56 protein-coding genes and 1 pseudogene (1 of these 57 cut by a window edge) are annotated in these 55549 nt (G+C 75.5%); 36 read left to right on the forward strand and 21 right to left on the reverse strand.

All coding sequences use genetic code 11. The annotated features are described in order from the left end of the window. Positions 1-171: 171 nt before the first annotated feature. From ACI78U_RS11410 to ACI78U_RS11440, 7 genes are all read left to right on the forward strand, one after another. The gene (locus ACI78U_RS11410; RefSeq protein ID WP_456875428.1) at positions 172-561 is read left to right on the forward strand and encodes a TadE/TadG family type IV pilus assembly protein; all 390 of its coding nucleotides are present in this window, start codon (positions 172-174) and stop codon (positions 559-561) included. A 260-nt stretch (positions 562-821) separates the two neighbouring features. Beyond that, positions 822-1724 carry a pilus assembly protein TadG-related protein gene (locus ACI78U_RS11415; protein WP_456875429.1) on the forward strand — a complete coding sequence of 301 codons (903 nt, stop codon included), beginning with the start codon at positions 822-824 and terminating at the stop codon, positions 1722-1724. Positions 1725-1733: 9 nt separating this feature from the next. Continuing rightward, positions 1734-2519: a Flp pilus assembly protein CpaB gene (gene cpaB / locus ACI78U_RS11420; RefSeq protein ID WP_456875430.1), complete on the forward strand. Its 786-nt coding sequence runs from the start codon at positions 1734-1736 to the stop codon at positions 2517-2519. Next, positions 2516-3706: an AAA family ATPase gene (locus ACI78U_RS11425; RefSeq protein ID WP_456875431.1), complete on the forward strand. Its 1191-nt coding sequence runs from the start codon at positions 2516-2518 to the stop codon at positions 3704-3706. Before cpaB ends, ACI78U_RS11425 begins: the two co-directional genes overlap by 4 nt. Beyond that, positions 3703-5121, forward strand: coding sequence for a CpaF family protein (locus tag ACI78U_RS11430; protein ID WP_456875432.1), 1419 nt, complete (start codon positions 3703-3705; stop codon positions 5119-5121). Before ACI78U_RS11425 ends, ACI78U_RS11430 begins: the two co-directional genes overlap by 4 nt. Further along, positions 5121-6062, forward strand: coding sequence for a type II secretion system F family protein (locus ACI78U_RS11435; RefSeq protein WP_456875433.1), 942 nt, complete (start codon positions 5121-5123; stop codon positions 6060-6062). Before ACI78U_RS11430 ends, ACI78U_RS11435 begins: the two co-directional genes overlap by 1 nt. Next, the gene (locus ACI78U_RS11440) at positions 6062-6952 is read left to right on the forward strand and encodes a type II secretion system F family protein (protein ID WP_456875434.1); all 891 of its coding nucleotides are present in this window, start codon (positions 6062-6064) and stop codon (positions 6950-6952) included. The genes ACI78U_RS11435 and ACI78U_RS11440 overlap by 1 nt, the downstream gene beginning before the upstream one ends. Before the next feature lie 36 nt (positions 6953-6988). Here ACI78U_RS11440 and ACI78U_RS11445 read toward each other — a convergent pair whose 3' ends face one another. Continuing rightward, a complete protein-coding gene (locus ACI78U_RS11445) occupies positions 6989-7333 on the reverse strand; it encodes a hypothetical protein (RefSeq protein WP_456875435.1) in 345 nt (114 codons plus the stop codon). Positions 7334-7473: 140 nt separating this feature from the next. Between ACI78U_RS11445 and ACI78U_RS11450 the strand changes: the two genes are divergently transcribed. Genes ACI78U_RS11450 through ACI78U_RS11465 form a run of 4 tightly spaced genes read left to right on the forward strand, consistent with a single transcriptional unit; the run spans position 7474 to position 9505 of the window. Next, positions 7474-8607 carry a baeRF2 domain-containing protein gene (locus ACI78U_RS11450; protein WP_456875436.1) on the forward strand — a complete coding sequence of 378 codons (1134 nt, stop codon included), beginning with the start codon at positions 7474-7476 and terminating at the stop codon, positions 8605-8607. A gap of 14 nt (positions 8608-8621) precedes the next feature. Beyond that, a complete protein-coding gene (locus ACI78U_RS11455; RefSeq protein WP_456875437.1) occupies positions 8622-8879 on the forward strand; it encodes a DUF2795 domain-containing protein in 258 nt (85 codons plus the stop codon). Positions 8880-8888: 9 nt separating this feature from the next. Beyond that, positions 8889-9119 carry a hypothetical protein gene (locus ACI78U_RS11460; RefSeq protein ID WP_456875438.1) on the forward strand — a complete coding sequence of 77 codons (231 nt, stop codon included), beginning with the start codon at positions 8889-8891 and terminating at the stop codon, positions 9117-9119. A 26-nt stretch (positions 9120-9145) separates the two neighbouring features. After that, positions 9146-9505, forward strand: a complete 360-nt coding sequence (locus ACI78U_RS11465; protein WP_456875501.1) for an acyl-CoA thioesterase — start codon at positions 9146-9148, stop codon at positions 9503-9505. 16 nt (positions 9506-9521) lie between these two features. Here the strand turns inward: ACI78U_RS11465 and ACI78U_RS11470 are convergent, their stop codons facing one another. Next, on the reverse strand, positions 9522-10541 hold the full coding sequence (locus ACI78U_RS11470) for a LacI family DNA-binding transcriptional regulator (RefSeq protein WP_456875439.1): 1020 nt from the start codon (positions 10539-10541) through the stop codon (positions 9522-9524). 169 nt (positions 10542-10710) lie between these two features. Here ACI78U_RS11470 and ACI78U_RS11475 point away from each other — a divergent pair, with 169 nt between their 5' ends. The 4 genes from ACI78U_RS11475 to ACI78U_RS11490 all read left to right on the forward strand — a co-directional run bounded on the left by ACI78U_RS11475 (position 10711) and on the right by ACI78U_RS11490 (position 14287). After that, complete coding sequence (locus tag ACI78U_RS11475) at positions 10711-11904, forward strand: endo-1,4-beta-xylanase (protein ID WP_456875440.1); 1194 nt, start codon at positions 10711-10713, stop codon at positions 11902-11904. Positions 11905-12029: 125 nt separating this feature from the next. Next, complete coding sequence (locus tag ACI78U_RS11480) at positions 12030-12761, forward strand: polysaccharide deacetylase family protein (RefSeq protein ID WP_456875441.1); 732 nt, start codon at positions 12030-12032, stop codon at positions 12759-12761. 89 nt (positions 12762-12850) lie between these two features. Continuing rightward, complete coding sequence (locus tag ACI78U_RS11485; RefSeq protein WP_456875442.1) at positions 12851-13276, forward strand: ChaB family protein; 426 nt, start codon at positions 12851-12853, stop codon at positions 13274-13276. A 24-nt stretch (positions 13277-13300) separates the two neighbouring features. Next, complete coding sequence (locus ACI78U_RS11490) at positions 13301-14287, forward strand: SDR family oxidoreductase (RefSeq protein WP_456875443.1); 987 nt, start codon at positions 13301-13303, stop codon at positions 14285-14287. Positions 14288-14289: 2 nt separating this feature from the next. Here ACI78U_RS11490 and ACI78U_RS11495 read toward each other — a convergent pair whose 3' ends face one another. Both ACI78U_RS11495 and ACI78U_RS11500 read right to left on the reverse strand, forming a co-directional pair. Further along, positions 14290-15579 carry a M24 family metallopeptidase gene (locus ACI78U_RS11495; protein ID WP_456875444.1) on the reverse strand — a complete coding sequence of 430 codons (1290 nt, stop codon included), beginning with the start codon at positions 15577-15579 and terminating at the stop codon, positions 14290-14292. Between the two features lie 52 nt (positions 15580-15631). Next, positions 15632-16783: a diguanylate cyclase gene (locus ACI78U_RS11500; protein ID WP_456875445.1), complete on the reverse strand. Its 1152-nt coding sequence runs from the start codon at positions 16781-16783 to the stop codon at positions 15632-15634. 149 nt (positions 16784-16932) lie between these two features. On the opposite strand from ACI78U_RS11500, the gene ACI78U_RS11505 reads away from it, so the two are divergent. From ACI78U_RS11505 to ACI78U_RS11520, 4 genes and pseudogenes are all read left to right on the forward strand, one after another. Continuing rightward, positions 16933-17118 (forward strand): hypothetical protein, encoded by a 186-nt coding sequence (locus ACI78U_RS11505; RefSeq protein ID WP_456875446.1) that lies wholly within the window; start codon positions 16933-16935, stop codon positions 17116-17118. Positions 17119-17283: 165 nt separating this feature from the next. Further along, positions 17284-18024, forward strand: coding sequence for a type IV toxin-antitoxin system AbiEi family antitoxin domain-containing protein (locus ACI78U_RS11510; RefSeq protein WP_456875447.1), 741 nt, complete (start codon positions 17284-17286; stop codon positions 18022-18024). After that, positions 18021-18212: a hypothetical protein gene (locus tag ACI78U_RS11515; protein ID WP_456875448.1), complete on the forward strand. Its 192-nt coding sequence runs from the start codon at positions 18021-18023 to the stop codon at positions 18210-18212. Before ACI78U_RS11510 ends, ACI78U_RS11515 begins: the two co-directional genes overlap by 4 nt. A gap of 105 nt (positions 18213-18317) precedes the next feature. Continuing rightward, positions 18318-18614 (forward strand): annotated as a pseudogene (locus ACI78U_RS11520) (DUF2784 domain-containing protein); the annotation flags it as partial. A 50-nt stretch (positions 18615-18664) separates the two neighbouring features. Here the strand turns inward: ACI78U_RS11520 and ACI78U_RS11525 are convergent. Genes ACI78U_RS11525 through ACI78U_RS11535 form a run of 3 tightly spaced genes read right to left on the reverse strand, consistent with a single transcriptional unit; the run spans position 18665 to position 21687 of the window. Further along, positions 18665-19021: a hypothetical protein gene (locus ACI78U_RS11525; protein WP_456875502.1), complete on the reverse strand. Its 357-nt coding sequence runs from the start codon at positions 19019-19021 to the stop codon at positions 18665-18667. Positions 19022-19024: 3 nt separating this feature from the next. After that, positions 19025-19855, reverse strand: a complete 831-nt coding sequence (gene panB, locus ACI78U_RS11530) for a 3-methyl-2-oxobutanoate hydroxymethyltransferase (RefSeq protein ID WP_456875449.1) — start codon at positions 19853-19855, stop codon at positions 19025-19027. After that, complete coding sequence (locus ACI78U_RS11535; protein WP_456875450.1) at positions 19852-21687, reverse strand: NAD+ synthase; 1836 nt, start codon at positions 21685-21687, stop codon at positions 19852-19854. The genes panB and ACI78U_RS11535 overlap by 4 nt, the downstream gene beginning before the upstream one ends. 423 nt (positions 21688-22110) lie before the next feature. Here ACI78U_RS11535 and ACI78U_RS11540 point away from each other — a divergent pair, with 423 nt between their 5' ends. Then, positions 22111-23349 (forward strand): NAD(P)/FAD-dependent oxidoreductase, encoded by a 1239-nt coding sequence (locus ACI78U_RS11540; protein WP_456875451.1) that lies wholly within the window; start codon positions 22111-22113, stop codon positions 23347-23349. Positions 23350-23364: 15 nt separating this feature from the next. Here ACI78U_RS11540 and ACI78U_RS11545 read toward each other — a convergent pair whose 3' ends face one another. Together ACI78U_RS11545 and ACI78U_RS11550 are read right to left on the reverse strand one after the other, a co-directional pair. Continuing rightward, positions 23365-23910: a DinB family protein gene (locus ACI78U_RS11545; protein WP_456875452.1), complete on the reverse strand. Its 546-nt coding sequence runs from the start codon at positions 23908-23910 to the stop codon at positions 23365-23367. Positions 23911-23990: 80 nt separating this feature from the next. After that, complete coding sequence (locus tag ACI78U_RS11550) at positions 23991-24458, reverse strand: N-acetyltransferase family protein (RefSeq protein WP_456875453.1); 468 nt, start codon at positions 24456-24458, stop codon at positions 23991-23993. A gap of 109 nt (positions 24459-24567) precedes the next feature. Here ACI78U_RS11550 and glnA (ACI78U_RS11555) point away from each other — a divergent pair, with 109 nt between their 5' ends. The 4 genes from glnA (ACI78U_RS11555) (at position 24568) to ACI78U_RS11570 (ending at position 30214) form a co-directional block, all read left to right on the forward strand. Beyond that, a complete protein-coding gene (gene glnA, locus ACI78U_RS11555) occupies positions 24568-25908 on the forward strand; it encodes a type I glutamate--ammonia ligase (protein WP_456875454.1) in 1341 nt (446 codons plus the stop codon). A 99-nt stretch (positions 25909-26007) separates the two neighbouring features. Continuing rightward, entirely contained in the window at positions 26008-26742 is a 735-nt protein-coding gene (locus ACI78U_RS11560; protein ID WP_456875455.1) for a type 1 glutamine amidotransferase, read from the forward strand. Positions 26743-26746: 4 nt separating this feature from the next. Continuing rightward, positions 26747-29842, forward strand: coding sequence for a bifunctional [glutamine synthetase] adenylyltransferase/[glutamine synthetase]-adenylyl-L-tyrosine phosphorylase (locus ACI78U_RS11565; RefSeq protein ID WP_456875456.1), 3096 nt, complete (start codon positions 26747-26749; stop codon positions 29840-29842). A 42-nt stretch (positions 29843-29884) separates the two neighbouring features. After that, a complete protein-coding gene (locus ACI78U_RS11570; protein WP_456875457.1) occupies positions 29885-30214 on the forward strand; it encodes a CDGSH iron-sulfur domain-containing protein in 330 nt (109 codons plus the stop codon). Positions 30215-30244: 30 nt separating this feature from the next. Here ACI78U_RS11570 and ACI78U_RS11575 read toward each other — a convergent pair whose 3' ends face one another. Beyond that, positions 30245-31255: an iron-containing redox enzyme family protein gene (locus tag ACI78U_RS11575; protein WP_456875458.1), complete on the reverse strand. Its 1011-nt coding sequence runs from the start codon at positions 31253-31255 to the stop codon at positions 30245-30247. 75 nt (positions 31256-31330) lie between these two features. On the opposite strand from ACI78U_RS11575, the gene ACI78U_RS11580 reads away from it, so the two are divergent. Next, on the forward strand, positions 31331-32176 hold the full coding sequence (locus ACI78U_RS11580; protein ID WP_456875459.1) for an SDR family NAD(P)-dependent oxidoreductase: 846 nt from the start codon (positions 31331-31333) through the stop codon (positions 32174-32176). Between the two features lie 7 nt (positions 32177-32183). After that, positions 32184-32711, forward strand: coding sequence for a DUF1353 domain-containing protein (locus tag ACI78U_RS11585; RefSeq protein ID WP_456875460.1), 528 nt, complete (start codon positions 32184-32186; stop codon positions 32709-32711). Positions 32712-32738: 27 nt separating this feature from the next. On the opposite strand, the gene yidD is transcribed toward ACI78U_RS11585, so the two are convergent. Next, positions 32739-33128: a membrane protein insertion efficiency factor YidD gene (gene yidD, locus ACI78U_RS11590; protein WP_456875461.1), complete on the reverse strand. Its 390-nt coding sequence runs from the start codon at positions 33126-33128 to the stop codon at positions 32739-32741. A 186-nt stretch (positions 33129-33314) separates the two neighbouring features. Here yidD and ACI78U_RS11595 point away from each other — a divergent pair, with 186 nt between their 5' ends. The 3 genes from ACI78U_RS11595 (at position 33315) to ACI78U_RS11605 (ending at position 35740) form a co-directional block, all read left to right on the forward strand. Next, a complete protein-coding gene (locus tag ACI78U_RS11595; RefSeq protein WP_456875462.1) occupies positions 33315-33677 on the forward strand; it encodes a hypothetical protein in 363 nt (120 codons plus the stop codon). A 188-nt stretch (positions 33678-33865) separates the two neighbouring features. Beyond that, positions 33866-35206, forward strand: a complete 1341-nt coding sequence (locus tag ACI78U_RS11600) for a dicarboxylate/amino acid:cation symporter (RefSeq protein ID WP_456875463.1) — start codon at positions 33866-33868, stop codon at positions 35204-35206. 162 nt (positions 35207-35368) lie between these two features. Then, positions 35369-35740, forward strand: a complete 372-nt coding sequence (locus ACI78U_RS11605; RefSeq protein ID WP_456875464.1) for a cupin domain-containing protein — start codon at positions 35369-35371, stop codon at positions 35738-35740. Between the two features lie 21 nt (positions 35741-35761). Here ACI78U_RS11605 and ACI78U_RS11610 read toward each other — a convergent pair whose 3' ends face one another. The 4 genes from ACI78U_RS11610 to ACI78U_RS11625 form a co-directional block, all read right to left on the reverse strand. Continuing rightward, positions 35762-36937, reverse strand: a complete 1176-nt coding sequence (locus ACI78U_RS11610) for an RNA polymerase sigma factor (RefSeq protein ID WP_456875465.1) — start codon at positions 36935-36937, stop codon at positions 35762-35764. Next, positions 36934-37341 (reverse strand): YciI family protein, encoded by a 408-nt coding sequence (locus ACI78U_RS11615; protein WP_456875466.1) that lies wholly within the window; start codon positions 37339-37341, stop codon positions 36934-36936. Before ACI78U_RS11615 ends, ACI78U_RS11610 begins: the two co-directional genes overlap by 4 nt. Positions 37342-37649: 308 nt before the next feature. Then, positions 37650-37787: a hypothetical protein gene (locus ACI78U_RS11620; protein WP_456875467.1), complete on the reverse strand. Its 138-nt coding sequence runs from the start codon at positions 37785-37787 to the stop codon at positions 37650-37652. Positions 37788-37999: 212 nt separating this feature from the next. Beyond that, complete coding sequence (locus ACI78U_RS11625; RefSeq protein WP_456875468.1) at positions 38000-38344, reverse strand: LuxR family transcriptional regulator; 345 nt, start codon at positions 38342-38344, stop codon at positions 38000-38002. Positions 38345-38518: 174 nt separating this feature from the next. Between ACI78U_RS11625 and ACI78U_RS11630 the strand changes: the two genes are divergently transcribed. Genes ACI78U_RS11630 through ACI78U_RS11645 form a run of 4 tightly spaced genes read left to right on the forward strand, consistent with a single transcriptional unit; the run spans position 38519 to position 43539 of the window. Continuing rightward, positions 38519-39034 carry a nitroreductase family deazaflavin-dependent oxidoreductase gene (locus ACI78U_RS11630; protein ID WP_456875469.1) on the forward strand — a complete coding sequence of 172 codons (516 nt, stop codon included), beginning with the start codon at positions 38519-38521 and terminating at the stop codon, positions 39032-39034. A 23-nt stretch (positions 39035-39057) separates the two neighbouring features. Beyond that, complete coding sequence (locus tag ACI78U_RS11635; RefSeq protein ID WP_456875470.1) at positions 39058-40479, forward strand: amidase; 1422 nt, start codon at positions 39058-39060, stop codon at positions 40477-40479. A gap of 30 nt (positions 40480-40509) precedes the next feature. Continuing rightward, complete coding sequence (locus ACI78U_RS11640; RefSeq protein ID WP_456875471.1) at positions 40510-42066, forward strand: serine hydrolase domain-containing protein; 1557 nt, start codon at positions 40510-40512, stop codon at positions 42064-42066. A gap of 6 nt (positions 42067-42072) precedes the next feature. Beyond that, a complete protein-coding gene (locus ACI78U_RS11645) occupies positions 42073-43539 on the forward strand; it encodes a wax ester/triacylglycerol synthase family O-acyltransferase (protein ID WP_456875472.1) in 1467 nt (488 codons plus the stop codon). A gap of 689 nt (positions 43540-44228) precedes the next feature. Here the strand turns inward: ACI78U_RS11645 and ACI78U_RS11650 are convergent. Continuing rightward, positions 44229-44516, reverse strand: a complete 288-nt coding sequence (locus ACI78U_RS11650; RefSeq protein ID WP_456875473.1) for a hypothetical protein — start codon at positions 44514-44516, stop codon at positions 44229-44231. A 391-nt stretch (positions 44517-44907) separates the two neighbouring features. Next, positions 44908-46341 (reverse strand): type I glutamate--ammonia ligase, encoded by a 1434-nt coding sequence (glnA, locus tag ACI78U_RS11655; RefSeq protein ID WP_456875474.1) that lies wholly within the window; start codon positions 46339-46341, stop codon positions 44908-44910. A gap of 198 nt (positions 46342-46539) precedes the next feature. Here glnA (ACI78U_RS11655) and ACI78U_RS11660 point away from each other — a divergent pair, with 198 nt between their 5' ends. Together ACI78U_RS11660 and ACI78U_RS11665 are read left to right on the forward strand one after the other, a co-directional pair. Beyond that, complete coding sequence (locus tag ACI78U_RS11660; RefSeq protein WP_456875475.1) at positions 46540-46962, forward strand: RDD family protein; 423 nt, start codon at positions 46540-46542, stop codon at positions 46960-46962. A gap of 1 nt (position 46963) precedes the next feature. After that, positions 46964-47461 carry a GNAT family N-acetyltransferase gene (locus ACI78U_RS11665; RefSeq protein WP_456875476.1) on the forward strand — a complete coding sequence of 166 codons (498 nt, stop codon included), beginning with the start codon at positions 46964-46966 and terminating at the stop codon, positions 47459-47461. A gap of 60 nt (positions 47462-47521) precedes the next feature. Here the strand turns inward: ACI78U_RS11665 and ACI78U_RS11670 are convergent, their stop codons facing one another. The 4 genes from ACI78U_RS11670 to ACI78U_RS11685 all read right to left on the reverse strand — a co-directional run bounded on the left by ACI78U_RS11670 (position 47522) and on the right by ACI78U_RS11685 (position 53022). Next, complete coding sequence (locus ACI78U_RS11670; RefSeq protein ID WP_456875477.1) at positions 47522-48403, reverse strand: DUF4191 domain-containing protein; 882 nt, start codon at positions 48401-48403, stop codon at positions 47522-47524. A gap of 65 nt (positions 48404-48468) precedes the next feature. Beyond that, positions 48469-49440, reverse strand: coding sequence for a lipoyl synthase (lipA, locus tag ACI78U_RS11675; protein WP_456875478.1), 972 nt, complete (start codon positions 49438-49440; stop codon positions 48469-48471). An 83-nt stretch (positions 49441-49523) separates the two neighbouring features. After that, positions 49524-50642, reverse strand: coding sequence for a hypothetical protein (locus ACI78U_RS11680; RefSeq protein WP_456875479.1), 1119 nt, complete (start codon positions 50640-50642; stop codon positions 49524-49526). A gap of 100 nt (positions 50643-50742) precedes the next feature. Further along, complete coding sequence (locus ACI78U_RS11685; RefSeq protein ID WP_456875480.1) at positions 50743-53022, reverse strand: putative bifunctional diguanylate cyclase/phosphodiesterase; 2280 nt, start codon at positions 53020-53022, stop codon at positions 50743-50745. Positions 53023-53237: 215 nt separating this feature from the next. Here ACI78U_RS11685 and leuS point away from each other — a divergent pair, with 215 nt between their 5' ends. Then, on the forward strand, positions 53238-55549 hold the 5' portion of the coding sequence (gene leuS, locus ACI78U_RS11690; RefSeq protein WP_456875481.1) for a leucine--tRNA ligase. Its footprint extends 580 nt past the window's final position; the window shows 2312 of its 2892 coding nt (coding positions 1-2312); it begins with the start codon at positions 53238-53240; its stop codon lies beyond the right edge, outside the window.

The raw sequence follows: 55549 nt of genomic DNA on the forward strand, positions 1-55549 counted from the left end.
CCCCCCCCCCCCCCCCCCCCCCCCCCCCCCCCCCCGCCCCCCCCCCCCCCCCCCCCCCCCCCCCCCCCCCCCCCCCCCCCCCCCCCCCCCCCCCCCCCCCCCCCCCCCCCCCCGCGCCGTACTCGGTCCCCGAGCACGGCGACGACGACCAGCGGAGGAGGTGGGGGACCGGTGCGCAGTCGAGTGCGCGACGAGCGCGGCGCGAGTGTCGTGGAGTTCGCGCTGATCCTGCCGGTGCTGCTCGTCCTGGTGCTCGGCATCGCCGAGTTCGGGCACGCGTTCCAGGTGCAGGGCACCCTGACCGCCGCCGCCCGTGAGGGCGCGCGGGCCATGGCCCTGCAGAACGACCCGGCCGCGGCCCGCAACGCCGTCCGCGCCGCCGCCCCGACCCTCGACCCGGCCATCACCAACGGCCAGATCACCGTCACGCCGGCCGCGTGCCCTCCCACGGGGACGGCGAACGTGCGCGTGACCGTCGACTACCCGATGCCGTTCCTCACCGACTTCTTCGGCGCGAGCATCGACCTGACCGGGACGGGGGTCATGCGGTGCAACGGCTGACGAAGGACCCCTCCGCCCCCCGCCACTCGCAGGCTCGCAGCGGGGCCCTGCGGAGGGGCCGTTCCAGCACCTCACCTGCCCCCCGCGACTCGCAGGCTCGCAGCGGGGCCCTGCGGAGGGGCCGTTCCAGCACCTCACCTGCCCCCCGCGACTCGCAGGCTCGCAGCGGGGCCTCGCGGAGGGGCCGTTCCAGCACCTCACCCGCGCCCCGGCGCTCCGTCCTCCGCCGGCGCCTGGCCGGCGAGCACGGTGCCTCGGCGGTGCTCCTGGTGCTGCTCCTCGTGCCGATGCTCGGCTTCACCGCCATCGCCGTCGACGTCGGCGCCCTCTACGCGGAGCGGGCCCGGCTCCAGGTCGCCGCCGACGCCGCCGCGCTCGCCGTCGCGGCCGACTGCGCCAAGGGCGCCTGCGGCGACATGCAGGCCACCGCCCAGGCCATGGTCGACGCCAACCTCGGCGACGCCACCGCCGCACCGCCGGTCCTGGCGTCGAACCCGAACCGGGTCACCGTCGCCGGGCGGGCACCGCAGGAACACTGGTTCGCCCCCGTGATCGGTCACGACGCGACCGACGTCTCGGCCACCGCCACCGTGGCGTGGGGCGGTCCCAGCCGCGGCACCGCCGTGCTGCCGCTGACCTTCAGCTGGTGCGAGTTCAGCCAGCAGACCGGCGGCGGGCTGCCCTCGGGCACCACGGTGCGCACCATCTACCTGACCAAGTCCTCGGACACGCCCGAGGACTGCACCGGGCCGTCGGACAACTTCGTGCCCGGCGGCTTCGGCTACCTGGTCAGCGACCCGGGCCGGTGCCGCGCCTCCAGCGCCGTCGACGAGCGCTCGTACTCCTCGACGGGCAACACGCCGCCGTCGGAGTGCTCGCCCCAGGACTTCTCCGCCTGGCTGGGGCGGACCGTGCTGCTGCCGATCTTCGACGAGTACGGCGGTACCGGCAGCAACGCCTGGTACCGGGTCTACGGCTACGCCGCCTTCCGGCTGACCGGGTTCCACCTGGGCGGCCAGTTCAGCACCGACCCGAAGCCGTGCGGCGGCAGCGACCGCTGCGTCACGGGCTACTTCACCCGCTTCGTCGACCTCGGCGAGGCCTTCGACTACGACTCCGAGGCCCCGCAGATGGGTGCCTGGGTCCTCCGACTCGTCCGATAGGGGCTCCTCGTGAGACGACGACTGCTCGCCGCCCTCGTGGCACTGCTCCTCGCCGGGACCGGCGCGGTGGTGCTGCTGGCCTACGTGCGCGGCGCCGACGCCCGTGCCCTCGCCGGGGTGCGGACCGTGGACGTCCTGGTGGTGGACCGGCCGGTCCCCGAGGGGACGCCGGCCGAGGACCTCCCCGACCTGGTCCGCACCGAGCGGCTCCCGGCCAAGGCCGCCGTCGAGGGCGGGGTCACCGACCTCGACCAGCTCGCCGGGCAGGTGGCCACCGCCGACCTGCAGCCGGGCGAGCAGCTGCTGGCCACCCGCTTCGCCGCCCCCGAGGACCTCGCCGTGCCCGGCACCGTGGCCGCGCCCCCGGGGACCTCGGAGGTCAGCGTCCTGCTCGAGCCGCAGCGGGCCGTGGGCGGCCGGCTGGCGGCCGGCGACGAGATCGGCGTCTACGTCTCCATGACCCTGGAGAACGAGGCCGGCAAGACCGTCGGCACCACGCACGCGACCCTGCACGGCGCGCTGGTGACCCAGGTCCAGGGCGCCCCGGCGCCGGTGCCCGACGACACCACCGACACCGCGTCGTCGGGCGGGGCGGCGCCGACCGGCAGCCTGCTGGTCACCGTGGCCGTCCCGGCGCGCGACGCCGAGCTGGTCGTCTTCGGCATGGAGCACGGGACCGTGTGGCTCGCGCTGGAGCCCGAGGGCGCCGACCGCAGCGGCACGAAGATCGTCACCCAGGGCAACGTGTACGGCGACCTCTCCGCTCTGGGCAACGTCTACGGGGAGTCCAAGTGAGTCGAGTGGTGCTCGGCGCGGCGGGCGAGGAGCTCGTCCTGCGCGTCAAGGAGGCGGCCGACGGCGACGTGCACGTGCTGCCGCCGGGCCGGCTGCCCGCCGACCCCGCGCGGCTGTTCGAGCAGCTGGTCGACGGCGAGCTGCCCGACGTCCTGCTGATCGGACCCGACGCGGTGCTGCAGGAGGCGTTCGGCCTGGCCGCGCGCCTGGACGTGCAGTGCCCGGGCATCAGCGTCGTCCTGGTCGCCGACCCGACGCCGGAGACCTGGCAGGAGGCCATGCGCGCCGGCATCCGCGACCTGCTGGCGCCGGCCGCCGACCCCGCCGAGATCCGCGCCGCGGTCGAGCGGGCCGGGTCGGCCGCGGCCGGACGGCGGCGGGTGCTGCGGCCGGTCGAGGAGACCGCCCGCTACACCGGCCGGGTCATCACCGTGGCCTCGCCCAAGGGCGGCGTCGGCAAGACGACCGTGGCCTCCAACCTGGCGATCGGGCTCACCGAGACCGCGCCCCAGTCGACCGTGCTCGTCGACCTCGACGTGCAGTTCGGCGACGTCGCCTCGGCGCTGGGCCTGGTGCCCGAGTACGCGCTGCCCGACGTCGCCCACGGCCCGGCGGCCGAGGACACGATGGTCCTCAAGACCTTCCTCACCCAGCACCCCAGCGGCCTCTACGCCGTCTGCGGCGCGGACTCGCCGGCCGCGGGTGACACCGTGACCGCCGCCGACGTCACCCGCCTGCTGGCATCGCTGGCCCGCGAGTTCCGCTACGTCGTCGTCGACACCGCGCCGGGCCTGTCGGAGCAGACCCTCGCGGCGCTGGACCGGGCCACCGACGTCGTCATGCTCAGCAGCATGGACGTCCCCGGCGTCCGCGGGCTGCGCAAGGAGCTCGACGTGCTGCGCGAGCTGTGCATGATCCCCGCCGGCCGGCACGTGGTGATGAACTTCGCCGAGGCCAAGGGCGGCCTGTCGGTGCGCGACGTGGAGACCGCGATCGGCACCGGGGTGGACGTCGTCGTCCCGCGCTCGGCCGCGGTGCCGGCGTCGACCAACCAGGGCGTGCCGATCCTCGCCGCCGGCCGCCGGGACCCCGCCGCCAAGGAACTGCGCCGGCTGGTCGCCCGGTTCGCCGCGACGCCGATCGTGCGCCCCGGCCGGTACCGCGCCAAGCACCGGGCGGCGTCGTGAACCTCGCCTCCCGGCTGGCCGCCGCGCAGGGACGGCACTCGGCGCCCGAGGCCCCGGCCGCCCCCTCCGCCGTCCCGCCGCCGCGGCCGGTGTCCCGGCCGGCCGCCCCGGTCGCGGCGCCGCCCACCGACGCGCTCACCCGGCTCAAGGACCGGGTGGCCAAGGCGCTGTTCGAGCGCATGGGCAGCCGGATGAACGACCCGTCGCTGTCGGAGGACCAGCTGCGCACGATCGTGCTCGGCGAGCTCGACGAGGTGGTCGAGGAGGAGCGGGTCCCGCTGTCGGCCGAGGAGCGGGCGCGGCTGACCGCCGAGCTCGCCGACGACGTGCTCGGCTACGGCCCGCTGCAGCGGCTGCTCGACGACCCGAGTGTCACCGAGATCATGTGCAACGGCCCCGACGCGGTCTACGTCGAGCAGGGCGGCAAGCTGGTCCGCTCCGGGGCGCGCTTCACCTCCGAGGAGCACCTGCGCCGGGTGATCGACCGGATCGTCTCGAAGGTGGGCCGCCGGATCGACGAGTCCTCGCCGATGGTGGACGCCCGCCTCGCCGACGGGTCCCGCGTCAACGCGATCATCCCGCCGCTGGCCTTCTCCGGCTCGACGCTGACCATCCGCAAGTTCGCCAAGGACCCCTTCGGCGTCGAGGACCTCATCGGCTTCGGGACCCTCTCGCCGGAGATGGCCGAGCTGCTGCACGCCTGCGTCGAGGCCCGGCTGAACATCATCGTCTCGGGCGGCACGGGCACCGGGAAGACCACCCTGCTCAACGTCCTCTCCTCGTTCATCCCCGAGGGCGAGCGGATCGTCACCATCGAGGACGCCGTGGAGCTGCAGCTGCAGCAGGAGCACGTCGTCCGGCTGGAGTCGCGGCCGCCGAACATCGAGGGCCGGGGCGCCATCACCATCCGCGACCTGGTCCGCAACTCGCTGCGGATGCGGCCCGACCGGATCGTGGTCGGTGAGTGCCGCGGCGGGGAGAGCCTCGACATGCTGCAGGCGATGAACACCGGTCACGACGGCTCGTTGTCGACCGTGCACGCCAACTCGCCGCGGGACGCGATCGCCCGGCTGGAGACCCTCGTGCTCATGGCCGGCATGGACCTGCCGCTGCGGGCGATCCGGGAGCAGATCGCCTCTGCCGTCGACGTCGTCGTCCAGCTGACCCGGCTGCGCGACGGCACGCGGCGGGTCACCCACGTCACCGAGGTCCAGGGCATGGAGGGGGAGACGGTGACCCTGCAGGACGCGTTCCTGTTCGACTACTCCGCCGGCGTCGACGCCGCCGGCCGGTTCCTCGGCCGGCCGGTGCCCACCGGCGTCCGGCCGCGGTTCACCGACCGCTTCGAGGAGCTCGGCATCCGGGTCTCCCCGCGGGTCTTCGGCACCGTCGAGCCGCGCCGGGGGTGGGCCTGATGTCCCCGCTGCTGTTCGCCGCCGGGCTGCTCGCGGTCACCGCCGCGCTGCTGGTCCTGGCGCTGGCCGTCCTGCCGGCCGGGCCGCGGCGGGTGCCGCTGTCCCGCCTCGACCCCACGGTCGCGCCCCCGGCATCGGCGCTGGCGGGGGCGTCGGCGGTCGCCGGGGCCGCGGTCGAGCGCGCGCTGGCCCGCCGCGGCCGGGTGGCGGCCGGCACCGCGGCGCTGGAGCGGGCCGGGGTGGCGATGGCGCTGGCCGACGTCGTCCTGCTGGTGGGCCTGGCCGGCCTCGTCCTCGGCGCCCTCGGCTTCCTGGCCGGCGGGGTGCTGCTCGCCGTGCCGCTCGCGGCGCTGGCTCCGCTCAGCGCCAAGGTGGGGCTCGGCCTGCGGCGCCGGCGGCGCCAGGCGGCCTTCGCCGATCAGCTCGACGACTCGCTGCAGCTGATGGCCTCGAGCCTGCGGGCCGGCCACAGCCTGCTGCGCGCGGTGGACTCGGTGGCCACCGAGGCGGCGTCCCCCACCTCGGAGGAGTTCGCTCGCATCGTCAACGAGACCCGGGTGGGCCGGGACCTCGGCGACGCCCTCGAGGAGGTGGCCGAGCGGACCGCCAGTGACGACTTCCGCTGGATCGCGCAGGCCATCGCCATCCACCGCGAGGTGGGCGGCAACCTGGCCGAGGTGCTCGACACCGTCGGGCACACCATCCGCGAGCGCAACGCGATCCGCCGCCAGGTCAAGGCGCTGTCGGCCGAGGGCAAGCTGTCGGCGGTCGTGCTGATGGCCCTGCCGTTCGGCATCGTCGCGTTCCTCGCGGTGAGCAACCCGGCGTACCTCTCCGGCTTCACCGAGAGCCTCGCCGGCTACGTGATGATCGGGGTCGCCGCCGCGCTGCTCACCGTGGGCGCGGTGTGGCTCAAGAAGACCGTGACGATCCGGTTCTGATGAGCACCCTCCCGCCTCCCGTGCTCGCGGCCGCGCTGGCCGTCGCCCTCGCCGTCCCACTGCTGGGCTGGGCCCTGCTGGCCCGGCCGCAGGACGCCGCCCGTGCCCGCGCCAACCTGACCCGGGGCCTGGATCTGCCCGGGGCCACCGCCGGCCGGTCGCGCCCGCGGCTGCTGCCGCGGCTGGCCGGGGCGCTCACCCCGGCCGGCACGGTGGCCCGGCTCGACCGGCTGGCCGCCGCCGCCGGCCGTCCCGCCGAGTGGCCGGTGCCCCGGCTGGTGGCCGCCAAGCTGGTGCTCGCCGCCGTCGCCGCGGCGCTGGGCCTGCTGGTGGCGACCGCCCGGCCCGGCCCGCTCACCGTGCTGATGGCCGTCGTCGCGACCGGGGTGGCCTACGTCGTCCCCGAGCTGCTGCTCCACAGCCGCGGGCAGGAGCGGCAGCAGGCGATCGGCCTCGAGCTCGCCGACACCCTCGACCAGATGACCATCGCGGTGGAGGCCGGGCTCGGCTTCGAGGCGGCGATGTCGCGCGCCGGGCGCAACGGCCGCGGCCCGCTGGCCGAGGAGCTGATCCGCACGCTGCAGGACATCGGTGTCGGCCAGCCGCGGCGGGAGGCGTACCTGGCGCTGGCCGAGCGGACGGCGGTCCCCGACCTGCGCCGGTTCATCCGCGCGGTGGTCCAGGCCGACGCCTACGGCGTCTCGATCGCCGACGTGCTGCGCACCCAGGCCGCCGAGATGCGGCTCAAGCGCCGGCAGCGGGCCGAGGAGAAGGCGATGCAGATCCCGGTCAAGGTGATCTTCCCGCTGATCGTCTGCATCCTGCCGACGCTGTTCATCGTGCTGCTCGGTCCCGCCGTCATGGACATGGTCGGCGCCTTCAGCGGCTGACCCGTGCACCTCCGCGGACGTGCACGGGTCAGGGGCTCAGCCGGTCGAGCGGGGCTGGGCCGGGTTGGTCGGGTCGCCCTGCGACGGCGGGTTCACCGGTGGACCGGAGGTCGCCTGCGAGACCTTGGAGCCGGCCGAGGCGTGCACCGGGTCGTCCGCGGCCGCGGCCGCCGGGTCACCGCCCGAGGGCTGCGCGCCCTCGTGCAGCGACTTGAGCCGGTTCTCCATGGCCATGACGACCTGCAGTCGGTTCGCGTGGGCCCGCTCGTAGTCGAGCAGCGTCTGCAGGCCGGTCGCGTCCAGCGTGCGGATGCGCGAGATCAGTCCCTCCACCGGCAGGTGGTCGTAGTCGGGCAGCGGCAGCTGGTCGTGCTCGGTCATGGGGAGGCGCCTACCCCTGCCTGCCGGATCCGACACCGTGTGTGGCGGTCGGGCCGGTGGGTAGGCGGCGAGCAGTGCGCGTCCCGCCGAGGACGCCGTTCCGCACACCGATCCCGCACTGAGGAAGTGGTCCCCACCCCATGGACGTGTCCTTCCTGGCACCGGTCTTCGAGGCCCCAGGTCCCTTCGCCACCGTCACCGCCGACGTCACCCACGTGACGGAGAACGCCGACACCGAGCTGGACCTCCGCGTCCGGGCGGTCGCCGAGAAGCTCACCGAGCAGGGCGCACCGGAGGCCGTCGTCGAGGCGGTGCGCAGCCGGCTGCTCGAGGGCAACGACGGCGGCGAGGCCGGCACGATCCGCGGCCGAGCGGTGATCGTCGCCTCCGATGGCAGGGTGGTCTTCGACTCCCAGCTCGGCGACGTGCCGCGCCAGGAGCTCGCCGAGTGGTCGCCGCAGCCGGACCTGCTGCCGGTGCTGCGCGCGCTGCCCGGCCGCGTGCCGCACGTCGTGGTCCTCACCGACCGGACCGGTGCCGACCTCACCCTCGCCACCCTCCCCGGCCACGCCGAGGAGGAGGAGACGGTGAAGGGCGACACCTTCCAGATCCGCAAGTTCCAGGGCGGCGGCTGGGCCCACCACCGGTACCAGCACAACGCCGAGAACAAGTGGGTGCACAACGCCGACGACGTCGCCGAGCACATCGCCTCGGTCGTGCGCCGCGTGCACCCCCGCTTCGTCCTGCTGGCCGGCGACATGCGCGCCCGGCAGATCCTCACCGACCGCGCCAGCGGGCTGTGGTCGGACCTGATCGTCTCCATCGACGAGGGCGGCCGGGCCGCCGGCGCCGACCGGGAGCCGGTCGAGCGCAAGGCCGCCGAGCTGGTCGCCGAGCACGAGGCCCACGACGAGGCCGAGGTCGTCGAGAAGATCAGCTCCGCCGGTGCCCACGGGCTGGCCGTGACCGGCACCGCCAACGTCGTCGAGGCGCTCCGCAAGGCGCAGGTGGAGACCCTCGTGCTCGCCGACCCCGCCGACGACGAGAAGCTCCTCGTGGGCGCCTCGCCGCTCGAGCTCGGCGTCGACCAGGCCGACATGGACGCCCTCGGCGTGCAGGAGGTCCACTCGGTGCCGGCCGAGCGGGCCCTGCTGGCGGCCGCGGTGGCGAGCACGGCCGGCGTCGTCGTCGTGCCGCGCGCGGCCATGCCGGGGGACATCCCGGTGGCGGCGATCCTGCGCTACACCGACGACTCCACCCCCACCCCGCAGTGACGGAGGCCGCAGCCATGTCCGATCCGCACCAGGAGGGCACACCCGCCGGGACCAGCCCGGCCGACGTCGACCGCCGTGCCGCCATCGCCGAGGTGCTGGGCAAGGAGGTGTGGCCGGCCGACCGGGACACCCTCCTCGCCCGGGCGCAGGAGTCGAACGCGACCGACCGGGTGCTCGCCGACCTGCGCCGGCTGCCGGAGGGCGAGCGGTTCGAGAACGTGCAGGAGGTGGCCCGGGCCCTGGGCCTCGGCACCGAGCAGCAGCGGTTCTGAGGAGACCTCGTGGTCACGCAGAAGGAACCCAGCCCCGAGGCACTGGCCAACGTCACCGAGCACAACATCGAGACCCGCGCCGACCTGCTCCCCGAGGAGGCCGAGATGAAGGGCTCGGGCATGGAGGAGGTGGCCGCCGAGGTGATCCTCGCCGAGTCCGAGGAGCGCACCCTGCACCCGGACCCTGACGACGCCCAGGGCGCCCACCGGCAGTCCGCGGAGACGGCGGACCTGCCCTGAGCCGGCCGCACGAGCACCCGGTCCAGCTGCGCTGGTCGGACACCGACGTCTTCGGGCACGTCAACCACGCCCGCGTGCTCGGCCTGCTCGAGGACGCCCGGCTGGCCATGGCCGACCCCAGGCCGGGCGCGGGGATCATCCTCGCCCGGCTGGAGGTCGACTACCTGCGGCAGATCCACTACCGCGCCGGTGAGCACCTGACCGTCGTCGGCACGGTGACCCGGCTGGGCCGCAGCTCCATCGGACTGCGCCAGGAGCTCGCCCAGGACGGGCAGCCGGCACTGCGCGCGGAGATGGTGCTGGTGAACTTCGACTACGCCGCCGACGCCTCGACGCCCCTGACCGGGGACCAGCGGGCGCACTGGTCGCGCTGGCTCGTGGACTGACCGCCGGCGCGGGCGGTCAGCCGGGCGGAGGTGCGGTGCTGTCCCGGACCACCAGCCGCGTGGCGAGCTCGATCCGTGGTCCCTCGACCGGCTCGCCCTGCATCAGCCGGAGCACGGTGCGGGCGGCGAGCATGCCCATCTGGGCCAGCGGCTGGTGCACGGTGGTCAGCGGCGGCGGGGACCACTGGGCCTGGGGCAGATCGTCGAACCCCACCACGCTGAGGTCCTCGGGCACCCGCAGACCCTGCCTGCGGGCTGCCTCGTAGACGCCGAGCGCCATCTGGTCGTTGGCGGCGAAGACCGCCGTGGGCCGGTCGGGCAGCCGCAGCAGCGCACCGGCGCACTCGAACCCGGACGCGTACCCGAAGTCGCCCTCCAGCACCAGCGCCGGGTCGACGGCCACGCCGACGGCGCTCAGCCCGGCCCGGTACCCGTCGAGACGGGCGCGGCTGGACCACAGGGGAGCGGGGCCACCCACGAACCCGATCCGCCGGTGACCCAGCCCCGTCAGGTGGTCGGTGGCGCTCAGCCCGCCGGCCCAGTCCGTCGCGCCGATGGTCGGCACGTCGAGCGACGCGACCCCGGCCGGGTCGATGACCACGGCCGGGACCTGCAGCTCCTCCAGCTCCGACCGCAGTGTCGGGTCCAGCTCGCTGGTCACCAGGATGGCGCCGTCGCTCGCCCGCGCTCCGAGGTTCTCCAGCCAGGCGCGGGTGGCGCTGGCGCGGCGGTGGATGGCCGAGACGACGGTGCCGACCCCCTCGGCGTGCGCGGCCTCCTCGACGCCGCGGATGATCTCCACCGCCCAGGGGCTGTCGAGGTCGTTGAACACGAGGTCGACCAGCCGTGCCCGGTCCCGCGCGCGGCCCCCGCGGCGCTGGTAGCCGTGCTCGCGCAGCAGCTGCTCGACCCGCTCGCGGGTGCGCGGCGCGACGTCGGAACGCCCGTTGAGGACCCGGGACACGGTCGGCAGGGAGACGCCGGCCTCCGCCGCGATGGCCGCGATCGTGATGGCACGGCCCTGACTCTCGGACACCCGTTCCTCCTCCTCGGAGGGTCCAGCCTAGGGCCGCCCGCCCTCGGGACGGGCCCACCGCACGGTCCGAGACCGAGCCTTGACGTACCGCGACACCCATCCGTAACGTGGCTCACGTTCCGGAAACTTTCGGAAACCTCGAACAGCTCCTCTCGGAAGGTCCAGCTGCATGCGTGCTCACACGTCCCGCATCGTCGCCCGGGGTGCCCTCGGGCTCGGTCTGGTGCCCGTCCTCCTGTCCGCGGCGGTGCTGCCCGCCGCCGCGGCTCCCGCGCAGGAGGCGCCGCCGAGCCACGCCAACGAGGACCAGTCCTACGGCCAGGCCAAGAAGAACGGCCTGCGCACGGTCGCGCCCGACGACCTGGTCATCGGCACCGCGGCCGCCGGTGGCGGGCACCACGTGGACGCCGGCTACCCCGACCCGTTCACCTACGACCAGCAGTACCGGCGTCTCCTCGCGGCGGAGTTCAGCTCCGTCTCGCCCGAGAACCAGATGAAGTGGGACTTCATCCACCCCGAACCGGGCGTCTACAACTGGGGGCCGGCCGACGCCATCGTCGACTTCGCCGAGGCCAACGGCCAGGTCGTCCGCGGGCACACCCTGCTCTGGCACAGCCAGCTGCCGGCCTGGGTGCACGAGATCGAGGACCCGGCGGAGCTCCGCGCGGTCCTCAAGGACCACATCCAGACCGTGGTCGGCCGCTACGCCGGCCGCATCCAGCAGTGGGACGTCGCCAACGAGATCTTCGCCGACGAGTGGGACAACGGCGGCGTGCGGCTGCGGGACGGCTCGACGGGTGCCACGGCCAACCCGTTCATCGCGAAGCTGGGCCCGGGCATCATCGCCGACGCCTTCCGCTGGGCCCACGAGGCCGACCCGGAGGCCAAGCTCTTCCTCAACGACTACGCCGTCGAGGACTGGAACACGAAGAGCACCGCCTACTACGACCTGGCCAAGCAGCTGCTCGCCGAGGACGTCCCGCTGCACGGGTTCGCCTTCCAGGCGCACCTGGACCTGCAGTACCCCTTCCCCAGCACTCTGCAGGCCAACATGCAGCGCTTCGACGACCTGGGCCTGGAGACCGCGATCACCGAGCTCGACGTCCGGTTCACGCTGCCGGAGGACGGCCGGCCCACACCGGAGCTGCTGCAGGAGCAGGCCGACACGTACCAGGGCGTCCTCGAGGCCTGCCTCGCGGTGGAGGACTGCAACTCGTTCACCATCTGGGGCTTCACCGACAAGTACTCCTGGGTGCCGAGCTTCTCGCCGGGCCAGGGCGCGGCGACCGTGATGTTCGAGGACTACGAGCGCAAGCCCGCCTACTGGGCGCTGCACGAGACCCTGGCCGCGGCGCAGGACTGACCGCGGCCCCACCGGCCAGGAGCTGACCGCCGGGCGGTCGCCACGCACGACGGCGACCGCCCGGCGTCAGCGGCCACCCCGGGGCGGCCGCCCGTCCCGGTCCGATCACGTTCCAGGGGGAGTCCATGACCACGTCCCGCAGGCGCGCGCTGCGCCTCGTCACCGCACCGCTGGCCCTCGGCGCACTGCTCCTCGGCGTCGCGCCGGCGCAGGCCGCCGGCGCCGGCCCGGGCCAGGGCGGCCCGGCGACCGCCGAGATCGTCACGACCACGAAGCTCGAGGGCCGGGTCGCAGCCCTCACGTTCGACGACGGGCCCAACCCGCGCGACACCCCGCGGCTGCTCGGGGTGCTGCGTGAGCACGACGTGAAGGCGGTGTTCTGCCTGTGGGGCGACGTCGCCCGGCAGAACCCGGACCTGGTCCGGCAGATCGTGGCCGAGGGACACACCCTCTGCAACCACACGATGCACCACGACAACCTGACCAACTGGTCGCCGGAGGCCGTCCGCGCCGACCTGGAGGCCACCTCCGCGCTCATCCGCGAGATCGTGCCGGGCGCGCGGATCCCCTACTTCCGCGCCCCGTACGGCGCCTGGGGCCAGAGCCCGCAGGTCGCCGCCGACCTGGGCATGCAGCCGCTCGGCTGGACGGTCACGATCGAGGACTGGGAGACCCAGGACGCCGACGTCCTCACCGAGCGGCTGGAGAGCCGGGTGCGGGCCAACCCCGGCGCGGTCGTCCTGCTCCACGACGGCCCGGACATCAACCGCAGCGGCACCGTCGAGGCCGTGGCGCGGGTGATCCCGGAGCTCGAGGCCGAGGGCTGGCGCTTCCACAAGCCCGACCGCCGCGGCTGACCGTTTCCTGACAGGGGGACCCGCGACGGGGTGCCGCCGGTGGCACCCCGTCGCGGGTCCTGCCTGTCCCAACGGGGTAGTGCAGCGCCATGCCGAAGACGACGAAGAGCGGCGACGCGAGGGACGAGGAACTCCCCAGCACCCTGCAGCGCTCCGACGAGAAGGCGCAGCGCACGTACGCCAAGGCGCACGACTCCGCCGTCGAGACCTACGACGGCGACGAGCAGCGGGCCAACCGGGTCGCATGGGCGGCGGTCAAGCACACCCACGAGAAGGTCGGCGACCACTGGGAGCCCAAGGACCACAAGGGGCCGAGTGACCCCCAGGCCGAGGGCGGCGCCGGCACCGACCGCGAGACCAAGGGCGGGGTCGACGCGAACGCCACCAAGGAGCACCTCCTGGACGTCGCCAAGCGGCTCGACGTCCACGGCCGCTCGTCGATGACCAAGGACGAGCTGGTCGACGCCATCCAGCAGGCCAACGACCGGGAGACGCGCCGGGCGCGGGAGGAGTAGCCGCGGGTGGGGTACCGGGGCGCCATGAGCCCACGCCCGCTGTCCGAGCAGGTCGTCGTCGTCCTCGGTGCCTCCAGCGGCATCGGCCGGGCGACGGCGCTGGAGTTCGTCCGCCGCGGGGTGACCCGCATCGTCGTCGCCTCGCGGTCGGTGGAGGCCCTGGCCACGCTGGTAGACGACCTCCGGGAGCGCCCGGCGGAGGCCGTCGCCGTCCCCACCGACATCTCCGACGACGACGCGGTGGCCACCCTCGCGCAGGACGCGGAGGAGCGCTTCGGGCGGGTCGACACCTGGGTCACCGTGCCGGCGGTCAGCGTCTACGCCACCGTCGCCGACACCACGATGGCCGAGTTCCGCCGGGTCACCGAGGTCAACTACCTGGGCCACGTCGCCGCCGCGAAGGCCGCCGTCCCGGTGCTCGAGCGGGACGGCGGCGGGGTGCTGGTCGGCATCGGCTCCGTGGAGAGCCACCGGGCGCTGCCGCTGCACGCGGCCTACTCGGCGAGCAAGGCCGCCGTGCGGCTGTTCTACGACGCGCTGCGCATGGAGCTGACCGACGCCGGCTCCCCGGTGTCGGTGTGCACGGTGCTGCCGGCCAGCATCGCGACGCCCTTCTTCGAGCACTCGCGCAGCCGGACCGGGTCCATGCCCAAGCCCCCGCCGCCGGTGTACGCCCCCGAGCTCGTCGCCGAGGCGGTCGTCCGGCTGGCCGAGCACCCGCGCCGCGAGGTGCCGGTCGGTGACGCCGCGTTCGGCTTCCTCACCGGGCAGAAGGTGAGCCCCGCGCTCACCGACGCGCTGCTGTCGGTGGTCGGCCCGCGGGCCCAGACCAGCGACCGCCCCGACGACGGCACCGACATCCTCGACACCCCGACGCCGGGACCCGGCCGGGTGCGCGGCGAGTACGCCGACCAGGCGCTGACCACCAGCCCGCTGAGCCGGGCGGCCTGGGCGGTGCCCCGGCCCGGCGACCTGCTCATGCGCGCCCGGCGCCGCCGGTCCTCGGGCTGAGGTCAGCCGGCCGGCACCGTCCAGAGCTCGCGCTGCGGCGAGCCCAGGAACGACGTCCCGGCCCGGGTGAGGACGACGGCCTCCTCCAGGCCCAGCCGCACCCCCTGGCCGCCCCACTCCGGCACCGTCGCGCGCACCGCGAGTTCCAGCGCGTAGACGGTGCCGGGGTGCAGCACCCGGTCGCCGTCGCCGGGGACGCCGCGCTGGTCGTCCCACCGGCCGATCGCCGGCCCGGCCCCGTGCCCGTGCACGCCGATCGGGTGGGAGTACACCTCCGCGGCGAGCCCCTCGGCGTCGGCGGCGGCGCGGGCGGCGGCGAGCACCTCGTTGCCGGTGCGCCCCGCGGTCAGCGCCTCGGCGGTCAGCGCCCGCACCCGGGTGCCGGCCGTCCACGCCGCCTGCAGTCCGGGCGGGGGAGCGGTCTCGCCGTGCCGCAGCAGGTAGCCGCTGCGCTGCAGGTCGGTGGCCAGGCCCAGGCTGGTGAGGCCGGCGTCGCAGGTGACCAGGTCGCCGGGCTCCAGGACGGCGTCCCGCGTCAGCGCAGGCAGCGCCACGCCGCCCTCGTCGAGCAGCGGGACCCCGGCGCGCTGCACGGTGACCCCCGGGTGGAACCACGGGGGGACGCCGAGGTCGGCCAGGCGCTGGTGCAGCCACCAGGCGAGGTCGCCCGCCGTCGTGGCGCCCGGCGTCAGCGCGGCGGGGGAGAACGCCTCGGCGAGCACCCGGTCGGTCAGCCGGTTGAGGGCGTCGAGGGCGGCGACCTCCTCGGGCAGCCGGGTCTCCAGCCAGCCGACGACGAGGTCCTCGGCCGACACCAGGCGCCCCGCCCACGGGCCCAGGGCGTCGGCCAGCGCCCGGTGCTCGGTGACGGTGAGCCCGTCGGCCGGCGCGCAGCGGGCCGAGACGTCGATGCCGATGCGGCGCGGTGCGGCCTGCTCGACGATCCGCCGGACGGCGTCCCACTCCCCGCCGTCCTCCGGCGACCAGCCGGGCAGGAACTGGCCGACCGGGTAGCGGGAGACGGCGACCGGCGTGACGCCGTCGTCGCTGCGGTGCAGCACGAGGACGGTCCGCCGCCGCGCCGACAGCCACACGGCCGGCAGCAGCGTCGCGAGCACCGGGTCCTCGTTGTTCTCCCGGCCGGTGACGATCCACAGGTCGATGCCCGCGCGGTCCATCAGCCCGGGCAGCAGCTCGAGCAGCCGCTCGGTCAGCCAGCGGTCGCGGACGTCGGCCTGCTGCCGCAGCGGCAGCGGCACCGTCCGGGTCGGGTCCGGGACCACCAGGGTCATGGGGACAGGGAAGCAGAGAACCGCCCTCCCCACCGGGTGAGGACGGGGACGCTCAGCGGACGTCGGAGGGCAGGGCCGGGCCCGGGACGGTCGGCGGGCCGAACCGCTCGCCCGACGGCGCGGGGCGGGGCCGCGGCGGGCAGGTGCCGGCCACCCGGTCGCGGCCGCCCTGCTTGGCCTCGTACATGGCGGCGTCGGCGCGGTCGACCAGCCACCACAGCGCGGCGGCGGGGTCCTCGCCGTCGACCGGCCGGGTCAGTGCGACGCCGATGGAGGCGGTGACGCCGTGGCCCTGCGCGGTGCGCGCGCCCGCCACGGCCTGCCGGAGCCGCTCGGCCAGCCGCTGCGCCTCCCCGGGATCGCCGACCAGGCCGAGCACCACCAGCTCCTCACCGCCCAGCCGCGCGAGGACGTCGCTGGGCCGGACGGTGGCCGACAGCGCCCGCGCCACGGTCTGCAGGACGGCGTCGCCGACGGCGTGCCCGTGGACGTCGTTGACCTGCTTGAAGTGGTCGAGGTCGATGACCATCGCGGCCACCCGCAGGCCCTCGCGGCGGGCCTGTCGCCAGGTGCGCGGCGCCTGCTCGACGAGGTGGCGCCGGTTGGCCAGGCCGGTGAGCGGATCGCGGAGGGTGAGCGCCGCGGTCTCCGCCAGCAGCGCCCGCTCGCGGTGCCGCAGCACGGCCACGCAACCCGCGACCAGGTCGAGCATGCCGGCGTGCACGGCGACCTGGACGGCGAGACCGACCGGGTCGGGGTAGCTGGTCCACAGCGCGACCAGGAGCGCCAGCGGCGTGGCGACCATGTTGACCGCGAGCATCCACGGGCGCAGGAACCAGGCCGCCACGACCGCGGGGAACAGCAGCATGAGCGGCGTGGCGTAGCGCACCGGGTCCTCGATGCACAGCGCGACGACGGCGTAGATGAGGTCGCCGAGCAGCACCAGGCCGAAGGTCTGCCAGCGGCCGACACGCCGGCGCACCACCAGCGGCACCGCGGCGAGCAGGCAGGCGGCCATCGTCGCGCCGTAGGCGGTGCGCATGACGCCGTCGCGGACGACGCCGTCGAGGGCGAGGTTGACCAGCCCCGTGCCGCCGCCGGTGACCAGCAGCACGGCGAGCAGCAGGGCGGCCACTCGGGTCTCGGCGCCGTCCCGGCGCTGGGCGGGCGCCGGACCGTCCAGGTCACGCGCTCGGACCGTCACGGGCGAGAGGATGCCTCATGAGACGGCCGGAGCGGGGCGCCTCGCGCACGCGGGACGGCGTCGTCCGCCACGACCGGGCGGCCGGGGGTTCACCGCGGCCCTCGCCGGGGCACGCTCAGGGGGACGGTCGTCGACGAGGAGGTGCCCCCGTGGCGCAGGGACCGTGGTTCTACTGCCTGAAGCACAACACCGTCGAGGACCGGGACGGGTGCGCGGAGCGGCACCGGCTGGGGCCCTACGCCACCCGCGAGGAGGCCGCGAACGCGCTGCAGTCGGTGGCCGAGCGCAACGAGCGCCTCGACGCCGAGGACCGGGAGTGGCGGGAGGGCGACTGACCCGCGCCCGTCCGCTCTGCCGGCTCGTTCCGCGTGCCGCGGGTCCGATCTAGCCCGCGGAGCACGGAACCGGCCCGCAGGGCGGCCCGCGTCCACAACGCGTCGTCCGTCCACGGCCTGGCGCCCGGGCTCCCCCCGGTCTCCTCGCCGGACGACGGTCGGGCCGTGGAACCCCTGCTGCCGCCCGACCTCGTCCTCCGCCGGGACGCCCTGCACGGCGGCTGGTCCGACGAGGAGCTGACCGCCCGCCTGCGACGCGGGGAGCTCACCCGGTTGCGGCCGGGCGCCTACCTGACCGACCCGTCGTCCCTCGACGCGGTCGCGCGGCACCGGCACCTGGTGGTCGCGACGGTCGCGGCACTGCGCCGGCCCGCGGTCGTCAGCCACCAGTCGGCGGCGGTGCTGTGGGGACTGCCGCTGTGGGGCGTGCCGCTCGGCCGCGTGCACGTGACGCGGCGGCCACCGGCGTCCAGCGAGGTCGGCCGGTACCTGCGCTGCCACGTCGCCCGGTTGCCCGACGACGAGGTCACCACCGTGGACGGCGTCGTCGTCGCCACGCCTGCCCGCACGGCGCTGGACCTCGCCCGCACGCTGCCCGCCGAGGCCGCGGTCGTCGTTCTCGACGCGGCCCTCGGGCTCGGGCTCGTGCAGCGGGCGGACCTCGTGGCCCGGCTCGCCCGCATCGGGCACGTCCCGGCAGCCGACGTGCGGCACGGGCGATCGGGTTCGCCGACGCCCGCAGCGAGAGCGTGGGCGAGAGCCGGAGCCGCGTCCTCCTGCACGGGCTCGGCGTGCCGCCGTCGTCCCTGCAGTTCCCGGTCCGGACGGCCGGCGGGCGGCTCCTCGGCCGGGCCGACGTCGCCTGGGAGGAGGAGCGGGTCCTGGGCGAGTTCGACGGTCGGGTGAAGTACGGGCGGCTGCTGCGGCCGGGCCAGGACCCGGGTGACGCCGTCTTCGACGAGAAGCGGCGGGAGGACGCCATCCGCGACGAGGGCTGGGGAGTCGTCCGCTGGACCTGGGCCGACCTCGTCCCCGCCGTACTCGGCCCTCGCCTGCGACGGGCTCTGGAGCGGGGCCGGCGTCGCACCTCCTGAGTCCCTGCGGGGTCGTTCCGCGTGCTGCCGGTCCGATCGGCCCCGCAGCACACGGAAGCCGCCCGCAGAGAGGCCGGACCGCGGGAGGATCGGGGCGTGGTGCTCGTGAGTGCGGTCGCGGTCCTGCACGGGGCCGCCGTGATGCTCATGCTCACCGGCGCGCTGCTCGCGCTCCGGTGGCCCCGGCTGGTGCTCGTGCACGCACCGGTGGCGCTCGCGGTGCTGGCCGTGAACCTGGCCGGCGCCGCCTGCCCGCTGACCACGCTCGAGCTCGCGCTGAGGGAGCGGGCCGGGGCGGCGCCCTACGACGGCGGCTTCCTCGCCCACTACGTCTACGGCCCGCTGGGTCTCGACGTGGCGGCGACGTCCACCCAGGTCGGCACGTACGCGCTGGCGTTCGGCCTGAACGCGCTCGGCTACGGGCTCCTCCTGGCGCGGGCCCGGCGGGGGGCTCAGCCCAGCAGTCCCGCGACCGCCCAGGCGACCACCAGGCCCAGGACCACGGCGCCGGCGCCGAGCCACGCCCGCCGCGACCGCACCCCGGCCACCGCCATGCCCAGCGCGAGCGGGATGGCCAGCCCGACCGCGGTCACCGCCGACCACAGCAGCCCGCCGCCCAGGTCGGGCGGGTCGGCGCAGTCGACCAGGCAGCCGCTGAACGCGGCGTAGGAGAACAGCGCCGCGACGGCGATCGGCTGGGTCAGCAGCGTCGTCACCACGATGCCGAGCAGCACCCCGGCCACGCGGCGCACCACGGGCGGCCGCCGGGCGGGTCCGGCGGGCCGGTCGGGGGTGCCGTCGGCGGTCACCGGTCAGTCGAAGGAGTGCTCCGGGCCGGGGAAGACCCCGCCGCGCACCTCGTCGGCGTACTCCCGGGCCGCGCGCAGCAGCTCTCCGCGCAGGTCGGCGTACTTCTTCACGAACCGCGGCACCCGGCCGCCGTTGAGGCCGGCCATGTCCGGCCACACCAGCACCTGCGCGTCGCAGTCGGGCCCGGCGCCGATGCCGATCGTCGGGATGGCCAGCTCCCGGGTCACCTCGGCGGCGATCGCGGCGGGCACCATCTCCAGGACGACGGCGAACGCGCCGGCCTCCTGCACCGCGCGCGCGTCGGCGAGCAGCTGCTCGGCGCCGAGGCCGCGGCCCTGCACCCGGAACCCGCCGAGGGCGTGCTCGCTCTGCGGCGTGAAGCCGACGTGCGCCATCACCGGGATGCCGTTGTCGGAGAGCAGCCGGATCTGCGGCGCCACCCGCACCCCGCCCTCGAGCTTGACCGCCTGCGCGCCGCCCTCCTTCATCATCCGGACGGCGGTGGCGAACGCCTGCTGCGGCCCGGACTCGTAGCTGCCGAACGGCAGGTCGGCCACGATCAGCGACCGCGTGGTCGACCGGGTGACCGCCTTGGTCATCAGCAGCAGGTCCTCGACGGTGACCGGCACGGTCGAGGAGTGGCCGAGCACGACGTTGCCGGCCGAGTCGCCGACCAGCATCACCGGGATGCCGGCCTCCTCGAACACCGCGGCGGCGTAGGTGTCGTAGGCCGTGAGCATCGCCCACCGCTCCCCGCGCTCCTTGGCCTGCTGCAGGTGGTGGATGCGCACCCGGGCGGTCGACGTCCCCCCGTACAGCACCGACTCCGTCACGCCTGGGCTCCTTCGCGGACGCTGGGCAGGCTCTCCCGCCAGCGGTTGGTGATGGGCAGCCGCCGGTCGCGGCCGAAGGCCTTGAGGCTGATCTTCGTCCCGGGTGCCGACTGCCGGCGCTTGAACTCGGCGACGTCGACCAGCCGCAGGACGCGGGCCACCACCTCGGGGTCGTGGCCGCGCTCGAGCAGCTGGGCCATGCCGAGGTCGCGGTCGACGTAGTCGGCGACGACGGCGTCGAGCTCCTCGTAGGAGGGCAGGGAGTCGCTGTCCTTCTGCCCGGGCGCGAGCTCGGCCGACGGCGGCTTGTCGATGGAGTTCTGCGGGACGGGCTCGGTCTCCCCGCGCGCCCGGGCGTGGGCGTTGCGCCAACGGGCCAGCTCCCACACCAGCGTCTTGGGCACGTCCTTGATCGGCGCGAACCCGCCCGCGGCGTCGCCGTAGAGGGTCGAGTAGCCGACGGCGACCTCGCTCTTGTTGCCGGTGGTCAGCAGCAGGTGCCCGTGCTGGTTGGACAGGCCCATGAGCAGCGTGCCGCGGATGCGGGCCTGCAGGTTCTCCGCCGCGGTCCCCGACAGCTCGACCGCCGACTCGAACGCGTCGACCATCGGCGCGATCGGCACCGTGGAGAAGTGCAGGCCCAGTCGCCGGGCGCTGTCCGCGGCGTCGGCGAGCGAGTGCTCCGAGGACCACCGCGACGGCAGCGCCACCGCGTGCACCCGGTCGGCGCCCAGCGCGTCGACCGACAGCGCGGCCACCAGCGCGGAGTCGATGCCGCCGGAGAGACCGAGGACCACCGACGGGAAACCGTTCTTGTCGATGAAGTCCCGCAGGCCCAGCACCAGCGCCCGCCAGACCTCCTCGTGGTCGGACAGCGGCTCGGCGACCCGTCCCGGCCGTGGCTCGAAGGCGGCCAGCGGCTCCTCGGAGACGACGGTGCGGGTGACCGTCATCGGGCCGATCCGGCCCTCCCGCCGCTCGGGCACCCGGGCGCGGTCGAGGGTGAGGTCGACGCACAGCAGGTGCTCGACGAACTGCGGCGCCCGGGCCAGCAGCTCGCCGTCGGCGGCGACGACCAGCGAGTCGCCGTCGAAGACCAGCTCGTCCTGCCCGCCCACCAGGTTGCAGTAGACGATCGGGGCGCGGGCCTCGGCCGCGCGGCGCCGCACCAGCGGCAGCCGCAGGTCGTCCTTGGCCCGCTCGTAGGGGGAGGCGTTGGGGGAGACGACGAGGTCGACGCCGGCCTGCCCGGCCACGCCGCACGGGCCGCCCTCGACCCAGAGGTCCTCGCAGATGGTCAGGGCGACGTCGACGCCGTGCAGCCGCACCACCGGCAGCTCGGTGCCGGGGACGAAGTAGCGCGCCTCGTCGAAGACGCCGTAGTTGGGCAGGTGCCGCTTGGCGTAGCGGGCCACCACCTGCCCGCCGTGCAGCAGCGCGGCGGCGTTGCGCGGGGCGCCGCGGCGGGGGTTGGCGTCGCCGGGCCGGTCGTCGTCCTCGGGCACCCGGTCGACCGGCGCCGGTCCCGCGCCGGAGGTGTGCGCCAGGTACCCGACGACGACGGCGAGCCCGCCCAGGCCCTGCCCGGCGAGCGTGCCGGCGAGGTCGGTGAGGGCCTGCTCGCTGGCGGCGGCGAAGGACTCGCGCAGCACGAGGTCCTCGGCCGGGTAGCCGGTCAGCGTCATCTCGGGGAAGACCACCAGGTGCGCGCCGTCGTCGGCGGCCTTCCGCGCCCACTCGACGACGAGCGCGGCGTTGCCCTCCAGGTCGCCCACGCGGGTGTCGACCTGGGCCGACGCCACCCGTACCTGCACCGGCCGCTGATCGCTCACACCGGTCATCCTCGTCCCGCCGGAGGACCGGCGGGCCGGTGGGCGGTGTGACCAGCGCCACACCGGGCCTGTCGTGGGCCCGTGGTCGAGTGGCTCACGGTCGAGGTGCTCGACGGGGAGGAACCGGCGTCGTGCTGGAGGGCGTCTTCGACGACGACGAGCGGCTCGAGCGGTTCCGGGCGCTGCCCGCCGTCCGGGCCGCGCCGGCCCCGGCCGCACCCGGTCGCGGGGGCCGCTGCCCTGCCCCCGCCGGAGCCCGGCCTGCCCGTGCACCTCGGCGGCGAGCCCCCCGCCCGCGACGACGACCCGGGCGAGGTCGGGCCGGTCCGCGGCTGGGCCCGGCGGTCCCCGCAACGGGGACGCGGACGCGGTCCCGCGGCCCCGGGAGGGTGGAGGATCGGCTCCTCACCCGAGGAGGCGCTCGTGTCCGCAGCGGATCCCGTCGTCGTCGTCGGTGGCGGCCTGGCCGGCGCCAAGGCCGCCGAGACCCTGCGGGCCGAGGGTGGTGACGTGCCGGTCGTGCTCGTCGGGGCGGAGCCGGAGCTGCCCTACGAGCGCCCGCCGCTGTCCAAGCAGTACCTGCTGGGGAAGGCGGCGCGCGACGACGCGCACGTCCACGACACCGGCTGGTACGCCGACGCCGGCGTCGACCTGCGCACCGGTGTCGCGGTCACCGCGCTCGACCCGGCGGCCCACCGGGTCGAGCTCGGCACCGGCGAGCGGCTCGGCTACTCGCGGCTGCTGCTGGCCACCGGGGCCTCGCCCCGCCGGCTGGCGGTCCCGGGCGCCGACGCCGACGGGGTGCGCTACCTGCGCACCCTCGCCGACGCCGACCGGCTGGTCGCCGACCTCGCCGGCGGCGGGCGGCGGGTCGTCGTGGTCGGCGCCGGGTGGATCGGCCTGGAGGTGGCCGCCGCGGCGCGCGCGCACGGCCACCGGGTGACCGTCGTCGAGCCCCAGCCGACCCCGCTGCACGGCGTCCTCGGGCCGCTGATGGGGGAGGTGTTCGCGCGGCTGCACCGCTCGCACGGCGTCGACCTGCGCACCCGGACCGGCGTCCGCGGCGTCGTCGCGCCGGCCGGTCGGGTCACCGGGGTGGAGCTCGACGGCGGCGAGCAGGTGCCAGCAGACCTCGTCGTCGTCGGTATCGGGGTGGTGCCGGAGACCGGCCTGGCCGCGGCTGCGGGGCTCGACGTCGCCGACGGGATCCGCACCGATGCCGCCCTGCGCACCTCCGCACCCGACGTGTACGCCGCGGGCGACGTCGCCGCCGCCGACCACCCGCTGTACGGCCGGCCGGTGCGGGTGGAGCACTGGGCCAACGCGCTCAACCAGGGGCCGGCCGCGGCGCGGTCGGTGCTCGGCCAGGAGGTCGCCTACGACCGGGTGCCGTACTTCTTCTCCGACCAGTACGAGCTGGGCATGGAGTACTCGGGTCTCGGCCGGCCGGAGCACACCGTCGTCACCCGCGGGGACCCGGAGGAGGGGCCGTTCACCGCCTTCTGGCTGGACGGCGCCGGGCGGGTGACGGCGGGCATGAACGTCGACGTCTGGGACGTCACCGAGGCGGTCCAGGCGCTGGTCCGCGCCGGCCACCCGGTGGACCCCGCCGCGCTCACCGACCCGGACACGCCGCTCGAGAGCCTGGCGCCGGCGCGCTGAGCCCGGACCGGCCGCTCAGGAGACGAGCGCGGCGAGCTGCTCGGCGTGGTCGCGCTGGTGCGCCGGCAGGAAGGCCAGCAGGTCGGCCAGCGACGCCGGCCCGTCGACCTCGTGCACCCCGACCGCGTCCAGCCGGTCGGGACGGACCGTCCGGACGGCCCGCAGCAGCCCGGCCTGGGCGACCGCCAGCTCGGCCACCAGCACCGCCGGCGGGGTGGCGCGGTAGCCGGCCACCCGCTCGGGGGCGTCGGGGACGAAGTCGGGCAGCGCCGGACGGGTGCCGCGGCCGATCCGCTCGATCCGGTCGGTGAAGACCCGCGCGCTGTCGCGCAGGTGGCCGGCGACGTCCCAGGCGGTCCAGTCCAGCTCGGTCGCGTACTCCGGGAAGTGCCCCCGCCGCACCAGGCGCCGGCGGTCCTCCGGCGCGAGGGGCCGCACGGGCCGCCCGGCGGCCCGGGTCAGGAGGGCGGCCACCCGGCGCTGCTGCTCGGCCAGCGCGGTGGAGGCGGCCGCGACCTGCTCGGCCGGGTCGGTGTCCGTGAGGATGGGCGTCGTGGTCACGGCGGGCAGCCTGGCCGACCGCGGGCGCACGCCACCAGCGGCAGGACGGCCGCCGTCCGCCGGGATCCTGCCAGCGCCGGTCAGTCGCCGAGGAACGCCCGCTGGGCGGTCGGTGGCCACCAGACGACGACCTTGGTCCGCAGCACGGCGCCCAGGCGGCGGTAGAACCGCTGCGCTGCCGTGTTGTCCTCGCGGACCTCCCACCGCACGACGAGGTCCTCGGCGGTGGCCAGCCGGGCCAGCTCGGCCATCAGGAGCCGGCCGACCCCGGCGTCGCGGTGCCCGTCCCGGACGAACAGGTCGTCGAGCGCCAGCACGTCGGTGCCCAGCCACAGGTGCAGCCGGCGGACGGCGGAGACGTAGCCGGCCGGCTCGCCGCCGCGCTCGGCGAGCAGCACGACGACGTCGCCGCGTGCCAGCAGCTGCGCCCACCGCTGCTCGGTGCCGTCGAAGGGGTCGCCCTCGAGCGCGGCGATCTCGCCGACCATCGCGACCACGGCCGCGGCGTCGTCGGGACCGGCGCGGCGGACGGTCGGGGCGGGGGTCACGGCGGTCTCCTCGGGAGGGGGCGGGGTGCCGGTGTGCCCGGCGCCCGGAGCGGGCAGGCTGTGCACCGACGTCACACCCCGGACACGAGCGGACCCGATCATGGCCAGCATGGACCGACAGCAGGAGTTCGTCCTGCGCACCCTCGAGGAACGCGACATCCGCTTCGTGCGGCTGTGGTTCACCGACGTCTCGGGCTACCTCAAGGCCGTCGCCGTCGCGCCGGCCGAGATCGAGGCCGCCTTCGCCGAGGGCATCGGCTTCGACGGCTCGGCCATCGAGGGCTTCGCGCGGGTCTACGAGTCCGACATGCTCGCCAAGCCCGACCCGGGCACGTTCCAGGTGATGCCCGCGACCCACGGGCGGCCCAGCGACACCGCGCGGATGTTCTGCGACATCACGCTGCCCGACGGGTCGCCGGCCTGGGCCGACCCGCGGCACGTGCTGCGCCGGGCGCTGTCGAAGGCCGCCGAGATGGGCTTCACCTTCTACACCCACCCCGAGGTCGAGTTCTTCCTGCTCAAGGACCTGCCCACCGACGGCAGCCCGCCCGAGCCCGCCGACACCGGCGGCTACTTCGACCTGTCCACGCACAACGTGGCCCACGACTTCCGGCGCGAGGCGGTCTTCGCGCTGGAGGCCATGGGGATCTCGGTGGAGTTCAGCCACCACGAGGTCGCGCCGGGCCAGCAGGAGATCGACCTGCGCTACGCCGACGCGCTGTCGATGGCCGACAACGTGATGACGCTGCGGCACGTCGTCCGCGAGGTCGCCCTGGCCCAGGGCGTGCACGCCACCTTCATGCCCAAGCCGTTCACCGACCTGGCCGGCTCGGCGATGCACACCCACGTGTCGCTGTTCGAGGGCGACCGCAACGCCTTCCACGACCCCGCCGACCCGATCCGGCTCTCGGCCACCGGGCGGCAGTTCATCGCCGGCCTGCTCACCCACGCCCGCGAGTTCACCGCCGTCACCAACCAGACGGTCAACTCCTACCGGCGGCTGCTGGCCGGCACCGAGGCGCCGACGGCGGCCACCTGGGGCCGGGCCAACCGCTCGGCGCTGGTCCGGCTGCCCTCCTACAAGCCGAACAAGGGGCAGTCGGCGCGGATCGAGGTCCGCTCGCCGGACTCCGCGTGCAACCCCTACCTCACCTTCGCCGTGCTGCTGGCCGCCGGGCTGCGGGGCATCGAGAAGGGCTACGAGCTGCCGCCCGAGGCCGAGGACGACGTCTGGTCACTCACCGACACCGAGCGCCGCGCCGCCGGGTACGAGGACCTGCCGGTGTCCCTGGGCGAGGCGCTGACGGCGATGCAGGGCAGCGAGCTCGTGGCCGAGACCCTCGGCGAGCACGTGTTCGAGTTCTTCCTCCGCAACAAGTGGGAGGAGTTCAACTCCTACCGCCAGAACGTGACGCCCTTCGAGCTCAAGCGCTACCTCCCGGGCCTGTAGAGCCATTGTCGCGACAAAGGCACCCGTAGGCGCCGACACCGCGGTGAGGGCACCTGCGAGGCGCGGGGGCGACGAGGTCCTTCTACTAACCTCGACGCCGTGCCGGACCGTCCCCGCCTGCTCGTCGTCGTCCCCAGCGAGACCGCCCCGCCCGCGCGCCTGGCCGACTGGCTGCGCGCGGCCGGGCTGGACCTCGACGAGCGGCACCTCGACGCCGGCGACGAGGTCCCCGCCGACCTGGCCGGTTTCGACGGGCTGGTCGTCATGGGCGGCCCGCAGTCCAGCGTCGACGACGGCGCCACCGAGCTGGAGCCGGTCCGCGCGCTGCTGGCGAAGGCCCTGGCCGACGACGCCCCCACGCTGGCGGTGTGCCTGGGCGCGCAGCTGCTGGCCCAGGCCGGCGGCGGGCGGGTGCGCGAGGGCGTCGAGGGCCCCGAGGTCGGGGCGCTGCTGGTGGCCAAGCGCGACGCTGCCGCCGACGACCCGGTGTTCGGCCCGCTCCCGCTCTCGCCCGACGTCATCCAGTTCCACCACGACGAGGTCTGCGAGCTGCCGCCCGGGGCCACCCTGCTGGCGAGCAGCCCGGTCTACGTCCACCAGGCCTTCCGGGTGGGCCGGCGGGTCTACGGGTTGCAGTTCCACATCGAGACGACGCCGGAGATCGTGCGCGAGTGGGCCGAGCGGGACACCGTCGGCGTCGCGGCGAGCCCGTGGGACCGCGAGACGCTGGTCCGGCTGACCGACGCGGTGCACCCCGACCTCGAGGAGGTCTGGGCACCGTTCGCCGCCCGCTTCGCCGACCTGGTGCGCGCCGGCCACGGGGCCCCGGTCTGAGCCGGTGACCGCGTCCCGGGAGGTACCCCGCCGCGCGGTCGTGCGGCTGGCCCGGTTCGGCTTCCACGACGGCGAGCGGGCGGCGCTGCTGCTGTCCGACCCCGCGCTGGGGCTGTGGGACCTCGACCGCAACGAGCCCGCCGACCCGGAGGCCGGCTCGGTGGTGTCCGCGCTGGCCCGTGCCGGCGACCCCGACCTCGCCGTCCGCTCGCTCACCCGGCTGGTCGAGGCCCTCGACGCCGCCGACCCCACCGGCGGCTCGGCCGCGGCGCTCCTCGCCCGGCTGCGCGGCTCGGCCGTGCTGCGCGCCCGGCTGCTGTCGGTCCTGGGCGCGAGCGCCGGCCTGGCCGACCACCTCGCCGCCCACCCCGGCGACTGGACGGTCCTCGACGCCGACAGCCGGGGCCCGGTGCGGCCCACCGCGCTGGCACTCGAGCGGGACCTGCTGGTCGCCGTCGGCGCCGACCCCGACGACCCGCCGTGGGGGATCCGGCTCGGCCGGGCCGCGCCCGACGCCTCGCCGCAGCGGGTGGCCGCGCTGCGGCTGGCCCACCGACGGGCGGTGCTGTCCCTGGCCGGGCGCGACCTGGGGGAGGGGCTGTCGGCCGAGGACGTCGCCGCCGAGCTCGCCGACATCGCCGCCGCGGTGCTCACCGCCGGGCTGGCGATCGCCGTGGCCGAACAGCCCGAGGGCGCGGCTCCCTGCCGGCTGGCGGTCATCGGGCTGGGCAAGTGCGGCGGCCGGGAGCTCAACTACGTCAGCGACGTCGACGTCGTGTTCGTGGCCGAGCCGGTCGACCCCAGCGAGCCGGAGGCGCCGGCCGTGCAGAGCGCGACCCGGGTGGCCGCCGCGCTCATGCGGATCTGCGGGCAGGCGGCCTGGGAGGTCGACGCCGCGCTGCGCCCGGAGGGCAAGGCCGGGCCGCTGGTGCGCACGCTGTCCGGCCACGCCGCCTACTACCGGCAGTGGGCCAGCACCTGGGAGTTCCAGGCCCTGCTCAAGATGCGCCCGGTGGCCGGCGACCCCGACCTGGGCCGGTCCTACGTCGACGAGCTGTTCCCGCTGGTGTGGCAGGCCGGCGACCGCCCCGGCTTCGTCGCCGAGGTGCAGGCGATGCGCCGGCGGGTGGAGGACAACATCCCGCCGGCCCAGGTCGAGCGGGAGCTCAAGCTCGGCCGCGGCGGGCTGCGCGACGTCGAGTTCGCCGTCCAGCTGCTGCAGCTGGTGCACGGCCGGGTCGACGTCCGGCTGCGGGTCGGCGGCACGCTCCCGGCGCTGGCCGCGCTGCGGGCCGGCGGCTACGTCGGCCGCGACGACGCCGACACGCTCATCGCCTCCTACCGGTTCCTGCGCACCGTGGAGCACCGGCTCCAGCTGCTGCGGCTGCGGCGCACCCACCTGCTGCCCACCGACGAGCAGCAGCTGCGCTGGCTGGCCCGGTCGCTGGGCTACAAGCCCGACCCCCGCGGCAGCGCCGTCGACGTGCTGCGCGCCGAGCTGGCGCTGCACACCCGCGAGGTGCGCCGGCTGCACGAGAAGCTCTTCTACCGGCCGCTGCTGTCGGCCGTGGCCCGGGTGCCGGCCGAGGCCGCGCAGCTGGGCAGCGAGGCGGCCGGTGACTGGCTGCGCGCGCTGGGCTTCGCCGACCCGCCGGGCGCGCTGCGGCACATGGCGGCGCTGACCGGCGGGGTGTCGCGCTCGGCGTCGATGCAGAAGTACCTGCTGCCGGTCGTGCTGCAGACCCTCGCCGACTGCGCCGACCCCGACGCCGGGCTGCTCGCCTACCGGCAGGTCAGCGAGGCCCTCGGCGGCAACCAGTGGTACCTGCGGCTGCTGCGCGACGAGGGGCAGGTGGCCGAGCGGCTGGCGCGGCTGCTCGGCTCCAGCCAGTACGTGGCCGCGCTGCTCACCCGCACCCCCGAGGCGCTGCGCATCCTCGCCGACGACGACGAGCTCGAGCCGCGGGCCGCCGCGACGCTGGCCGGGGCCTGGCGGGCCGCCGCCGCCCGGTCGGCCGACCCGCAGGCCGCGATCGGCGTGCTGCGGGCCCAGCGCCGGCAGGAGCTGCTGCGGATCGCCGCGGCCGACCTGCTCGGCCGGCTCGACGTCGTCCGGGTCGGGCAGGCGCTCACCGACGTCGCCGTCGCCGCCCTGCAGGCCGGTCTCGACGTCGCCGTCCGCGCGTGGGCCCGGGAGGCCGGGGTCGCCGCCGAGGACGTGCCGGTCGAGCTCGCCGTCATCGGCATGGGCCGGCTCGGCGGCGGCGAGATGGGCTACGGCTCCGACGCCGACGTCCTCTTCGTGCACCGGGCGCGGCCCGGCACCGACGAGGGCTCGGCGACCCAGGCCGCGAACGCCGTCGCGCACACGCTGCGCCGGCTGCTCGCCGAGCCCGCGCCCGACCCGGCGTTCGAGATCGACGCCGACCTGCGACCCGAGGGCCGGCAGGGCGCGCTCGTCCGCAGCCTCGACGCCTTCCGCGAGTACTACGAGCGCTGGGTGTCGGTGTGGGAGGTGCAGGCGCTGCTGCGGGCGGTGCCGGTGGCCGGCAGCCCGGAGCTCGGGGCGGCGTTCGTCGAGCTGGTCGACCCGCTGCGCTACCCCGCCGCCGGCCTCACCGACGCCCAGGTCGCCGAGATCCGCCGGATCAAGGCGCGGGTCGAGCGCGAGCGGCTGCCCCGTGGCGCCGACCCCGCCACCCACACCAAGCTCGGCCGCGGCGGGCTGGCCGACGTCGAGTGGACCGTCCAGCTCCTGCAGCTGCAGCACGCCGCCCGGGTGCCGTCGTTGCGGTTGACCTCGACGGTCGGGGCGCTCGCGCAGCTGACCGCTGCCGGGCTGGTCGAGCGCGCGCAGGCCGACGCGCTGCGGGAGGCGTGGGAGCTGGCCAGCCGGGCGCGCAACGCCGTCTTCCTGGTCCGCGGCCGGCCCAGCGACCAGCTGCCCCGGCCCGGGCTGGAGCTGGCCGGGGTGGCGCGGGCCAGCGGCTGCGGGCCCGACGTCGACCCCGGGCGGTTCCTCGACGACTACCGCCGCACCACCCGGCACGCGCGCGGCGTCGTCGAGCAGGTGTTCTACGGCTATCCCGCCGAGGGCTGACCGGCGGGTGTGCCGGGTGCCGCGGCGGGGCACGCTGGGGGAGTGAGCTCCGCCGTCCCCGCCGACGACCCGACCGACCACCCGTCCGACGACGCCACCGCGGACTCCTCCGCGGCCGGCGCCACCATCACGCCCTACCGCGACGGGCCGCTCATCGTCCGCGGCGACTTCCGGCTGGTCGACCAGGACGGCGCCGAGATCGACCCCGGGCGCCGGACGGTGGCGCTGTGCCGCTGCGGGAAGTCGGGCATCAAGCCGTTCTGCGACGGCACCCACAAGCGCTCGGGGTTCGCCGCGCCCAGCGCGCCGAGCCGGCCGCGCCCGGCCGCGGCGCTCCACAGCGCGGACCGGCCGGGCCCCGAGCCCGGCTGACGACGGGCGGGCCTTCCGCAGGGGCCTGCGTCAGGCGACCAGTGACGGCTCCCCGCGCAGCGCCGAGGAACCGGCCTCCCAGGCGCCCAGGAGGTGACCGGCGGCCAGCCCGTCGAGCGCCAGGGAGCACGCGGCGCCGAAGATGACGTCGTCGGCCAGGGCGGGGTCCTCGGCGACGAGCGAGCCGCACATGTCGACCGCGGCGATCTGCTCGTGGACGGCGTCGGCCTCGACGTGCTCGTCGTAGAAGACGGTCGTGCGCTCGTCGTGGCCCAGGCGGCGCAGGCCCGAGGAGTAGCGGCGGCTGGGCTCGGAGGAGGTCATCTCCACACAGGCCAGGTGGCCCAGCGCCGCGGCCCGCCAGCGACGGTGCAGGCCGAACAGCGACATCGTGTTCACCGAGGTGAACGCGACCGCCGGGGCGACGTCCCACAGCGCGCCGTAGCGGGCGTCGAGGCCGAGGTCGCGCATCATCCCGGCGAACAGCTCGCTGTGCATGCGCTCGGCGGAGCCCCCGCCGTACTCGTCGGCCTGGATCTCCACCATCGCGGCCTTCGCCCGGCCGGACAGCCGCGGGACGGCGAAGGTGTGCGGGTCACCCTCCTTGAGGTGGTAGACCGACCGCAGCGTCAGGTACTCCCGCCACTGCTCGGGCGTGCCGTGCCGGGCCATGTACCGCGACAGCGAGGGGCCGCCGTCGGCGGCGATCAGCGCGGCCAGCTGCCGGTCCACCGGGTCGCCGGTCGCCACCGTCGGGCCGGTCAGCTCCCGCAGGGCGGCCAGGTGCCGACGCTCCAGGTGCCCGCGCAGCGTGATCAGGTCCGGGTCCCACTCGAGTGCGTCGTCCACGCCGTCGAACCCGCGGTAGTGCAGCTCGTAGCAGACCGCCAGCGCCACCTGCAGGTCGTCGTCGAGCAGCGGCGCGGCCGCGGCCTGCGCGGTCTCACGGGCCAGCTCGACGGTGGCGGCCGCCACCTCGCCGGCGAGCAGGTCGTCGCCCAGGGCAGCGGTCAGGGGACCCCGGGACTCCGGAACGCGCATGTGATCACCATGCCCAGCGGTCCCCACTTCGATGCACCGCGCACGATGTGATGTCGCCCCGGGTAGTGCCCGGCCATGGCAGACCTGCGCGACCGCGTCGTCCTCGTCACCGGCGGCAGCGCCGGCATCGGCCGTGCCACCGTCGCCCGGCTGGCCGGAGCGGGGGCGCGGGTGGTCACCTGCGCCCGCGACGGCGACCGGCTCGGGGAGGCGGTCACGAGCCTGCCCGGGGTCACCGGGGTGGTCGCCGACGTCGCCCGGGCCGACGACCGGGAGCGGCTCGTGCAGCGGGCGCTGGCCGAGCACGGCCGGCTCGACGCCGTCGTCCTCAACGCCGGGCTGGCCTACGCCGCCCTGGTGGAGGACACGCCCCGGGAGGTGGTCGAGGGCATGGTGGCGACCAACCTGACCGGGGTCGTGGACCTGACCCGGCTGGCGCTGCCTCACCTGCTCGCCGCGGCGGCCGGCCGCGGGCGGGGTGACCTGCTCGTGGTCAGCTCCTCGGCCGGGCTGGCGCAGGTGCCGCCGCTGACCGTCTACTCGGCCACCAAGGCGGGGGTGCAGGGGTTCCTCTCCGGCCTGCGGCGGGAGGTCACCGCCCGCGGGGTCCGGGTGCACGCGGTCCTGCCCGGGCCGGTGGCCACCGAGTGGATGGCGCGGGGGCACGGGTCGCCCCCGGCCTCCGACGACGACGCCCGCGGCCGGCTGACCCCGGGCGTCGCGACCGAGCGGGTCGCCGACCGCGTCGCCGGCTGCCTGACGTCGTACTGGTCGCGCTCGGTCGCCGTCCCGCGGGTCATGGGACTGGCCCGGCTGGGCGAGGTCTTCCCCGTCAACCGGGCGCTGGACCTGGTGCTCTCCCGGCAGGCCGACCGGATCCGGCGGGTCGCCGCCCGCATGGTCGACGAGCGGACCGGGTGAGGCGGCCGTGCCCTTCGACCCGCCGTCGGCGGTCCTGCGCACCACCGGCGCCGACGGCTGGACCCTCGTGGAGCCGCTGACCTACGTCGGCCGGCGCGACCGCTTCGTCGTGCCGGCGGGCTTCTCCACCGACCTGGCCACCGTGCCGCGCCCGGTGCTCTGGCTGGTGCCGAGGGCCGGTCGCTACACCCTCGCGGCGGTGCTGCACGACTGGCTGTGCACGGTGGGGATCGCCACCGGCGCGGTCACCTCCCGGCAGGCCGACGGGGTGTTCCGCCGCGCGATGCGCGAGGCCGACGTCCCGGTGCTGCTGCGGTGGCTGATGTGGACCGGCGTCCGGTGGGGAGCGCTGGCCGATCCGGAACGACGGCGCGGGTGGCTGCTGACGGCGCCGGGCGTGCTGGCCATCTCCCTGCTGGCCGCGCCGCTGGTGCTGCCGCCCTCGCTGCTGGTGCTGCCCGGGCTGGCCGTCTACGCCGCGCTCGAGCGCCTGGTGTCGGGGGAGCGGGGCATCCGGCCGTGGTCGCGCCACTGACGGCCGGACCGCCCCGCCCCCGCCCGGCTACGCCCGCGGCAGCACCGGGTCGCTGCCGCCGGCGCCCGGCCGGCAGCGGCGCAGCCGGCGCGCGGTGAGCCACCCGCCACGCAGCGCGCCGTGCGTGCGCAGCGCCTCCAGGCCGTAGGTCGAGCAGGTCGGCGTGAACCGGCAGACCGGCAGGCGGGTGGGGCTGACCCGCTCGCGGTAGGCGACGACGAACCGGACCGGCCACCGCGCCGCCCGAGGCGTGCCGGCCGGCGCCGGGGTGACCAGGGCCGCGGGCAGCGCCAGCCACAGCAGGCTGAACAGGCCGATGGCGTCGCAGCCCTCGTCGCATCCGTCGCAGGAGGAGCCGCTGGACCCCTTCGACCGTCGGTGGGCTCGGCGTCGGGTGCACCCGGGGCGGTTGATCACGGGGCGGCATGGTGCAGGGCGACCGGCGTCCGGGGAAGGACCGTCCGCGCGAGTCGTCCGCGCAACGGTTCGTCCCGCCCGTCCCGGGCGTCCCCTCCCGCCCCGCGGGCCACGGGGTCCGGCCGGGCGACTGCCGACCCTGAGGACACGACCCGCAGCCCGCGGGCCCGTCCGAGGAGGCACCCGATGTCCGTGCCGTCATCGCCCGACCACGACCGCCGGCTGACCGAGCTGCGCGCCGGCATGTCCGTGGTGGCCAGCGCCGCCGCCGACCTGCACGTGGGCAGCCAGCCGGAGGTCCGGGTCCTGCCCGACGGCCGGCTGTGGCTGGCCGAGCTGGGGACCGCGGTCACCGCCGCCCACGTCTACCAGGCCGCCCGCGGCCTGGTCGCCGCCCAGCTCGACGCGATCGCACAGGTCTCGGGCCGGCCGGTGGAGGACCACGCGCTGGCCTGGCTGGTCACCCTGCAGACCAACGAGGTGATGGTCGGCCTGGAGGCCGAGGCCGCCTCCGGGGACGCACCCGCGGTCGAGGACGACGCCGCCTGAGCCGGTCGCCGGGGTGAGACCGCGCACAGCCGGGATGCCGCGGTCCTCGCTCCGCATTGACCCCCTCGTGCGGAACGTCTGGGGGCTCACGCGGTGCCGTGAGCTGGACCTGTGCCGGGTGACGAGCGCCGGCTGACGCCGCCGTCCGCGTCGTCCCCGCTCGAACCCCTCCCCGGAAAGGCACGTCCGTGCTCGCACGTCTCCGCCGCGTCCCGTTCGCGGCGCAGGTCCTCCTCGCCCTCGTGGTGGGCGTCGCCCTGGGCCTCGTGGCCCGCGACCTCGGCCCCGTCGCCGACGGCACGCCCAACTGGCTCACCAGCACCCTGCAGACCATCGGCGACACCTTCGTCACGCTGCTGAAGGTCCTCGTCCCGCCGCTGGTCGTGACCGCGGTGATCGTCAGCATCGCCAACCTCAAGCAGGTGTCGAACGCCGCGCGCCTGGCCGGCCAGACGCTGCTCTGGTTCGGCATCACCGCGCTGATCGCCGTGTCCATCGGCATCGGCCTCGGCCTGCTCACCGAGCCCGGCCGCAACAGCTCCGTCGACGCCGCGACCGCGGCCGCACCCGAGAAGACCGGCGGCTGGTGGGACTTCCTCACCGGGCTCGTGCCGGGCAACATCCTGGGGCTCCAGACCGGTGCCGACGGCAGCCTGTCGTTCAACGTGCTGCAGCTGATCGTGCTGTCGGTCGCGATCGGCGTCGCGGTGCTGAAGGTCGGCGAGCCGGCCGAGCCGTTCCTCGGCCTGGTCCGCTCGGCGCTGGCCGTCGTCCAGAAGCTGCTGTGGTGGGTCATCCTGCTGGCCCCGATCGGCACCGTCGGCCTGATCGGCAACGCCGTCGCCAGCTACGGCTGGGAGTCGCTGGGCTCGCTGAGCGTCTTCGCCGGCGCCGTCTACGCCGGCCTCGCGCTGGTGCTCTTCGTCGTCTACCCGGTGCTGCTGCGCCTGCACGGCCTCTCGCCGCTGCGGTGGTTCGCCGGGGCGTGGCCGGCCATCCAGCTCGCCTTCGTCTCCCGCTCCTCGATCGGCACCCTGCCGGTGACCGAGCGGGTCACCGAGCAGAGCCTCGGGGTGCCGCGGGCCTACGCCTCCTTCGCCGTGCCGCTGGGCGCCACGACGAAGATGGACGGCTGCGCGGCGATCTACCCGGCGCTCGCGGCGATCTTCGTGGCGCAGTTCTTCGGCGTGGACCTCTCGCTGACCGACTACCTGCTCATCGCGCTGGTGTCGGTCGTCGGCTCCGCCGCCACCGCCGGCGTGACCGGCGCGGTGGTCATGCTGACCCTGACGCTGTCCACCCTCGGGCTGCCGCTGGCCGGCGTCGGCCTGCTGCTGGCCATCGACCCGATCCTGGACATGGGCCGCACCGCGGTGAACGTCGCGGGCCAGGCGCTGGTCCCGACGATCGTGGCCAAGCGCGAGGGCATCCTCGACCTGGAGCGGTTCCGCGGCGGCCCCGCCGCCGGGCCGCTGCCCGGCGGGACCGGCGGGGTCGACGCCGACCTGCGCCAGCCCGCAGCCGCCTGATCCCGGCGCCCTCCACGGACGGGCCGGTGACCCCCCGCGGGGTCACCGGCCCGTCGCCGTGTCCGGGCGGGGCGGACACCGCCACGGTCAGGTGACCGATGCGCCTGCCCGCTCCTGGCGCCAGGGTCGTCCCCGCACCCGACCCCGCGGAGGAGCCCGGCCATGGTCCACGAGCCCGAGACGACCGCCCCGCCCCCGGCCGACGACCTGGCCGGGCGGCTCAAGCGCACCGAGGTCCAGCGCGGCCCGTTCTCGCTCCCGGGCCGGGAGGTCGTGCAGGTCCTCACCGAGATCCCGGTCGGCGTGGAGTCGGGCTGGCACACCCACCCCGGGGAGGAGGTCGGCTACATCGTCGCCGGCACGGTGGAGATGCAGGTCCGGGGCCGGCCGACGGTCACGCTGCACGCCGGCGGCGGGTTCCTCATCCCGCCCGGCACGCCGCACAACGCCCGCGACCTGGGCCCGGGCACCGGCCACATGCTCAGCACCTACGTCGTCGAGGTCGGGCGGCCGCTGGCCACTGCACTGACCTGACCCCGTCGGTGCCGAGTCCGCTCACTCCCGCAGCGCCTGGCCCAGCCGGGCCGCCTGCCGGGTGAGGTGGTGCCGTTCGGCGAGGTCGGGCGCGGACCGGGCGGCGTCGGCGTACAGCCGTGCCGCGGTGTGCAGGTCGCCCGCCCTCTCGTGCAGGTACGCCGACGCCGCGGCGTACCGGGGCAGGCCGGGGTCGACCGCGGCGAGGGCGGCCAGGCCGGCCGCCGGGCCGTCGGCCTCGCCGACCGCGACGGCCCGGTTGAGCTGCACGACCGGGCTCCCGGTGAGGCGGAGCAGTTCGTCGTACCAGCTGACGATCTGCACCCAGTCGGTCTCCTCGGCGCGGAGCGCGTCGGCGTGCAGGGCGGCGACGGCGGCCTGCGCCTGGAACTCGCCGAGCCGGTCCCGGGCCAGCGCCGCCTGCAGGACGGCGACGCCCTCGGCGATCAGCGCGGTGTCCCAGCGGGAGCGGTCCTGCTCGGCCAGGGGCACCAGGGTGCCGTCGGGCCGGGTCCGCGCCGGACGCCGGGCGTGGTGCAGCAGCATCAGCGCCAGCAGGCCCGCGGTCTCCTCGTCGTCGGTCATCGAGGCGAGCTGGCGGGTGAGCCGGATCGCCTCGGCGGCCAGGTCGACGTCGCCGGTGTAGCCCTCGTTGAAGACCAGGTAGAGCACCCGGCGCACGGTCGCGAGGTCGCCCGGCTCGTCGAACCGGACGCCCGCGACCGTGCGCTTGGCCCGGCTGATCCGCTGCGCCATCGTCGCCTCGGGCACCAGGTGGGCCTGCGCGATCTGCCGGGTGGTCAGGCCGCCGACGGCGCGCAGCGTCAGGGCGACCGCGGAGGCCGGGGTCAGCGACGGGTGGGCGCAGAGGAAGAACAGCTGCAGCGTGTCGTCCGCCGTCTCGGCCGGCCCGGGCGGTGGCTCGGCCGCGACCCGCTGCTCCCGCTCGCTCCGGGACGCCTGGGAGCGTGCGGCGTCGAGGAACTTGCGCCAGGCGACGGTGACCAGCCAGCCCCGCGGGTCGGCCGGGGGCCGGTCCGGCCAGGTCAGCGTGGCCTGGACGAGGGCCTCCTGCACGGCGTCCTCGGCCGTCGCGAAGTCGACCCCGCGCCGCACGAGGACGCCGATCACCGCGGGCGTCAGCTCCCGCAGCAGCAGCTCGTCCACCGCCGCGTCCGACCTGGCCGGCCCGGTCACTCGGAGACGGTCTGGGGCGCGCCGAGGAACGGGCGCACCTCGAGCCACTCGTGGATCGGCTTCCCGCCGGCCCCGGGGGCCGCCGACAGCTCGCCGGCGAGCTCGAGCGCGCGCTCGTAGCTGTCGACGTCGATCACCATCCACCCGGCGATCAGGTCCTTGGTCTCCGCGAACGGCCCGTCGGTGACCGGCGGCCGGCCCTCGCCGTCGTACCGGACGAACGTGCCCTCGGGCGAGAGCGCCTGACCGTCGACGTACTCGCCGGTGCCCTCCAGCCGGGCGGCGAAGTCGGCCATGTACTGCACGTGCCGGTCGACCTCCTCCGGGGTCCACTGGTCCATCGGGACGTCGTTCACCGCTGCGGGGGCGCCGCGGTAGTGCTTGAGGAGCAGGTACTTGGCCATGGGGTCCTCCCTGGTCCGGTGCGGCTCCGTCGGCCGCATCTGCCCTGGGACGGAGCCGGCCGGCCGGTCTCGACATCCCGGGCCGGATTCTCTCGGGACATCTCCTGGCGAGGACACTGGAGCTGGCCCGAGCAGCACCTGTTCGCCGGCGCGATCCGCAGCCGGCCTTCCCCGCCGGCGTCCACCCCGACCACGTCCGGGTCCCGGGTGACGAGCACGTCGGTGGTGCGGCAGCGGCGCGGCGCCGACGGCGCCGTCGGCACCCGGCCACGGGGGCGCGTCGGCGACTCCGGGGCCTGTGGCAGCCGTCAGGCCATCCCGCCTCCGCCCCCTCCGCTGCCCAGGCCGTGCGCGATGACCGCCGCCTTCGTGACCCGGTCCTCGGGCGGGAGGCCGTTGGGGTTGGACCCGTACACGGCCTCGGTGTCGGCCTGCGAGTGACGCACCCACGAGGCGAGGTGCCTGATGCCCCGGAACGGCAGGCCCGCGAGCCGCCCGACTCCACGGAGTCCCGACCTGAGCACGGTCCCTGCACCCATCCGCTGCCTCCCGGTGCCGTCCCGGCTGGATGCTCTCGGTGAGCCCGTGGTCCGGACAGGGACGGAGGTCCTGTGCTGCGAACGCCGGGTGCTCCGCGGTCGGTCGCGCGAGGTGCCGGTCAGGCGTGCACCGGAACGGCGACGCTGAGCAGGAGGACGCTGTCCTCGTGGGCCAGCACGCCGTGCCGCCGGTCGGGGACGGGAGCGGCCTGGTGGGTCCCGAGCTCGGCGACGTCGTCGCCGGCGACCAGACGGACCCGCCCGCGCAGGACGAGGAGGCTGGCCGCACCCGGGCTCTCGTGCTCGTCCAGGGCGGCACCGCCGCGCAGGGCGATGACCGTCTGCCGCAGCCCGTCGACCGGGTGCGGCAGCGTGCGGGCGGCGCGCCCGGCGGGGGCCGCGGCCGCCCGCTCGCGCAGTTCACCGGCGAGCCGGTGCAGGTCGACGACGTCGAGCGGGCTCATGGGTCCACTGTGGTGCACCGCCCGGGGTCCGCGGGGTGTGGCTGCCTGCCGCGGAGGTGCACGGGGCGAGCCGACGGCGGCGCGGGACCAACGGCGCACCGGGGTGGTGCCGTGAGCCACTGTCCGGACCTCTCGACGGCGGCCACGCTGCCCCCAGCGAGGAGTGGAGGGGAAGTGACCACATCGCGCACCGAGGTCTCCCGGTGGCGGCGCTGGATGTACCGGGGAAGGCGGCCGCACCGGCTGGCCGGCCTGCTCAACCGGGCCCAGGCCGCACTCGCGGCGCGGGGTGTCGGCCCGTCGCGGATCGTCGTGCTGGAGGTGACCGGCCGGCGGACCGGTCGGATCGTCTCCCTGCCGGTGGTGGTGGCCGACCTCGACGGTGGGCGCTATCTGGTCTCGATGCTGGGCGAGGACTCCCAGTGGGTGCGCAACGTCCGGGCCGCGCACGGCCGCGCCGTGCTGCGGCACCGCGGCCGGCAGGAGGTCCGCCTCCAGGAGGTCGAACCGGCTCGCCGGGCGCCGGTCCTGCGCCGGTACCTCGACCTCGCCCCCGGTGCCCGGGCGCACTTCCCGCTCGACCGCCGGGCTCCGCTGCAGGAGTTCGAGCGGATCGCACCGCGCTATCCGGTCTTCCGCATCACCGCGCCGTCCGGTGCCGCGTCGCCGGCGGGACCCCTGCCGTCCTGACCACCCTCCCTCCGGAGGCCGCGATGACCGTCACCGCCACGGAGCTGTGGCAGCTGGGTGCGGTGGAGCTGGCCGCGGCGATCCGGTCCCGGGAGGCCTCCTGCCGGGAGGTCGTCGAGGCGCACCTGCGACGGATCGAGGCGGTGGACCCCGCCGTCAACGCCGTCGTCGTCGTCCTGGGTGAGCAGGCGCTCGCCGCGGCGGACGCGGCCGACCGGGCCGTCGCCGGCGGCGACGAGCTGGGGCCGCTGCACGGCGTCCCGTTCACCGTCAAGGGGCTCATCGACCTGGCCGGCACGCCGACCACGCAGGGCCTGCGGGCGCTGGCCGGGGCGTACCCGGCCCGGGACGCGCCCGCCGTCGAGCGGCTGGAGGCCGCCGGGGCCATCCCGATCGGCCGCACCAACCTGGCCTCCTCCGGGGTGCGCTGGCACTGCGAGAGCGAGCTGTGGGGCGCGACGGTGAACCCGTGGGACCGCTCGCGCACCGCCGGCGCCTCCAGCGGCGGGGACGCCGCCGCGGTGGCGACCGGGATGACCCCGCTCGGGCTCGGCAGTGACGGGCTCGGATCCCTGCGCTCCCCGGCGCAGTGCTGCGGGGTGAGCACGCTCAAGCCCACCCTGGGTCGCATCCCCGACGCGTCGAGCGTCCCGGGGCCGGAGTTCGCACCGATCGGCGCCCAGCTGACGATCGTGGTCGGCCCGATGGCCCGGCGCGTGGCGGACCTGCGGACCGCGCTCGAGGTGATGGCCGGGCCCACCTGGCGCGACCCGTGGTCGGTGCCGGCACCGCTGCGCGGCCCCGCACCCGAACAGCCGATCCGGGTGGCCCTGGTGCTCGACCCCGCCGGGCAGGGCACGGACCAGCAGGTACGCGACGGCGTCCGGAAGGCCGGCCGGGTCCTCGCGGACGCCGGCTACGTCGTCGAGGAGGTCGAGCCGCCCTCGATCGACGTGGCGGCCAGAACGGACCTGGCCATGCTGAACACCCCGGAGATGCGGGCCGCGCTGCCGGCGTTGGCGCCGCTGTGGCCGGCCGAGACCCGGCGGTTCCTGGCGGAGTTCTACGCGGCCCTCGGGGACGTGGACCCGGTGGCGGCGATGGAGGGCTTCGCCACCCGGCACTCCCTGCTGCGTCGCTGGGGCGAGTTCCAGCAGACCCATCCGCTCGTCGTGGCCCCGGTGTCCACGGAGGTCCCCTTCCGGGTCGGCACCGATCTCGGCGACGGCGCCGTCACCGACACCATGCGCAGCATGCGCATGGCGATCGCGGTCAACGCGCTCGGCCTGCCCGCGGCGGCCGTGCCCGTCGGCGTCGCGGACGGGCTGCCCCAGGTCGTGCAGGTCATCGGCCCGCGCTACCGCGAGGACCTGTGCCTGGACGCCGCGGCGGCCCTGGAGGACCGGCTCGGGATCCTCACCCCCATCGACCCGCGACAGCCCTGACAGATCCGCGCCGCCGAGAGGAGCAGTCGCATGACCACCACCCTCGACGTGGACCGCGGCAGACCGGCCGTGGCGGAGCCCGACCTCCACCGCGCGATCGCGAGGGTGCTGCGCCGCTGGCCCTCGGCCGGAGTGGCGGTCGCTCTCGTCCGTGAGGGCTTCCCGCCGCGGTTCCTCGGCCACGGCGTGGCCGACGTCGCCTCCGGCCGCCCGGTCGGCGAGCACACCGTGTTCCGTGTCGGCTCGCTGACGAAGATCCTCACCGCGGTCGCGGTGGTGCAGCTGGTCGAGCAGGGCGTGGTCGACCTCGACGCGCCGGCCGCCGACCACCTGCGGGCCTTCCGGCTCGTCCCGACCGGGGTCGGTGTCCGGCAACCCACGGTGCGCCACCTGCTCACCCACACCGGCGGCGTCGGGTACTGGCGGCGGCGGTCCGACCTGCTGCGGCACCCGGGTGTCGGCTCCGGGGACGTCGCCCGCTCGATCGTGCCGCCGGCCGAGTACTACCGCGACGGCCTGCCCGTGGACGTGCAACCCGGGACGAGATGGGCCTACAGCAACCACGGCTTCGCCACGCTCGGCCAGATCGTGGAGGACGTCTCCGGCGAACCGCTGGACAGGTACCTGCGCGAACACGTCTTCGGCCCGCTGGGGATGGCGGACACCGAGCTGGTCCTCACCGAGCGGCTGCGCGTCCAGCTGGCCACCGGGTACACGCTGCGTCGCGGCCGGCTGTCGGCGGTGCGCTCCCGGGAGGTGCCCACGCCCGGCAGTGGCGGCGCCTGCTCGACCGCCCCGGACATGGCACGTCTCGTGGCGGCGATGCTGCACGGCGGCGCCGGCGAGCACGGCCGCGTGCTCGCCGCGGAGAGCGTCGCGTCGATGTTCCGCCCGCACTTCCGGCCCGATCCGCGGATGGCCGGCATGGGCCTGGGCTTCGACCGGCACGAGGAGCGGGGCCGGACGCTCGTCGGCAAGACCGGCATCCTCTCGGGCTTCCTGTCGGCGATCGGGATGGCTCCCGACGAGGGGGTCGGCGTCGTCGTCCTGGGCAACACCGGCGGGCTGGACGCCCGGGGCGCGCCCGCGCCGCTCGCCGACGCGCTCGTGCGGCTCCTGGTCGGCCTGCCGGAGGACCCCGTCCGCGACGACGTCCCCCCGCACCCGGAGGTGTGGCCGGCGCTGTGCGGCTGGTACGCCCCGGACGCCGGCCCGATCACCAACCTGTTCCCCCGGGTGGCGATGGGCGCGGGAGTGGAGGTGGCCGTCCGGCACCGGCAGCTGGTGCTGACCCCGCTGACGCCGGTGCCGGGGATGCGCACCGCGATGGTGCTGCACCCCGACGATCCGGACGACCCGCGGGTGTACCACGTCGCACACCCGCAGTTCGGCTGGAACCTGCGCGTCGTGTTCACCGAGGACGACCCGCCGCGGTTGTTCCACGACCTGATGTCGTTCGAGAAGCGACCCGACTGGCAGAACCCGCGGCGGTGGGCCACGGGCGCCGCCGGAGCCGCCGTCGCGACCGTCCTCGCTCGCCGGCCCCGGGGAGCGACACGGCCGCCGGCCGGGGGGCATGCCCGGTGAGGTGAGATGGACAGGTTGACGGCGCAGGACCGGATGGGCCTGTGGCCCGACGAGCTGGGCTGGCCGTTGGACATCGGTGCGGTGGCCGTTCTCGACGGCGCCCGACTGCTGGATGCCGACGACCGGCTGCGCCTCGACGCCGTCCGGGAAGCGGTCGCCCGCCGCCTGCCCGGGGTGCCGAGACTCCGCCGGACGCTGCTCACGCCGCGGTGGTTCCTGGGCGGGCCGCTGTGGGTGGACGCGCCCCGGTTCGCACTGGCGGACCACGTGCACGAGGTCGGGCTGCCGCCGCCCGGCGGCGAGCGACAGTTGCTGGACGCGGTGGAGGAACTGCGCGCCCGGCCCTTCGACCGGTCCCGGCCGCTGTGGCAGATGTGGTTCCTCACCGGGCTCCCGCAGCGGCGGGTGGGCGTCTACGTCCGGGTGCACCACGCGATCGCCGACGGCGTGGCCGGGGTGGCGACGCTGGGCGCGCTGTTCGACGCCGTGCCGGACCCGCCGTCGCCGCCCGCCGTGGCGTGGACGACGGCGCAGCCGCCCCCGGCCGGTGAGCTGCTGCGGGACCACCTGCGCCGCCGCGGCCGGACGGTGCGCCGCGCGTTGCGCGGGGCGGCCCATCCCGTCGCCACCGCCCGACGGGTGCGGGGGGCCTGGCCGGCGGCGATGGCCGGCATCCTCGGCGAGCGGGCACCGCGCAGCAGTCTGAACCGCCCGATCGGCGGTCACCGGCGGCTCGTCGTCGTCCGCGCCGGCCTCGACACCGCCAGGCAGGTCGCGCACCACCACGGCGGCACGGTCAACGACGTGCTGCTGACCGCCGTCGCCGGCGGCCTCCGGGAGCTGCTGCTCTCGCGGGGCGAACCCGTCGACGGCCTGGTGCTGCGGGCGTTCGTGCCGGTGTCGCTGCACACCGAGGGCGTCGGCCGGCCGCAGGGCAACCGGGACGGGGTGATGGCGGTGCCGCTGCCGGTCGGCGAGCCCGACCCGGTGCGCCGGCTGGAGCTGATCGCCGCCGACACCCGTGCACGCAAGCAGCGCACCCGCTCGCCTGGGCTCAACGCCCTGCCCGTCGACTTCCTGCAGCGGGCCGCCTGGCGCATGGCCACCCGCCAGCGGGCGTACAACCTGTCGGTCACCAACGTGCCCGGTCCGCCCCGGCGGCTCTTCCTCGCCGGCGCGCCGCTGCTGGAACTCATCCCGGTCGTGCCGATCGGCGGGAACCTCACCCTCGGCGTCGGCGCGCTGTCCTACGCCGGGCAGCTGTCCCTCGTCGCCGTGGCCGACCGGGACACCTGCCCGGACGTCGAGGTCTTCGCCCACGGGGTGCGTACGGCGCTCCAGGACCTGGCCACCTCCGTGACACCGCCCCTCGTTCCGCCGCTCCGGGACCGGGGCGACCGAGCCCCCGAGCAGGCGGCTGGTCCTCGGGTTGCGCTGTCGCCGGGTCGGTCGTCACCACCTCCGGACCGCTGAGCGCTCGGCGCACACGGGGACGTCGGCCTGACGGGGTCTGGCGATCGCCGTCGTGGCGGTCGTCGGTCATCGGTGGATGGGGCCGCGCCGGCACGAGAGAGGGAACAGACGACCACCGCACCACAGCCTGGACCTGCACGGGGAGGGGTCGGTGGTCACCCGGATCGAGCCACGGCACCACTGCGCCACCTGGTCCTCGCCGCAGACAGCGCGGCCCCCGTCAGGGAGAACCCTGTCGGGGGCCGCGAGGACTACAGGTCAGGGGCTGTGCCGCCCCGGTCGATCAGATGTCGTAGCACATCGCGCGATCCCACAGCTTGATCGACCATGATCGGTGATCGCGAGAAGACGGCGGGCCTGCAGTTGTGCCACCGAGGGTCATCGGTCGCCGTTGACCCTGGTGGAGCCTTCTGAGACACGACTGAGACACGCACTGAGACATGGCCCGAGGTCCCTGCGACACCGGAGCCCGACCCAACGGGACGATCCTCGGGCCGGCCTCCGTTCATGTTCTGGCTCCGGCGCTGGTCAGCCACCCCAGGGACAGGGGCGCTGGGCTGCCAGCGCTCCGGCGTGCAACCGGCCGCGCTCAGCCGGCGGGTCCCGGTGACGTTGACGCCCGGCGTTGCCAACCAGACAGGTGCGCGCCTCAGGAGGCGGGCTCAGGGCGGATGTCGGGGGGATGGACGTCAGGCTGTGGCAACGACGTCGTAGATCTCAGGCGCTTCCAGTTGGACGCCGAGGTCGTGGATCTGGGACACGACGGGGCCGAGCGCTTCCCGCGGGAAGTTCGCCGAATCCTCGTCCTGCCACGTGCTGATCGCCACCGAGGTGCCGGCCTGACGGTTCAGCGCGCCTTGGAAGGAGACGAATCCCGGCTGCTTCTTGATGACCTCGGCGGAGGCTTCAGTCAGCGCGATGAGCTGCTCCTCGCTCGTGCTGGGGTCGAAGGTCCCGCGAGTGATCCGCACCTTCATGAGACGGTCCTCCGGGTTCAGGTGGGTGGTGGGCGTCCCACTCTCTTCCCGGTGCCGCTTCCGTGCCAGCCCTCGGTGCGCCGCTCTTCGACTGCTGTCCCGAGACCCGGCCGAGCACCTCAGCAGTCCCTCGTGGAGGCAGCCCTCCTGCGGCCCACACGGACGACCTCGTCGAGGCGGAGCCCCGCCGGAGTGGACCAACGCCAGCGGGGCTCCGTTCCTGTGCTGGCGTCCGGCGCTGGCCGGGCCACCCCGAGGGGCAGGGGCGTAGGGCTGCCGTCGCTGAGGCGTCGTCCCGTCGAGGCGCGCCGAGGGCTCCTGAGACACCGCTGAGACATGAGAGGGGCCTGACCCGGACGACGACAGTCCGGGTCAGGCCCCCTTCTGGGACTCAGATGTCGTAGTACATCGCGAACTCGTGCGGGTGCGGGCGCAGGCGGATCGGGTCGATCTCGTTCTCCCGCTTGTACTCGATCCACGTCTCGATCAGGTCGGGCGTGAAGACCCCGCCGTCGACCAGGTACTCGTGGTCGGTCTCGAGGTTGTCGAGGACGGCGTCGAGCGACGCGGGCACCTTCTCGATGCCCAGGGCCTCCTCGGGCGGCAGCTCGTAGAGGTCCTTGTCCACCGGCGCGGGCGGCTCGATCTTGTTCTTGATGCCGTCGAGGCCGGCCATGAGCATCGCCGAGAAGGCGAGGTAGGGGTTGGCCGACGGGTCGGGCACGCGGAACTCGATGCGCTTGGCCTTGGGGCTGTCCCCGGAGATCGGGATGCGACAGCAGGCCGAGCGGTTGCGGGCCGAGTAGACCAGGTTGATCGGCGCCTCGTAGCCCGGCACCAGGCGGTGGTAGCTGTTGGTCGTCGGGTTGGTGAAGGCCAGCAGCGACGGGGCGTGGGCCAGCAGGCCGCCGATGTAGTGGCGGGCGGTGTCGGACAGGCCCGCGTACCCGGTCTCGGCGTGGAAGAGCGGCTCGCCGTCCTTCCAGAGGCTCTGGTGGCAGTGCATGCCCGAGCCGTTGTCGCCGAACAGCGGCTTGGGCATGAAGGTCGCCGACTTGCCGGCCGCCCAGGCGGTGTTCTTGATGACGTACTTGAACAGCATCAGGCTGTCGGCGGCCGCCAGCAGGGTGTCGAACTTGTAGTTGATCTCCGCCTGGCCGGCGGTGCCGACCTCGTGGTGCCCGCGCTCGAGCTGCAGGCCGCAGGCCTCGAGGTTCTTCATCATCGAGGCGCGCAGGTCGCTGTAGTGGTCGTAGGGCTCGACCGGGAAGTAGCCACCCTTGGCCCGGGTCTTGTAGCCCAGGTTGGGGCCGCCGTTGACGCCGGTCAGCGAGCCGGAGTTCCACGACCCCTCGACCGAGTCGATGTGGTAGTAGCCCTCGTTGATGCCGGTCGAGTGGCGGATGGAGTCGAAGACGTAGAACTCCGCCTCCGGGCCGAAGTAGGCGGTGTCGGCGATGCCGCTGCTGGCCAGGTACGCCTCGGCCTTCTTCGCCACGTTCCGCGGGTCGCGGGAGTAGGCCTCCCGCGTGATCGGGTCGTGGATGAAGAAGTTCACGTTCAGCGTCTTGTGCTGCCGGAACGGGTCGACGAACGCGCTCTTCGCGTCCGGCAGCAGCAGCATGTCCGACTCGTTGATGGCCTGGAAGCCGCGGATCGACGAACCGTCGAAGCCCAGGCCGTCGGAGAAGGTGTCCTCGCCGAACGTCGACGCCGGGATGGTGAAGTGCTGCATGACGCCGGGCAGGTCGCAGAAGCGCACGTCGACGAACTCGACGTCGTTGTCGCGGATGTAGGCGGCGACCTCGTCGGGACTGGTGAACATCGATCCTCCGGGAGTGGGCGGACAGCCGCTCGCACGCTATGGCCGGGGGGTTGCCCGGCGGTGTCCCGTCTGTTTCGGGGCGGTAACAACGGCGCCGGCGTGTCGCAGTGAGGTCCTGGAACGGCCCTCCTGCAGGGGCCCGCGCCGAGCGGAGCGAGGCGTGGGGGGCAGGAGGGTCCTTTCACTAGGCTGGTGGGCATGGTCAGGGACGCGCAGCCACCCTCTCAGGAGCGACGGCGGGGCGCCTCCCTGGGCCTGCCCGCCGACGGTCCGGGGTCGCTCGCGCCCTTCGGCACCCGGGTCCTGGCGTTCCTGGTCGACGCGTTCCTCTCCGCCGTCGTCGCCGGCCTGTTCACCGCACCCGACCTGCCGGGCAACTGGAGCCTGCTGTCGTTCGCGGTGGTGTACGTCGTCTTCCTCGTGGCGCTCGGGCAGACGCCGGGCATGCGGCTGCTGGGGCTGCGGCTGGCCCACCCGAACCCGGCGGCCCGGCTGGCGCTCTGGCGGGCGGTCGTGCGCACCGGGCTGCTCGTGCTGCTGGTGCCCGCGCTCGTCGTCGACTCCGACGGCCGCGGCCTGCACGACCGGCTGACCGACACCGCCGTCGTCCGCGACCGCTGACGTGATCGTCCGCCGTGAGCGGCCCGCCGAGCACGCGGCCGTGGCGGCCCTGCACCGGGCGGCGTTCCCCACGGACGCCGAGGCCCGGCTGGTCGGCGAGCTGCGGGAGGACGCCGGCTTCCTGCCGCACCTGTCGCTCGTCGCGGTCGACGGTGACGACGTCGTCGGGCACGTGATCGGCACCCGCGGCTGGATCGAACCCCTGGGCGCCCCGGCCCTGGGCCTCGGCCCGATCGGCGTGCGGCCGGAGCGGCAGCGGCGGGGCGTCGGCACGGTGCTCGTGCACGCGCTGGTCGCCGTCGCGGAGGCAGCGGGGGAGTCGGTGGTCGCGCTGCTCGGGGACCCGGCCTACTACTCGCGCGCCGGCTTCGTCCGGGCCTCCGACCTCGGCATCGAGCCGCCGGACCCGGCCTGGGGCGGACACTTCCAGGCCCGCCGCCTGGCCGGCCCGGAGCAGCGCGGCACGTTCCGCTACGCCGAGCCCTTCAGTCGGCTCTGACGGTCTCCCTGCAGGGGCCCGCCGCGAGCCTGCGAGCGGTGGGGGCAGGGAGGTCCTCCGTCAGCGGCGGCGGACCTGCCGCTGGCTGACCGTCATCTGCCGGCCGCCGGGCAGCGGGCCGCCGGGGACGGGCATCCGGGCGCCGCCGAGGGCGGCCATCCGCCGGCCGAGGCTGTTGACCTCGGCGGCGGAGAGGTTGCGCGGCAGCTTCATCACGTGGGTGCTGAGCTTGCGCAGGGGGACCTGGCCCTCCTCGTCGCCCACCATGATGTCGTAGATCGGGGTGTCGCCGACGACGCGGGCGATCTTCTTCTTCTCCTGGGCGATCAGGCCGCGGACCCGCGCGGGGGAGCCCTCGCCGACCAGGACGATCCCGGGCCGGCCGAGCACCCGGTGGACGGCGTCGAGCTGGGCGGTTCCGGCGACGCCGGCGCTGACCCGCCAGTCGCCGCGCATGCCCTCGAGCACCCACGCCGCGGCGCCGGGCTGGCCCTCCACCTGGCGGTAGGCCGACCCCTGCGCCCGGCGGCCGAAGACGATCATGGCGGCGAGCAGGCCGAGGATGAGGGCCAGCGGCAGGAGGAGGAAGGGGGCGCCGAAGAGGACCGCCACCAGCTCGACGACGCCGGCCACCGCCACGAAGGCGATGAGCATCAGCCAGGGCAGCTTCGGGTCGTTCTTGCGCGTCAGCGAGTAGGCCTGCCGGATCATGCGGACCTGGTTGCCGACCCGCTTGAGCCGGCCGACCTTCGGCTGGCCGTCCTTGCCGAGCTTGGGGGCCTTGCCGGCCTTCGCGGCCCGGCCGGCCTCGCCCTTGCCGCCGGCCGCGGTGGCGCCCGACGCGGTGGCACCGCCCGTCGACCGGCCGCGCCCGGCGGCGCCGGGACCGCGCCCCGCCTTGCCGGTCGGGGCGGGGGAGTCCGTGGGCTTGCTGCGTGCCATGTCCCCAGGATAAGGGCGCGCAGGCGGGCTCCCGGGGGACCGGCGGGCCGAGCAGCCCCGAGGGGTCAGACCGAGCGGGTCAGGCCGCGGGCCTCGACGGCCTGCTGGTAGAGCCGTCCGGCCCGGTAGGAGCTGCGCACGAGCGGCCCGGCGAGCACGCCGGGGAAGCCGATCTCCTCGGCCTGCCGCTGGAAGTCGACGAACTCGTCGGGCTTCACCCAGCGGACGACGGGGTGGTGCCGCGGCGAGGGGCGCAGGTACTGGGTGATGGTCAGCAGGTCGCAGCCGGCCTCGTGCAGGGCGTGCATGGTCTCCACGACCTCGTGCGGCTCCTCGCCCATGCCCAGGATGAGGTTGGACTTGGTGACCAGGCCGGCCTCGCGGGCCGCGGTGAGGACCGCCAGCGACCGCTCGAAGCGGAAGCCCGGGCGGATCCGCTTGAAGATCCGCGGCACGGTCTCCACGTTGTGCGCGAGCACCTCGGGCCGGGAGGAGAAGACCTCGGCGAGCTGGGCCGGGTCGGCGTTGAAGTCGGGGATGAGCAGCTCGACGCCGCAGCCGGGGACGGCGGCGTGGATCTGCCGCACGGTCTCGGCGTAGAGCCACGCGCCGCCGTCGGGCAGGTCGTCGCGCGCGACACCGGTGACCGTGGCGTACTTCAGCTGCATCGTCGCGACGCTCTCGGCCACGCGGCGGGGCTCGTCGGTGTCCAGGTCGGCGGGCTTGCCGGTGTCGATCTGGCAGAAGTCGCAGCGCCGGGTGCACTGGTCACCGCCGATGAGGAAGGTGGCCTCGCGGTCCTCCCAGCACTCGTAGATGTTGGGGCAGCCGGCCTCTTCGCAGACGGTGTGCAGGCCCTCGCGGCGGACGAGCGACCTCAGCTCGGTGAACTCCGGCCCGGTCCTGAGCCGGGTCTTGATCCACTCGGGCTTGCGCTCGATGGGGACCTGGCTGTTGCGCACCTCGAGGCGCAACAGCTTCCGTCCGGCGGGCTCGACCTTCGCGGGGGAGGGGGTGGGGGCCGCCGTCTCGGTCATGACCTGCACGGTACCCCCGGACGCGCACCGCCCCCGCGGCCACGAGGGACGGCGGGGGCGGTACGGAACGGCTCCGGGGAGGCTCAGGCCTGCCCGGCCGCGGGGCCTGCGGTCGGCCCCTCCTGCGCGCCGCCGCCGCTGGTGAACGGCTCGGGAGCGGTCTGCGTGGGGTCGGTGTCGCCGGCGTCGTCGTCGCCGGCCACGTTCTGGGCGTCGCGGATGCCCATGTCGGACTCGGCGGGTGCCGAGTCGCCGGCGACGAACATCGCGTCGGAGACGGTCTTGCCGGACTGGTCGTTGCTCGGGGAGCTGGGCACGGGGTCCTCTCGGTAGCTGGGCACGGGCCCGTCACCGGCGGGAGCCGGCGTCCACGGGTCCTCCTTCTTGCGGCGCATCAGCACCGTCGCCGCGGCGACCGCCGCGACCACGGCCAGCAGCCACGGCCAGCGCCGCGGCTCCGGCTGGGTACCCACCGAACGCCTGGTCCTCCCGGCCTTGCGCGCGGTCTTCGCCTTGGCCTTCCTCGTCCTCACCGCTGCCCTCCTCCCGGCCTTCGCCGTCCCGCCGACGAGCTCGGCGCGGCGGTGCTCGAGCTGGCCCAGGGCGGTGCCGACGCCGGCGACGAGGCTGTCGCGGGCGCTGCCCAGCGCCGGGACGACGGTGTCGCGGGCGGCCGCGACGCGGGGGGCGACCTCGGTGGCCAGCGCGGCGCGGGTCGCCTCCTGCGCGGCCTCCAGGCGCGGCGCCAGGTCGGCGGCGGCCCGGGCCGCGGCCGCGCCCGCGGCGGTCAGCGCCGCGGTGACCGCGGGACCGGCGGTGTCGCGGGCCACCACGACGCGGGGGGTGAGCGCCTCGACGGCGGCGTCGACCTTCTCGCGGGCCAGCTCCAGCGCGGGGGTGGCGGCGTCGCGGGCGGCGTCCACGCGCGGGGCCAGCGCCTCCAGCGCGGAGCTGACGGCGGGGGCGGCGACGGCGACCGCCGCGGCCACCTTCGGGGCGACCGCCACGCGGGCGGCGTCCAGGACCGGGCCGGCCGTCTCGCGGGCGGCGTCGACGCGGGGGGCCAGCTGCTCCGCGGCGGCCCGGCGGGCCTCGGTGACGGCGGCCCCGAGGTGGGTCAGGCTCTCCTGGAGCTCGGCCCCGATGACCTGGCCGGGGGACTCGGCCCCGACGACCTGGTTCCGGGACGGTGAGCGGAACACGGGATGTACCTCCGGGTGATCGACTCCGGCCATCCTGCCCGCTCCACCGGATCGGCACACCCCGAGCCGGCGCCGTCCGTCCGCCGCCGGCAGGGCGCCGTCAGGCGCTGCGCACCAGCGGGCGGCGCTCGGCGGCCAGCCAGCGCAGCAGGTCCCCGACCGGCATCGGCCGGGCGACGGCGTAGCCCTGCGCGACGTCGCAGCCCAGGCCCGCCAGCCGGGCGGCGGTGACCTCGTCCTCGATGCCCTCGGCGACCAGGCTCAGCCCGAGGTCGTGGGCCAGTGCGACGGTGTGCCGCACGATCGCCGCGGCGCGCTCGTCGTCGGCCACGTCGGCGGTGAGGCTGCGGTCGAGCTTGAGCTCGTCGGCCGGCAGCCGGCGCAGGTAGGCCAGCGAGCTGTAGCCGGTGCCGTAGTCGTCGATCGAGGTGCGCACGCCCAGGCGGCGCAGCTCGGCGAGCACGGTGCGGCCGCGCTCGGGGTCGGCCATGAGGGTGTCCTCGACCAGCTCGAGGGTCAGCGCCGCCGCGGGCAGCCCGCGGCGGGCCAGCTGCGCGCCGACCTTCCCGGGCAGGTCGAGGTCGGCCACGTTCGCCGCCGACAGGTTCACCGACACCGGGACGCCGTAGGTGTCCCACCACTGCGCGACCGCGTCGAGCGAGCGCTCCAGGACCGCGTCGGTCAGCGGGCGCAGCAGGCCGGCCTGCTCGGCGGCGGGCAGCACGGCGGCGGGGCCGAGCAGGCCGCGCTCGGGGTGGTGCCAGCGCAGCAGCGCCTCGACGCCGACCACCCGGCCGTCGTCCATGGCGACCTGCGGCTGCAGGTGGACGTCGAGCTCGCCGGCGACCAGGGCGGTGCGCAGCTCCTCCATCGTGCGCAGCCGCTCGCCCGAGCCGCTGGAGGGGTCGGGCACGTAGACGTGGACGCCGGTCCGCTCGGTCTTGGCCGCGTACATGGCGACGTCGGCGCAGCGCAGCAGCTCCTGCACGTCGTCGGCCGGGACCGGCGCGGTCGAGACGCCGATGCTCACGCCGACGTGCAGCCGGATGCCGTCGACGGTGAAGGGCCGGCGCAGCAGGTCGTGGACGACCCCGGCCCGCTCGGCGGCGGTGCGCAGGTCCGCGCGGGGCAGCAGCACGGCGAACTCGTCGCCGCCGAGGCGGGCGAGCACCTCACCGGGTCGCAGCGCGGGGGCCAGCCGCGGGCCCACCTGGCGCAGCAGCTGGTCGCCGGCGCCGTGCCCGAGGCTGTCGTTGACCTCCTTGAACCCGTCGAGGTCGAGCAGCAGCAGGGCGGCCGGGCGCGTGGTGGTGGTGGCCACGGCGAGCACCCTGCGGGCGGTCTCGAGCAGGGCGCGGCGGTTGGGCAGGCCGGTCAGCTCGTCGGTGCGGGCCTCCTGGCGGACCGCCGTGAACGTGCGGACCTCGCGGAAGGTGACCGCCGTCCGGGCCAGCGCGGCGAGCACGCAGGCGACGGCGACCCACCCGGCGCCGGCGGGCAGGTCCCCGCCGAACCCGGCCGCGAGGACGGTGAGGGCGGCCAGCGTGCCGGCCAGCGGCAGGGCCACCAGCCGCCAGGTGATCCGGACCCCGCCGTCGTCGGCGCGCGGCGCCGGGTCACCGGTGGTGCGCTGGGCGGCGACCGCGGCGCAGAGGACGCCGGCCAGCCAGACCAGCTCGAGCGGGCCCCCGTCGGTGTACCGGCCGGCGGCGCTGAGCACGAACAGGGCGGCGTCGGCCACGGCGAAGAACGCGACCGCCCCGGCGGCCAGCAGCAGCGTGCGGTCGACGTGGACGCCGAGGACGGCGCACACGCCCGCGACCACTCCCAGCAGCAGGACGTCGGCCGCCGGCCAGGCCAGCTGCAGCAGCGAGACGGTGCCGGTGGCGGCGGAGAAGGGACCGAGCACGAAGCCGATGCCGACCGCGGTCGTCCCCAGCGCGACGACGATCCCGTCGAGCCACGTGCTGGCGAGGAACCGGGTCACGCGGGCGCGGATGAAGACCAGCAGCGCCACGTAGAGGCTGACGTAGGCCACCGCCACGCTGGCGTCGCCGACCAGGGAGGGCGACGTGCCGGCCTGGCCGGTCTCCAGGATGCGGACCACGTTGCCGAGGGCCCCGGCGACGAGCGTGGTCGCCAGGGCCCGCCAGCCGAGGGCCTCGCGCGGGGCCGTGCGGGCGGTCAGCCAGCACGCGGCACCGGCGGCCAGCCACGGCAGGTGGTAGACGACGACGTCGTAGACGACGTCCCACGCGGCGCCGGCGGGTCGCGGGCCCACGCCGGTGGCGAAGGCGGCCACGCCGAGGACCGCGACCAGCAGGAGGAGGTCGCGGGGACCGGCTCCCCGGAGCCGGGAGGACACCGCTGCGGGACGCACGGGTACTGCATCGGCGGGTGCGGCGGCCGGGTGCACCGGGACGCACCGAGTCCGACCCCTCCGGGTGAGACGGCGCCGCGCGCTAGGCTGGGGGGGTGACCGGCGGACGCCTGCTTCTCCGGCCGTGCTGACCTGATCGACCTGTCAGCACGGCGACCCCTCCTGTGTGAGGGGTTTTTTCATGTCCGCCGACGGATGACCCCGGGAGCACCGCGATGAGCCAGACGGCGAGCCAGCCCACCACCGAGCCTGCCGAGGAAGGGGTGCCGCCGCACCGCTACACGCCGGCGCTGGCCCAGCGGATCGAGCTGGCGTGGCAGGACCGGTGGGCGGCCGAGGGCACCTTCCACACGCCCAACCCGACGGGCCGGCTGTCCGAGGGCTTCGACCGGGTCGCCGGCCGGCCCAAGGCGTTCCTCATGGACATGTTCCCGTACCCCTCGGGTGCGGGACTGCACGTCGGGCACCCGCTGGGCTACCTGGGCACCGACGTGACCAGCCGGTTCCGGCGCATGGACGGCGACAACGTGCTGCACCCGATGGGCTACGACGCCTTCGGCCTGCCGGCCGAGCAGTACGCCGTGCAGACCGGTCAGCACCCGCGGATCACCACCGAGGCCAACATCGCCGCCATCCGGGCGCAGCTGCGCCGCCTGGGGGTCGACCACGACGAGCGCCGCACCTTCGCCACCATCGACCCGGGCTACTACCGGTGGACCCAGTGGATCTTCCTGAAGATCTTCGGCGCCTGGTTCGACGAGGAGGCCGGCCGTGCCCGCCCCGTCGAGGAGCTGGTGGCCGAGCTGGACGCCGGCACCCGCGAGCCCGCGCCGGGCACCAACCCCTCGGGGCTGCCGTGGGCCGAGCTGGCCGACGCCGACAAGCGCCGCGTCGTCGACGCCCACCGGCTGGCCTACCGCCACGAGGCGCCGGTCAACTGGTGCCCGGGCCTGGGCACGGTGCTGTCCAACGAGGAGGTCACCCCCGACGGCCGCTCCGAGCGGGGCAACTTCCCGGTGTTCCGGCGCCCGCTGACCCAGTGGATGATGCGGATCACCGCCTACGCCGAGCGGCTGCTGGCCGACCTGGACCGGCTGGACTGGTCGGACTCGGTCAAGCAGATGCAGCGCAACTGGATCGGCCGCTCGACCGGCGCGCGGATCCGGTTCCCCGTGGGCGAGGAGTCCATCGAGGTCTTCACCACCCGCCCCGACACGCTGTTCGGCGCGACCTACATGGTCCTGGCGCCCGAGCACCCGCTGGTCGAGACGCTGACCGCGGACGCGTGGCCCGACGGCACCGACCCGCGCTGGACCGCGGGCGCCGCGACGCCGGCCGAGGCGGTGCGGGAGTACCAGCGGCAGGCCTCGCGCCGCTCGGAGCTGGACCGGCAGAACGAGAGCCGCGAGAAGACCGGTGTCTGGCTGGGCGTCACCGCCGTCAACCCGGTGGACGGCCGGGAGCTGCCGGTGTTCATCGCCGACTACGTGCTGACCGGGTACGGCACCGGCGCGATCATGGCGGTGCCGGGGCAGGACGTCCGCGACTGGGAGTTCGCCGAGGTGTTCGGCCTGCCGATCGTGCGGACGGTGCAGCCGCCGGCCGACTTCGACGGCGACGCCTGGACCGGTCCCGGCCCCGCGATCAACTCGTCGAACGCGGACCTGTCCCTGGACGGCCTGGACGTCGACGCGGCCAAGGCCGCGATCGTCGAGTGGCTGGTCGCGCACGGGTACGGCGAGGCGACGACCACCTACAAGCTGCGCGACTGGCTGTTCAGCCGGCAGCGCTACTGGGGCGAGCCGTTCCCGATCGTCTACGACGAGGACGGCCTGCCGCGGGCGGTGCCCGAGTCCATGCTGCCGGTGCTGCTGCCCGAGGTCGACGACTACTCGCCCAGGACCTTCGCCGACGACGACGCCGAGTCCCAGCCCGAGCCGCCGCTGTCGCGGGTCGCCGAGTGGACCACCGTCGAGCTGGACCTGGGCGACGGGCTGAAGACCTACCGTCGCGAGACCAACACGATGCCCAACTGGGCCGGGTCGTGCTGGTACTACCTGCGCTACCTGGACCCCTCCGACGACACCCAGATGGTCGACCCGGAGCTGGAGCGCTACTGGCTGGGCCCGCGTGCGCCCGGCGACGTCGGCGGGGTGGACCTCTACGTCGGCGGGATGGAGCACGCGGTGCTGCACCTGCTGTACGCGCGCTTCTGGCACAAGGTGCTGCACGACCTGGGCTACGTCTCCAGCGAGGAGCCGTTCCGGCGGCTGGTCAACCAGGGCTACATCTCCGCCTACGCCTACACCGACGAGCGCGGCTTCTACGTGCCCGCCGCCGAGGTGGTGGAGCAGGACGGGCAGTTCCTGTACGAGGGCAGGCCGGTCAACCGCGAGTACGGGAAGATCGGCAAGAGCCTGAAGAACATGGTGACGCCCGACGAGATGATCGGGGCCTACGGCGCCGACACGTTCCGGGTCTACGAGATGTCGACCGGCCCGCTGGAGCAGTCGCGGCCGTGGGACAC

Source organism: Geodermatophilus sp. SYSU D00710 (genome assembly GCF_054050195.1).

Excerpts from the sequence above, each read along its gene's own strand:
- ACI78U_RS11445 (WP_456875435.1), bottom strand. The coding sequence starts at position 7,333 with ATGACCGAGCACGACCAGCTGCCGCTGCCCGACTACGACCACCTGCCG.
- ACI78U_RS11450 (WP_456875436.1), top strand. The coding sequence starts at position 7,474 with ATGGACGTGTCCTTCCTGGCACCGGTCTTCGAGGCCCCAGGTCCCTTC.
- ACI78U_RS11650 (WP_456875473.1), bottom strand. The coding sequence starts at position 44,516 with ATGAAGGTGCGGATCACTCGCGGGACCTTCGACCCCAGCACGAGCGAG.
- ACI78U_RS11480 (WP_456875441.1), top strand. The coding sequence starts at position 12,030 with ATGACCACGTCCCGCAGGCGCGCGCTGCGCCTCGTCACCGCACCGCTG.
- ACI78U_RS11625 (WP_456875468.1), bottom strand. The coding sequence starts at position 38,344 with ATGAGCCCGCTCGACGTCGTCGACCTGCACCGGCTCGCCGGTGAACTG.
- ACI78U_RS11605 (WP_456875464.1), top strand. The coding sequence starts at position 35,369 with ATGGTCCACGAGCCCGAGACGACCGCCCCGCCCCCGGCCGACGACCTG.
- ACI78U_RS11435 (WP_456875433.1), top strand. The coding sequence starts at position 5,121 with ATGTCCCCGCTGCTGTTCGCCGCCGGGCTGCTCGCGGTCACCGCCGCG.
- ACI78U_RS11575 (WP_456875458.1), bottom strand. The coding sequence starts at position 31,255 with ATGCGCGTTCCGGAGTCCCGGGGTCCCCTGACCGCTGCCCTGGGCGAC.
- ACI78U_RS11615 (WP_456875466.1), bottom strand. The coding sequence starts at position 37,341 with ATGGCCAAGTACCTGCTCCTCAAGCACTACCGCGGCGCCCCCGCAGCG.
- ACI78U_RS11635 (WP_456875470.1), top strand. The coding sequence starts at position 39,058 with ATGACCGTCACCGCCACGGAGCTGTGGCAGCTGGGTGCGGTGGAGCTG.
- ACI78U_RS11485 (WP_456875442.1), top strand. The coding sequence starts at position 12,851 with ATGCCGAAGACGACGAAGAGCGGCGACGCGAGGGACGAGGAACTCCCC.
- ACI78U_RS11490 (WP_456875443.1), top strand. The coding sequence starts at position 13,301 with ATGAGCCCACGCCCGCTGTCCGAGCAGGTCGTCGTCGTCCTCGGTGCC.
- ACI78U_RS11645 (WP_456875472.1), top strand. The coding sequence starts at position 42,073 with ATGGACAGGTTGACGGCGCAGGACCGGATGGGCCTGTGGCCCGACGAG.
- glnA (WP_456875454.1), top strand. The coding sequence starts at position 24,568 with ATGGACCGACAGCAGGAGTTCGTCCTGCGCACCCTCGAGGAACGCGAC.
- ACI78U_RS11640 (WP_456875471.1), top strand. The coding sequence starts at position 40,510 with ATGACCACCACCCTCGACGTGGACCGCGGCAGACCGGCCGTGGCGGAG.
- ACI78U_RS11595 (WP_456875462.1), top strand. The coding sequence starts at position 33,315 with ATGTCCGTGCCGTCATCGCCCGACCACGACCGCCGGCTGACCGAGCTG.
- ACI78U_RS11455 (WP_456875437.1), top strand. The coding sequence starts at position 8,622 with ATGTCCGATCCGCACCAGGAGGGCACACCCGCCGGGACCAGCCCGGCC.
- glnA (WP_456875474.1), bottom strand. The coding sequence starts at position 46,341 with ATGTTCACCAGTCCCGACGAGGTCGCCGCCTACATCCGCGACAACGAC.
- ACI78U_RS11495 (WP_456875444.1), bottom strand. The coding sequence starts at position 15,579 with ATGACCCTGGTGGTCCCGGACCCGACCCGGACGGTGCCGCTGCCGCTG.
- ACI78U_RS11660 (WP_456875475.1), top strand. The coding sequence starts at position 46,540 with ATGGTCAGGGACGCGCAGCCACCCTCTCAGGAGCGACGGCGGGGCGCC.
- ACI78U_RS11475 (WP_456875440.1), top strand. The coding sequence starts at position 10,711 with ATGCGTGCTCACACGTCCCGCATCGTCGCCCGGGGTGCCCTCGGGCTC.
- ACI78U_RS11580 (WP_456875459.1), top strand. The coding sequence starts at position 31,331 with ATGGCAGACCTGCGCGACCGCGTCGTCCTCGTCACCGGCGGCAGCGCC.
- ACI78U_RS11440 (WP_456875434.1), top strand. The coding sequence starts at position 6,062 with ATGAGCACCCTCCCGCCTCCCGTGCTCGCGGCCGCGCTGGCCGTCGCC.
- ACI78U_RS11670 (WP_456875477.1), bottom strand. The coding sequence starts at position 48,403 with ATGGCACGCAGCAAGCCCACGGACTCCCCCGCCCCGACCGGCAAGGCG.
- lipA (WP_456875478.1), bottom strand. The coding sequence starts at position 49,440 with ATGACCGAGACGGCGGCCCCCACCCCCTCCCCCGCGAAGGTCGAGCCC.